Origin of the sequence: Corynebacterium tardum, from assembly GCF_046717785.1 — a bacterium.
Lineage (GTDB): Bacteria > Actinomycetota > Actinomycetes > Mycobacteriales > Mycobacteriaceae > Corynebacterium.
Map to the genome: position 1 here is coordinate 2,216,328 of NZ_CP177104.1, position 56,781 is coordinate 2,273,108.

The following is a 56,781-nucleotide window of genomic DNA, read 5'->3' on the forward strand; positions in this document are numbered from 1 at the left end:
GCACGCGCTTCGACATTTCCCGCACCGTTGCCCGCGAGGCCATGCGTGCGCTTGAACAGCTGGGCATGGTGGCGTCCTCGCGGCGGGTGGGCATTACGGTGCTGCCGCTGAGCGAGTGGGCCGTCTATGACTCCGCCATCATTAACTGGCGCTTGAGCTCGGAGAGGTCCCAGGAGGACCAGCGCGCCTCCCTCAACCAGCTGCGCTTGGCCATCGAACCCGTCGCCGCGGGACTGGCCGCCCAGCAGGCCTCCGCCGCGGAGAAGGCCGAAATCTTGGCGCTGGCGCAGCGCCTGCGCACGCTGGAGGTCACCCCCTCCCGCCGCGTGGGCGATGAACTCGCCACGGATCTGCGCTTTCACACGATGGTGCTGCACGCCTCCGGCAACGAGATGTTTGCGGCGCTCAGCCCGTTCTTGCTCTCCATGGTCCGCGGGCGCTCCGTCTTCGGCTCCGCCAAGCGCAACCCGACGTCGGGCACGGCCGACCTGCACCTCAACCTAGCGGACGCCATCAACGCGGGCGACGCCGCGGCGGCCGAGCAGATTTCCCGCACCATCTTAGGGCTGGCGCGCCACGACGCGCCGCAGTCCGACGAGCCTTAGAGCATGCAGGATACGCAGCCCTCAATCTCGGTGCCTTCCAGCGCCATCTGGCGCAAGCGGATGTAGTAGAGGGTCTTAATGCCCTTGCGCCACGCGTAAATCTGCGCGCGGTTGATATCGCGCGTGGTGGCGGTGTCCTTGAAGAAGAGCGTCAGCGACAGGCCCTGGTCCACGTACTTGGTGGCCGCGGCGTAGGTGTCGATGATCTTCTCGTAGCCGATCTCGTAGGAGTCCTTGAAGTACTCCAGGTTGTCATTGTCCATGTGCGGCGCCGGGTAGTAGACGCGGCCAATCTTGCCTTCCTTGCGGATCTCAATCTTGGAGGCGATCGGGTGGATGGAAGACGTGGAGTTGTTGATGTAGGAGATCGAACCCGTCGGCGGCACCGCCTGCAGGTTACGGTTGTACAGGCCGTGCTTGGCCACGTCGGCCTTGAGCGCTGCCCAGTCCTCCGCAGTCGGGGTGTGAATGGAGGACTCCGCGAAGAGCTCCTTGACCTTCTCTGTCTGCGGGGCGAACTCGGCCGGGTCGTAGCGGTCAAAGAACTCGCCGCTGGCATACTCGGACTCCGGGAACTCGGTGAAGTACTCCCCGCGCTCGCGGGCCAGCTTGTTGGAGGCGCGCAGGGCGGCGTACATGATGGCGGCGAAGTAGGCGTTGGTAAAGTCCAGGCCTTCCTCGGAGCCGTACTCGATGTGCTCGCGGCCCAGGTAGCCGTGGAGATTCATCTGGCCCAGGCCGATGGCGTGGGAATCATCGTTGCCCTTGCGCACGGACGGCACGGAGTTAATCGCGGTCTTGTCCGCCACGGCGGTCAGGCCGCGAATGGCGGTCTCCACGGTCAGCGCGAAGTCCGGGGAATCCATGGTGGCGGCAATGTTGAGGGAGCCCAGGTTGCAGGAGATGTCGCTGCCCAGGGTCTTGTAGGTCAAGTCGTCGTTCAGCTCGGAGGGAGCGTTGACCTGCAGGATCTCGGAGCACAGGTTGGACATGTTGATGCGGCCGGTCTTCACCGGGTTCGCGCGGTTCACGGTGTCCTCGAACATGATGTACGGGTAGCCGGACTCGAACTGCAGCTCCGCGATGGTCTGGAAGAACTGGCGCGCGTTGATCTTCTTCTTGCGGATGCGCGGCTCCTCCACCATCTCCTCGTAGTGCTCGGTCACGGAGATGTCGCCGAAGGCCTTGCCGTAGACGCGCTCGACATCGTACGGGCTGAACAGGTACATGTCGTCGTTGCGCTTGGCCAGCTCAAAGGTGATGTCCGGGATGACGATACCCAGGGACAGCGTCTTGATGCGGATCTTCTCGTCCGCGTTCTCGCGCTTGGTATCGAGGAAGCTCATGATGTCCGGGTGGTGCGCGTTGAGGTACACCGCGCCCGCGCCCTGACGAGCGCCCAGCTGGTTAGCGTAGGAGAAGGAATCCTCCAGCAGCTTCATCACGGGGATGACACCGGAGGACTGGTTCTCAATGTGCTTAATCGGCGCACCGGACTCGCGGATGTTGGACAGCAAAAGTGCCACGCCGCCGCCGCGCTTGGACAGCTGCAGGGCGGAGTTGATGGCGCGGCCGATGGACTCCATGTTGTCCTCGATGCGCAGCAGGAAGCAGGAGACCAGCTCGCCGCGCTGGGCCTTGCCGGCGTTGAGGAAGGTCGGGGTGGCCGGCTGGAAGCGGCCGGTCATGATCTCGTCCACGAGGTGCTCGGCCACGGCGGTATCGCCGTCCGCGAGGAAGAGCGCGGTCATGGCCACGCGGTCCTCGAAGCGCTCGAGGTAGCGGCGGCCGTCGAAAGTCTTCAGCGTGTAGGAGGTGTAGTACTTGTAGGCACCCAGGAAGGACTTGAAGCGGAACTTAAACGCGTAGGCGCGCTTGAACAGGGACTTGATGAAATCGAAGTCGTACTGCTGAACCAGCTCCGGCTCGTAGTACTTATTGTCCACCAGGTAGCGCATCTTTTCTTCCAGGTCGTGGAAGTAGACGGTGTTCTGGTTGACGTGCTGGAGGAAGAACTGGTTGGCGGCCTCGCGGTCCTTGTCGAACTGAATCTGACCATTCTCGTCATACAGATTGAGCAGCGCGTTAAGAGCGTGGTAATCCAACTGCTCGGCGGGCTTCACGGGTTCGGCGACAGTCTTACCCAGTTGCGTAGTCACGGCGTTCACGGGCCTTTCTTCTTGTACGGACGGTGCGGAGAGACGGGATATAAATAAGGAGAAGCGCTAGGCGCGGGGTTTTAAGCCGCGAGACCTAACGCGGCCGCGTTGGCGAGCAAGCCTTCGCGGCACATTGTGACATCTTCCTCGGTGCCGAGCAGCTCGAAGCGGTACACATAAGGCACCTTACACTTGGCGGCGATGACGTCGCCGGCCTTGCCAAAGTCGGTGCCGAAGTTGCTGTTTCCACCGGCCACAACCGCGCGGATAAAGCTGCGGTTGTGTTCGTTGTTGAGGAAGCGGATGACCTGCTTCGGTACAGGCCGAGTGTTTTGCTTGCTTATCGACGCCCCTCCCCCGTACGTCGGACACACCAACACGTAGGGTTCGTTGACCACGAGGGGTTCGTCCGTTAAGCGCAGCGGGATGCGCGCGCTGGGCAGGCCGAGCTTCTCGACGAAGCGGTGGGTATTTTCCGTGGCGGAAGAAAAATACACAACCAACATGGCGATAGTTAGGCGCTGGCCGCCAGGGAGGACAGGGCCTTGATGCGGTCCGGGCGGAAGCCGGACCAGTGCTCGCCGTTCGCCTCAACGACGGGAGCCTGGACGTAGCCCAGGGCCATGACGTAGTCACGCGCTTCGTCGTCCACGGTGACGTCGACGGTGGTGTAGTCGAGCCCAGCGCGGTCCAGGGCCTTCTTGGTGGCGTTGCACTGGACGCAAGCGGGCTTGGTGTACAGGGTGATGGTCATGTGGTGGCTTCCTTCTGCTCTACTGCACTGCTCGCAACGTCAGGTTACGAGATAACTGTCGGAATAACTGGCTGGTATCTGACGGTTTACTGGAGGTTTCTCAGTTCGGCGAGGCGGTTCCGGACCACCTCCCGAGCAACATCAACGACACTATACTTTGTGCCGAAACACCGCAAGCGGCACAATATGTAGTAGTTACATGGCTGATATTCCCAGGTTGTAAGCCGCCGCAACCCCACATGTTGACACCCCGCTCACGCACCCGTCCCCACCGCCGTAACTACACGGGTGGTATTTCCTGCGCGTTTACGAAACGTTCACCTACTTTGTGACAAAATCCACAAACGGGGCGCGGCCCGCTCAGGCCTCGCCCCGTCGCTCTCCGGGCTCGTGCAGTCTAGCCGCGCACCGGCTCGACGCAGGTGCTGGAATCAGCCTCCTGGCCGGCCTCACGCGTCAGGCCAAAGAGCACCTGGCTCATCACCATGGGATCCCGCGGCAGGTCCGGGTGCTGCGGCTGCGCCCCGCACAGCTCTCCCAGGTCGATGTTGACCACGTCCGCGCCGTCGACAGCCGCGAGCATGGAAGAGGAATTCGGGGTCACGGTGACGTCGGCAGGCGAGTAAATCGACGTATACAGCGGCCCCGGTGCCGTATCCGGCAGCGTGTTGAGGTGCTCAATGAACTCCGCGCCGACCACCTGCTGGATGCCTGCAGAGCTCGCCATGAAGCGGGCGAAGTTCGGCATGGCCGCAATCACCTTTGCCAGCACCGTACCCATCCCGTTGAGCGTGGTGCCGTGGAAATTACCGCCGATGGCCACCGCGTGGGCAACGTGCTCCGGCGAGCCATACATCTGCGTGTAGGTCTTAATATGCAGGCCACCCTGCGAGTGGCCCACCAAGTTCACCTTGTCACTGCCGGTCACCTCGCGCACGTAGTCGATCTGCTGCGCAATCTCGCGAGCCGAGTCATCGAGGTCCGCAATCGCTTTGGTGCGCGGGTTGGCGTTCTGCAGCGTGACGTCGTCCGCGCCGTAGTCAAAGGCCCACACGCACATGCCCTGCTCCTGCAGGACCGGGATGAGCTCGTCCCACGTCGACGCGTTGTCCGACGTGCCGTGCAGGAGCACCACCGGTTCGCGCACCTCGCCGCTCGGCGCACACGAGGGGTCGTTGATCCCCAGCGAAGGATCGGCCAAGCTTTCAAATTCCGCTTCCGCAGCCTGGGCCACCGGGACAGACAACCCCACTACCGCAGCACACGCCGCCGCCACGAGACGCTTGTTCATTATTCTTCTTTCTTTCAACCACCTGCCGGGCCCCTGCTGAAGCCCGCGCGATAATTATATTCATTAAACCGCATCTGTCCAGGCAAGTGGGCATAAAAAATCCGCCTCCCCCAACAATGTGGGGAAGGCGGAGACGAGGAAACTCGTTTCTTAGCCCTGGCGAGCCTTGAAGCGCGGATCCTTCTTGTTGATCACGAAGACCTTACCGTGGCGGCGAATAACCTGGGCGCCCGGCTTCTTCTTCAGCGACCGAAGCGACTTGCGAACCTTCATCGGGCGCTCCTTTCGTTATGCGCAAACTTCATGCGAATGGTTAGTTCAAAGCACAGCCGGGCAAACGCCCAGCAATGACACGAGGAAAAATGTTACCCCACGCGCGCGCCATAACCAAAACACTCACCGTTCGGAGTAGCGAGAGCGCAGCTGCTTGGCGACGTCCTCGAGGCTCTCCCCCGCTGTTTCCGGCACCAGCGCCCGCGTATATCCCACCGCGACGAGCCCCAACACCGCGAAGATTCCGAAGGCCAGAGAGCCTCCCAGCCACTCGACGACCGGCAGGAAGAACTGCGCGACCACCCAGTTGCTCACCCACAGCGCCAGCCCGGCAATGCCCATGCCCACGCCGCGGACCGCGGGCGGCACGATCTCCGACATCAGCAGCCACGTCGCCGGGGAGACCGCCGCCTGCTGGAAGGCGATGAACGCCGCCATGCAGGCCAGCGACACCAGGGCCATGGCCGTGGACGTGTGGGCGAAGTGATAGGCCACGGCCAGCACCACGAGCGAGACCACGTTGCCGCTCAAGCCCGCGAGGAGCAGCCGCCGGCGCCCCAGGCGGTCCACCACGCGCATGCCGACCACGCACGCGGCCACCGACACCGCGCCAATGACCATCGACGTGTACACCGAATTGGCGGTGGAGATGCCCACCTGGTTCATCATGGTGGGCGCGAAGTACACGATGGCGTTAACACCTGTAATCTGCTGGGTCAGCCCCATGAGCATGGCGAGCGCTATGGCCCAGCGCATCCAGCGGTGGCGTCGGAAAGCGCGCCATTCGCCCGTGCTCGGCCGCCCGTTGTGTTCCAGTTCGGCTCCCCGCGCACCGACCCGGGCGCTCACCGCGGCGGCGTCGTCCGCGCGGCCCTGAGCTATAAGCCAGGCCGGGGTGTCCGGGAGGAAGAACATGCCAAGCGCCAGCGCGGCGCCCGGAACCGCCGCCAGACCGAGCATCCAGTGCCAGCTCCCGCTGGCGGCCAGCAGCGAGTTCACCCCGTATGCCAGCAGCTGCCCGACGACGATCATGAGCGTATTGAGCGAGACCATCCGGCCCCGCACGGCCGCCGGAGTGATTTCGGAGATGTACATCGGGGAAACGATGGACACCGCGCCCACCGCCACGCCGAGGAACGTGCGGGCCGCGGCGAGCTCAGTAGCCGAGCTCGACAGCGCACACCACACGGACCCCGCCACGAAGATGAGTCCGCCGGCGATGAGCGTGCGGCGCCGCCCGATGCTGCCCGCCACACGCCCGGCCACGAGCGCGCCGACCGCCGCGCCGACCAGCAGCATCGAGGTCACCAGCCCCTCTTCGTGGGCGGACATGCCGAATTCCGGGCCGACGAAGAGGAGGGCGCCGGACATCACACCGGTGTCGTAGCCGAAGAGGAGGCCGCCTAGGGCGGCTACCCCGGCGACGAGCACGACATAAGTATCACTGTTCACGGGTTCCCATTCTCGCAGGCGGCTACCATGGGCGTCATGTCACACGAATCCGCAGAACTGCAGCACGACATCACAAAAGCCCTGGGTGTCAAGCCCTGTATCGATCCAGCAGAAGAGGTTGAGCGCCGCGTCACATTCTTGGTTGACTACCTGCGCACCACCGGCGCGAAGGGCTTTGTCCTGGGAATTTCTGGCGGCCAGGACTCCACCTTGGCCGGCCGTCTGGCGCAGCTGGCGGTCTCCCGCGTCGACGGCGCGCACTTCTGGGCCGTGCGGCTTCCCCACGGCGTGCAGGCCGACGAGGACGACGCGCAGATTGCCCTCGACTTCATCCAGCCCGACCACCGCCTCACCGTCAACATCGCGGAGGCCACCGCGGCTCTCGACGGCGCCGTGGCCAGCGCCCTGCAGCAGGACTCGCTGGGAGATTTCAACCGGGGCAACCTCAAGGCGCGCCTGCGCATGACCGCGCAGTATGCGCTGGCCGGCGAGGTCGGCGCGCTGGTCATCGGCACCGACCACGCCGCGGAAAACGTCACTGCCTTCTTCACCAAGTGGGGCGACGGCGCTGCCGACATCCTTCCCCTCGCCGGGCTCAACAAGCGCCAGGGCGCGCAGCTCCTGGAGCACCTCGGCGCGCCGGAGTCCACGTGGAAGAAGGTCCCCACCGCGGACTTGGAGGACGACCGCCCACTGCTTTCCGACGAAGAAGCCCTCGGCGTCACCTACACCCACATCGATGATTACCTCGAGGGCAAGGCCGTGCCTGCCGACGCCCAATCGCGCATCGAAACCCTTTGGCACCGCGGCGCCCACAAGCGCATCATGCCGCCCGGCCCGCAATAATCCGCCTCCGGTTGCAGGCTCCCCTAGGGTGCTTTAACCTCAGTGCCCATGGGGGTATTAGAAACCTACTTCCACTACCGCAACTCGGGGATCGCGCTAGTGGAACATGCATCCAGCTCACCCGACAAGCTCCGCGCGCTCGGCGCCGATACAGCCGACGCGGCCGAGCTCGCACGCCTGCACCGCATCTACTTCGGGCCCACCCGCTTCACCGGAAAACAACGCAAAGCCCGCACCGCGGCTATAGCCCAAAAGCACGGCCTAGCCACCCTTAACCTCATCGAGTCCTACGCCAACCGCGTCAAGAAAGAACTCGACGCCTGGAACCTCCGCGCACGCCTGGCCGCCACACCAGCCCACAAAATCCGCGAAGTCGCCGTAAAACGCCTCAAAGAACTTAAGGAGAAACGCGAACACAAACCCGGGGTACGGTTCACCTACCGCAAGCAGGGACCCAACTCCGTCACCATCACCGACACCCCAACAGTCATTGCTGATATCCGCGGCACCCTCGAATCAGTCAACCCCACCAACCTGCTCGACGCCGCCACAACCGTCATCCTGGGCGGTAACACCGGCACTAGGCCTGCCGTGCACGCTCAAGTCGTTGTCACCCTGGACGAATTCGACCGCATCATCAACGGCGACGGCGACGAGATTGAGTTGCAGCTCACCAATGGTGCCCGCATGACCGGGGCAGAGTTTCTTACCCACAAATTCGCCGAAATAGGCTACGCCACCATTACCCACCCAGTAGAAGGACCCATCAACTCCTACCGAGTTGAACGCCACGCAAACTGGAAACAACGCCTCACCCTGTGCGCCGAAACCCAAACCTGCTCACGCCCAGGGTGTAACAAGCCGGCCGACTACTGCCAGGTCCACCACATCATCCCCTGGCAAGCAGGCGGGCTAACCAACATCAAGAACCTGACCTTCCTGTGCGCCTATCACAACGGCATCAACGATGATGACCCGTCGAAACCCACAGGCCGCGGCTACGTCTTCAGAATGAAAGACGGAATCGGATACATCCCACCCTGGGACGTGCCAATCACCGCCACACCCGAATACCAACAAGCCCTCGCCAGACTCGCCGCCGAGAAACCACCAAGCTAGACAGCCTGCACCCACCACAAACACCGAAACCCGCCAACCACACCAGGTTGACGGGGAATTCGGTGATCGCGCTAACGCAAGGCGTCGAGAGTAGCCTCCGCCGCCCGTCCGAGAGGGCCGTAGTACGCAGGCCCATGCGTCATGGAGTGCACCGCCAGCGGATGCAGCTGATGCATGGGCACCCACTGCTCGTAGTCCTTGGGTGCGCCGTAGCCGCGGAGAATTTCCTCATAGAACGGCGTGCCGAACAGCTCCAGCATGGCCAGGTCGGTCCACGGGTGGCCGCCATGCGCGGCGGGATCGATCATCACCGCCGAAGACTCCGTAAACAGCACGTTGCCCGCCCACAAGTCGCCGTGAATGCGCGCGGGCTGCACGTCCCAGTCGGCCGCCTCGATGGCCTCGCACGCCTGCTGCACGACCTCCTGCAGCCCCCGCGGCAGCCCACCGATGAAGGGAAGCACGCGCTGCTCGGCGTAGAACTCGCCCCACTGCCCGCACGGTTCACAGGGTTGCTCCACGCGCCCGATGAAGTTCGCCCCGTCCCAGCCCTCCGGTGGCGCGCCGAAGGCGGGCGCACCCGCCTCATGGACCGCGCGCAACGCGGCACCGAAGGAGCGGGCCGCGGACGCACTCGGCCGAGCCTGTACCACCCGGCGCGTGCTGATGGAGGTGGAGGTGTAGCCAGTGACGTCCACGACGACGTCGCCACGCGCCTGCGCAAGCCACCGCAACCCGGCGGCCTCCGCACCGGCTTGGTCTGGGCGGGACACAGTCTTGGTGAAAACATCCATGTCCCCCAGCATAGAAAAAGGCCGCCTCCCTGCAAGGAGACGGCCGTACGTGGAGCTAACGGGATTCGAACCCGTGACCCCCACACTGCCAGTGTGGTGCGCTACCAGCTGCGCCATAGCCCCAAAGATATTGAATTTTTAAGTGGAGCTAACGGGATTCGAACCCGTGACCCCCACACTGCCAGTGTGGTGCGCTACCAGCTGCGCCATAGCCCCTCATACGAGGTGCAACCTTCGCGGTTGCAACTCGTAACAATATATCGCCTCAGTTTTCACTCACCAAATCGCGAGTTAAGGCGCGGTATTTTTACACGCGCCTACTTGGCGGCAACGAGGTCAACCCACTCCATGATGGAGGTCTTGTCGTCCTCCGGAATGTCCTTGCCATCCTTGATGACGCGCGGCGAGGACACGCTGCCGGTGTCGCCCTCGAGCTTCTCGTAGTTCGCGGTCACCAGGGCGTTGCCCTTGCCCACCGGTGCGTCCTTGATGGCGGAGACGGTCTCCTCATCCGCGCCCAGGGTCTTGGCGGCCTCGGCGAAGTCGTTCATCTCCCACTTGTTGTAGACCTTGGACTGCTCATCCATGAGGTACTTGCGCAGGTTCCAGTAGAGCTGCACGTCGCCCGACTTGGCCACCTGCTCCATCGCGGCTGCTGCCTTGGAGGAGTGCCCGTCGTTGGACTTGATGCTCTCGATGCCGTTCTGGCTGCCGTCGAGGAAGTTGAGGGTGCGCACCTTTACGATGAGCTTGCCCTGCTCAATCTTTTCCTTCATCTGACCATCGGTCTCCTTGGCCAGATCGGAGCAGTGCGGGCAGGAGTAGTCCTCGTACAGCTCAACCTCGGGCGCATCCTTGGCGTCGGCGGCCTTGAGGGTGACGGCGTTATCACCAAAGGACATCTCCATGTTGACGTTCTCCTTGGCAAACCCCTCCAAGCCCTGCATGTTGGCGCCACGGTTTTGGTAGAAGATGAAGCCGAGCACGACGGCGATAATTACCAAGAGAACACCGATGCCCCACAGGAATCCGCTATTGCCCTTGGCGGTGGGGTCTTTAACTGTACTCATTGAACAACCTTGCCTTGTATGACGTTTATGGAACGAACGGAAATCCTACACACCCTACCTAGGGGTGCAGTGCGAACTTGGTGAATGGACGCTTGATGGTCCACACCATGAGGACAGAGTAGAAGATGTCGCGCAGCAGGGTCATCATGTAGTTCATCACCTGTGCGTCCTCGTCGGGGTTGGCGGAGAAGCAACCGCAGTCGATTCCCAGCCCGCGCAGCCACGCTTGGGCGATACCAATCATGAACAGGATCAGCACCACCTGGCCTACCCACGCCGACTGGCGCAGGAACAGGCCCAACAACAGCAGCAGGCCGCCGCAGACTTCCAGCGGCCCGATCAGGTAGGACAGGTAGCCCGACCATTCCGGCGTGAAAATCTCGTAGGCCTTGATGTTCTGGGTTACGGCGAGCTGGTCCGAGAATTTGGACACGCCCGCTTTAATCCAGATGTATGCCATGTAAAACCGCGCGAAGGCACTGATAACGTCCAGTACCACGCTCATCTTCTTGTGTGCCACGCGGCTCACTCTAACAAACCCGGCCCGCGACTATTCACGCGCCGGATTTTATTCAGCCTAGATGTAGCACAAATCTCTCCCGCTCACGGATTATGCAGTGCTTGACGACGCCTACCCCAGCACCTCCGCCACCAAAGCCTGCGCCTCCTGCTGGACCTGCGCGAGGTGCTCTTCACCGAGGAAGCTCTCGGCGTAGATCTTGTACTTGTCCTCGGTGCCGGAGGGCCGGGCGGCGAACCAGGCGTTCTCCGTGGTCACCTTCAGCCCGCCGATGGCCGCGCCGTTGCCGGGTGCCTCGGTGAGCTTGGACACGATCTCCTCGCCCGCCAGCTCGGTCGCGGTGACCTGCTCGGGGGAGAGCTTCTTGAGCACGGCCTTTTGCTCGCGGGTCGCCGGTGCGTCGGTGCGCGCATAGGCCGGCGCGCCGTATACTTCCGCTAGCTCGGCGTAGCGCTGGGAGGGGGTCTTGCCGGTCACCGCGAGGATTTCCGCGGCCAAGAGGTCCAGGATGATGCCGTCCTTGTCCGTGGACCAGACGGTGCCGTCGAAGCGCAGGAAGGACGCGCCGGCGGATTCTTCGCCGCCGAAGCCCAAGGAGCCGTCGACAAGCCCCGGCACAAACCACTTAAAGCCCACCGGCACTTCGACGAGCTCGCGGCCGAGGCTTTCCACCACGCGGTCAATCATGGAGGAGGACACCAGCGTCTTGCCCACTCCGGCCTCACCCCACTGCGGGCGGTGGCTAAACAGGTACTCGATGGCCACGGCCAGGTAGTGGTTGGGGTTCATCAGGCCGGCGTCCGGGGTGACGATTCCGTGGCGGTCGGAGTCCGCGTCGTTGCCCGTGGCCAAGTCGTACTTATCGCGGTTGGCCACCAGGGAGGCCATCGCGTCCGGCGAGGAGCAGTCCATGCGGATCTTGCCGTCGGTGTCCAGGGTCATGAAGCGGAAGGCGCCGTCGACCTCCGGGTTCACCACAGTCATGGCGAGTCCGTAGTGCTCCGCAATCGCCGCCCAGTAGTCCACGGAGGCGCCACCCATCGGGTCCGCGCCGATGCGCACGCCGGCGTCCTTGATGGCCTGCATATCCACCACGTTCGCCAGGTCTGCCACGTAGTTATCCAGGTAGTTGTGCTTCACGCAGCGCTCATCGAGCACTCCACTAACCGGTACGCGCTTGACTCCCTCGAGCCCGGCGCGCAGATAGTCGTTGGCCCGAGCGGCAATCCAGTCGGTGGCGTCCGTATCCGCCGGGCCGCCGGTGGGCGGGTTGTACTTGAAGCCGCCGTCGCGCGGCGGGTTGTGGGAAGGCGTGATGACGATGCCGTCGGTGCCTGGGTTCGTCAGGATGGCGTGGGAGACGGCCGGCGTTGGGGTGTAGCGGCCGCGGTCGTCGACGCGGACCTCCAGCTCGTTGGCCAGGAGCACCTCGAGGGCGGAGACCATGGCGGGCTCGGACAGCGCGTGGGTATCGCGGCCGATGAAGATGGCGCCGGTCGTGCCCTGCTCGGTGCGGTAGTCCACGATGGCCTGGGTAATGGCCAGGATGTGGGCCTCGTTGAAGGCGGTGTCCAGGGCGGAGCCGCGGTGTCCGGAGGTACCGAAGGCGACCTGCTGGTCGGGGTTATCGGCGTCGGGGGTGCGGGTGTAGTAGGCGGTGACCAGCTCCGCGATGTCGATGAGGTCGGAAGGCTGGGCAAGTTGGCCGGCGCGCTCGTGTGCCATGGTGGGTCCTCCTAAAAGACGTGGATGTACCTTTAGCTTGCCTGCTTCGCGGAGGTTTCGCATCCCAATTAGGATGGTGGCCATGCCACAGACCATTCTCGTCGGCTGCGGGGCGGCGCTGGGTGCGCTGGCGCGGTTCGGCCTTTCTGCTCTCCTCGGCGGCGGTGCGCTGCCGCTGCTGCTGATCAACATTGTGGGCAGCGCGATCATGGGCTATGCCAAGCCGCCGGCCTTCTGGGGTACGGGCTTCTTGGGCGGGTTTACCAGCTTCGCCTCGTTTGCCTTCCTCACCTCCGGGTTCGACCCGGCACAGGCGGGCGCGTACGTGCTGGCCACCGTGGTGGGTTGTACGGGGGCCTACCTGCTTGGCGACGTCTCCCGGAGGCCCGCATGATCCTCTTCTCCGCCCTCTCGGTACTTATTGGGGGCTTCGTGGGCGGCTGCGCACGATTCGCGCTGACCCGCATTCTGCCCTCCCCCGCCTGTACCTTTGCCGCCAACCTGGTGGGCGCGGCGCTGGCCGGTGTGGCCTATGGATACGCCGCGCACACTACCGCCCCCGAATTCTTTGTCCCGCTGTTGGCAGTCGGCCTGGCCGGCGGGCTGTCCACGTGGTCCACGCTGGCCAAGGAACTCGGGGAAATGATAAAGGCCAAGCGCTGGTGGCGCTTGGCGCGTTATCTGTTGTGGACCGTGGGCCTGGGCATCGTGGTGGCCTGGCGAGGAGCCTGGGTAGGCTCCCTGTTGGCCTAGTCCGCGATGGCGTCGAGCGGCGGGGTCTTCGCCGCGCGCTGGGCGGGCCAGATGGCGGCGAGCACGCCGACAATCGCGGAGCCGACGAGCATGATGATGAGCATCGGCCACGGCACGGTGGCGGTGTCCAGGCCGTCGTCGGCAAGCACGGCGATGAACGCCCAGCCCAAGCCTAGGCCCATGAGGATGCCGATGATGGCGCCGAAGAGCGCAATCTGCACCGACTCCACGGTGATCATCGTGCGGATCTGGCCGCGCTGCGTGCCCACCGCGCGCAGCATGCCGATCTCCTGGCGGCGCTCGATAACGCCGAGGGTGAGGGTGTTGATAATACCCAGCACGGCGATGATGACCGCCAGGGCCAGCAGCGCGTAGAGGATGGTGAGCATCTGGTCGATCATGCCCGCGGCCTCACCCGCGTACTCCTCGCCGGTGCGCACCTGCACCACCACGAGGTCCTTGACGGCCTCCTCCAGGTTGGAGCGCAGCTGCTCGGAGTCGAAGCCCTCGCTCGCGTTAACGCCCACCATGGTGATGTCCAGCGACGCGGGGTCGAGGACCTCCGCGGCCGCCGACTGGGACACGGCCAGCCCCGGCAGCATCTGGAAGGGCTCGTAGGTGCCGAGCAGCTTCACCTGGGCGGTGCGGGACGGATCGGGGCCGGTGAGCTCGTAGCTGTCGCCGACCTTCCAGCCATTCTCCGCGGCCAGGTCCTTATCGGCGATGAAGCCTGGTTCATCGCCCGTCGCCAGGGAGCCGTCCGCGGCGGTCAGGTTAAAGACGTCATCGGCGTTGCCGTCGAGGACCTGGCTCATGGTCATCTCGGGCCCATAGTTCATGGACGCCTGGCCGTCGACCGCCAGCGGGCCGGCGCTCAGAGCCACAACCTGGCCCGCGCCCTCGGTATCGCGGGCGCGCTGGGCCGTTTCGTTCGGCGTGGGGAAGCTGCCAGACGACGGCCCGGAGAGCAGGTAGTCAGCGCGAATGTTCTCATCCACGGCGTCGGAGACCGAGGCCTTCATGGTCGCGCCCAGCATGCCAATCGCCGTCACCAGGGCCACGCCCAGCATGAGGGCGAAGGCGGTGGCCGCGGTGCGGCGCGGGTTGCGCGCGGAGTTCGTGGCGGCGAGCTTGCCCACCGCGCCGAACGGCGCGCCCACGACGCGCCCGATGCCCGGCACAATCAGCAGCGAGATGGCCGGGCCGGCGAGGAAGAAGCCGACGATAAGGTCGAGCGCGCCCAGGCCGACGAGTGATGCGCGCAGGCCCGTGCCGCCGCCCAGGAACACGCCCAGGAGGGTAAACACGACACCGGCCGCGAGCAGCAGGCCGCCCAGGATGGTGCGGACCATCAGCGAGGAGCCCGCCGCGGACTCCGTGGTGCGCATGGCCTCCACTGGCTTGACCGCACCCGCGCGGCGCGCCGGCGCCCACGCAGAAACCACGGTGACCACCGCGCCGAGGATCAGCGGCACCACCACGGCGCTGACGCTCAGGCCCAGGCCGCCGTCCATGGGCATGCCCTGCGCCTTAAAGACCGCCTTGATGGCCGCCACCAGACCGATGCCGGCCACCACGCCGACCGCGGAGCCGACTAGGCCGACGAGCAGGGCCTCCGTCACCACGGAGCGCGTGATCTGCCCGCGGGACGCACCGAGGGCGCGCAGCAGCGCGAACTCCTTGGTGCGCTGGGCGACGATCATGGAGAACGTATTCGCGATGATAAACGTGCCCACGAGCAGTGCGATGAGGCCGAAGGCGATGAGGAAGTAGTTGACAAACTTCAGCGCCGAGGAGATCTGATCCGATATCTCGTCCGCGAGCTTCTGTCCGGACTCCGCGTCCACCTCGAAGGTCTGGTTGAGGTGATCCACCAGCTCGTCCGCGCTCACGCCCTCGGCCGCGGCGACCTTGAGCTGGGAGGAGTTGCCGTAGCGCTCACTAAACGCGTCGTTGGCCATCTGCAGGCTCAGGCTGGAGCCCTGCTCCACGGTGGGCTTGAACACGCCCACGACCTTGACCTCGTCGCGCTGATCCGGGTGGACCACGGTCAGCGTATCGCCCAGCTGGATACCGAACTTCTCCGCGGCCGAGTCGTTGATGAGGACTTCTCCGGTGCCGTTCGGCTCGGAGCCGTCGACAAGCTCGGCGGCCTCCCCCACCACCTGGTCGGCCGGGTAGTACGGCTCAACGCTCGCGGTGCCACCGCCGGTCTGGAAGGCCTCCGCATTCGCATCGGCCACCACGACGGTCTGGCTGCTCTGCATGTTGACCGCCCGCACGTCCGGATCGGCGGCGATGTCATCGCGCATCTTCTGATCCAGCAGCGGGCCGCCCTCCTTCTGGCTGACTGCGGCGTCCACGCCGGTAAAGGCGGTGGACACGGCGGAGTCGAAGGTGTTCGACAGCGAGTTGGTGAACATGAAGGAGCCGGAAATGAACGCGGTGCCGAGCACCACGGCCAGCAGCGTCAGGGCGAGGCGCAGCTTGTGCGCCAGGATGTTGCGCACGGACACCGTGCGCATCGTCGTCTTCGTGGCCATGCTCTAGCCCTCGATTTCTGCCATCACTGCGTGGATGGACTCCATGGTCGGGTTGTGCAGCTCGTTGACCAGGTGGCCATCCGCCAGGAAGACAACGCGGTCGGCGTAGGAGGCAGCCTTGGCGTCGTGGGTAACGATCACCACGGTCTGGCCGTCCTGGTCCACGGCGGTACGCAGAATGTCGAGGACCTCGGCCGAAGAATTCGAGTCGAGGTTACCGGTGGGCTCATCGCCAAAAATGATCTCCGGACGCGAGACCAGGGCGCGGGCACAGGCCACGCGCTGCTGCTGTCCGCCGGACAGCTCCGCCGGGCGGTGCGACAGGCGCTGCGCCAGGCCCAGGCGCTGAGTTACCTCGTCGAACCACGCCTGATCCACCTTCTTGCCCGCGATATCGGTGGGCAGGGTGATGTTCTCCGCCGCGGTCAGAGTCGGGACCAGGTTGAAGGACTGGAAGATAAAGCCCAGGCGGTCGCGGCGCAGGGTGGTGATGTCCTTGTCGCGCAGCTGCGACATGTCCGTGTCACCGATGAACGCCGAGCCAGAGGTCGCAGAATCCAGGCCTGCCATGGTGTGCATCAGCGTGGACTTGCCGGAGCCGGACGGGCCCATGATGGCGGTGAAGGTATTGCGCGCAAACTCGACGTTGACGTGGTCCAACGCGGTGACTGCGGTATCTCCTTGGCCGTACTGCTTAAACAAGTCGACAGCGCGGGCCGCGGCAGTCATGGTTGGGGTGGTCATGGACGTATTCTCCTTATAGATGGGGAAAGTAACGTCACCACCCTATCGTGCCCAGGGTGAGTTGTGTGACGCATGTGGTCTAAAATATGAACCATGCGCGCTTCTTTGTCCGCTCTGGAACGCTACGATCGCAGCGCCGAGGCCGCCGCGGCGCAGGTGATGCGTCACTACTCCACCAGCTTTTCCCTGGCCACCCGCCTGCTGCAGCCACAGGTCAGGACGGACATCCGCAACCTCTACGCCATGGTGCGCACGGCCGACGAGATCGTCGACGCTGGCCTGCCTCCCCACGATGCAGCCGCGCTCTTGGACGCTTATGAGTCCACCGTGCGCGCCGCCCCCGCTCAGCGCTTCCACGCCGACCCTATCGTGCACGCTTATGCGCTCTCAGCCCGCCGCTGTGGCTTTGAGGATGCGCACGTGGCGCAGTTCTTCGCCTCCATGCGCTGCGATCTCACGCGCACCGCCCACACCCAGACCAGCTTCGACGAGTACGTGTGCGGCTCCGCAGAGGTCATCGGTCTGCTGTGCCTCTCCGCGTTCTATTCGGGCCGGCCTTATCCGCCGGAGCTTGACGACGGCGCACGGCGACTCGGCGCAGCCTTCCAAAAAATCAACTTCCTGCGCGACCTCCACGAGGACACCACCGAGCTGGGCCGCGCCTACTTCCCCACCGTGCCAGACCCGGCCCACCTGACTGAGCCGCAGAAGCAGGAGCTCATCGCGGACATCCGCGCGGACCTTAAGGTGGCGCGGGCCGCCACGGCGCGGCTACCCCGCGGCTCCCGCGCCGGCGTCGCGGCAGCTACGGCACTGTTTTCCGAGCTCACGGACCGCCTCGCCACCACCCCGGCCGCCGATATCACCCACACACGCGTGTCCGTGCCCCCTGGCCGGAAGGCCTTCCTGGTCAGCCGCGCGGCGGTGGAGGCGCTATGAGCCAGCACGTCGTTGTCATTGGCGCGGGCATCGCGGGACTCGCCACCGCCGCCCTCCTCCTGCGCGAAGGCTATGAAGTCACCGTGGTGGAGCAACGCCGCGATGTCGGCGGACGCGCCGGCCGCCTGGACATCGACGGTTTCCGCTTCGACACCGGCCCCTCCTGGTATCTCATGCCCGAGGCCTTCGACGAGTTCTTCCGCGCCTGCGGCACCTCGACCGCGCGCGAGCTTAACTTGGTGGACCTCTCCCCCGCCTACCGCATCTACAACGAGGACGGCGCCTATCTCGACGTCGAGACTGGCGTCGACCGCGTGGCGCAGCTCTTCGAGTCCCTCGAGCCCGGCGCCGGTGCCCGGGTCCGCGACTACCTCGCACAAGCTACCGAGGTGTACGGCGTGGCGCTGCGGAACTTCTTGTACACCACGTTTGCGCGGCCTTACGAGTTGGTTCGGGGGGACGTCGCCAAGCGCCTCGGCACCCTGGCGCTGCTGCTGGCGCGCTCGCTGAACCGACACGTGGCGGCGCGGTTTACGGACTATCGCCTGCGGCAGGTGCTGACCTATCCGGCGGTGTTCCTGTCCACGGAACCGACCGCCGCGCCGGCGCTGTATTCGCTGATGAGCCACACGGACCTGGTGGAGGGCGTGCGCTACCCGCAGGGCGGTTTCGCGGCGGTGGTGGAGGGCATCGCCCGCCAGGCTGCCGGCGCGGACTTCTTCCTGGGGAGTGCCGTCACCGCCATCGAGTGCGCGGAAGGAAGGGCGACGGGCGTCCTGCTGGATGGAGGTACCCGGCTGACCGCCGACGCCATCGTCTCCGCCGCCGACCTCCACCACACCGAAACCGCCCTCCTACCCGCGTGGGCCCGCACCTACCCGGAGCGCTACTTTGCGCGGCGCGACCCGGGCATTGGCACCGTTCTGGTCTTCCTCGGCGTGCGTGGTGCCCTACCCGAACTCCAGCACCACACGTTGCTGTTCAGCAAGGACTGGACCCCGGACTTCCGGGCGGTCTTTCACGGCCCGGAGCCCGCGCGGCCGCTGGGGGCGTCCGAATCGATCTACGTATCGAAGACGTCAACCACTGACCCCACCGTGGCGCCCGAGGGCTGCGAGAACCTCTTTGTCCTCGTGCCGGTACCGGCAGAAGAACGCTTCGGGCACGGAGACGCTTACGGGGCGGTGGCCTCCCCGCGTGTGTCCGAAATTGCCGCGGCCGCCGTGGCGCAGCTGGCCGACTGGGCCGGGATTACGGACTTGCAGGACAGAATCATAGTGCAGCGCACGCTCGGTCCCTCCGACTTTGCCGAGCAGTACAATTCCTGGTCCGGCGGCGCGGTGGGACCGGCACATACGCTGCGGCAATCGGCGTTCTTCCGCGGGCGCAACGTCTCCCGGAAGCTCAGCAACCTCTATTACGCCGGCGGCACCACGGTGCCCGGGGTGGGCGTGCCCATGTGCCTCATCTCGGCGCAGAACGTCATCACTCGGATGCGGGAGCAGCGCTAGGCGTCGAGCTCCACCGAGGCCGGGGTTCCGTTGCGCTTGACCATGACAGTGACGGGGTGGCCGCCGAAGAGGTAGCCGTCATCGAACTCGACGGCCACGTGGCCGCGCTGGGGGACCTCGATGCCGGCTGGGCTGAGCGCGGCGTAGACATCCTCCGCCGTGAGCTCGGCGACGGGGCCAGGCCTGCTTTCCGACGCCGCCACGTCCTCCCGCCAGCGGTTAGCCGCGGCCAGAACCTTATCGGCCGCAAACCGTTTCGCCTTGTCGAGGGTGGACGTGGTGGCAACCTTGCCCAGCACCTTGAGTGGCGACTTGAACTTCCGGGAAAGGTTCTTGTGTTCTGCGAGGAGCAGATCCTCACCCTCGTACCAGATACTGATGTCGACGCTGAGTTCCTCCGCCCGCCCGTCGAACGTGTTCGTCGAGCGGTCGAGAACCAGCGGCCCCCACTCTGAGTCCAAAGACACCGGCGCAGCAATGCGCGCGGTAAGTGCTTCCATCTCCGGATCTTCGCCGGCAGGGAGTAGCTCCCAGATGTCCACGTAGTGCTCTTGGCGCCTATCGTTAAAGTGATATGCGCCCCGCGCGCGGTAGACGGTGAATGGTGAGAGTTCTGCGATCTCGCGCGGATCCCGCACGGTGTGGCCGCCTTTGGTCTCGAAGAGCTGTGGGTAGCGCACGTCCACCGAACCCGTATAAAGCTCTCCGCCCGGCAGTACCCGCAGGGCCATACCGGGCATGCTCAAGAGCTGGATGTGCGTCCTGTCCTCCGAGTAGGGCGATTCGCTCTCCGAGCGCTCCGGCACCTGGGAGACGATAAACAAAAACTCTGCTTCCGGGAAGCCCAGGACGGTGGCGATGATGTCGTTGTCGGGGAAGTCGCGATAGAGGGAAAGCATGAATCCAATATTATCCCACATGAGACTCCCCTAGGCTCCTGCCCCACACTGAATGCCATGGGCTGCACAACCCTTGGGTGTTGTATTTGTGCAGACGTGGAAGGCGATCCATGCTGGTCGGGTTTTTGGCCTGGTGTTGGGGTGTGGTGTGTCACTTGGGTGTCTGGGTTTTCACCAAGGGACAAGTGTGCCCCGGGCTTTGGCCGGTCGTCGTTTTAAACGACGGGCAACCGGGTTGGTGTCGTCGTTTTAAACGACGGGGGTGGGTGCGCAGGTGTAAAACGTGAAAAAAGGGGACCGTTGAAGTGGTGGTGCTTCAACGGTCCCCTTTTTCGGTGTTGTATTGAGTTATTGTTTGTTGTTTGGTGTCGGCGGTTTCTTACTCTCCCACAACCTCCCAGTTGCAGTACCATCAGCGCGGGCAGGCTTAGCTTCCGGGTTCGGAATGGGTCCGGGCGTTTCCCTGCTGCTATTGGCCACCGACGAACTTCCAGGGCATTTTTCTGGCCGTGGGTGTTGTGTCAGATACTGTGTAGTGGACGCGAGCGACAGTGTGAATTCACAATCGTGTGTTTGTGTTGTTAACACTTCCCTCTTGGGGTTAAGTGTGTGTTTGTTTTGGTCTATTAGTACCAGTCGCCTAAACACCTTGCGGTGCGTACAGTTCTGGCCTATCAACCCCATCGTCTTTGGGGGACCTTGAATGAAACCTCATCTTAAAACAGGCTTCCCGCTTAGATGCTTTCAGCGGTTATCCCTTCCGTACGTAGCCAACCAGCGATGCCCCTGGCGGAACAACTGGCACACTAGAGGTACGTCCGTCCCGGTCCTCTCGTACTAGGGACAGCCTTCTTCAAGTTTCAACGCGCGCGGCGGATAGAGACCGAACTGTCTCACGACGTTCTGAACCCAGCTCGCGTGCCGCTTTAATGGGCGAACAGCCCAACCCTTGGGACCTACTCCAGCCCCAGGATGCGACGAGCCGACATCGAGGTGCCAAACCATCCCGTCGATATGGACTCTTGGGGAAGATCAGCCTGTTATCCCCGGGGTACCTTTTATCCGTTGAGCGACACCACATCCACAAGTAGGTGCCGGATCACTAGTCCCGACTTTCGTCCCTGTTCGACATGTCTGTCTCACAGTCAAGCTCCCTTGTGCACTTACACTCGCCACCTGATTGCCAACCAGGCTGAGGGAACCTTTGGGCGCCTCCGTTACATTTTGGGAGGCAACCGCCCCAGTTAAACTACCCACCAGGCACTGTCCCCAACCCAGATCATGGGCCAAGGTTAGATGCTCAATCCGATCAGAGTGGTATTTCAACAACGACTCCACACGTGCTGGCGCACGCACTTCAAAGTCTCCCACCTATCCTACACAAACCGAACCAAACACCAATACCAAGCTATAGTGAAGGTCCCGGGGTCTTTTCGTCCTGCCGCGCGTAACGAGCATCTTTACTCGTAGTGCAATTTCACCGGGCCTGTGGTTGAGACAGCAGGGAAGTCGTTACGCCATTCGTGCAGGTCGGAACTTACCCGACAAGGAATTTCGCTACCTTAGGATGGTTATAGTTACCACCGCCGTTTACTGGGGCTTAAATTCTCAGCTTCGCCAACAAACATTGACTAACCGGTCCTCTTAACCTTCCAGCACCGGGCAGGCGTCAGTCCATATACATCAACTTAACGTCTTCGCATGGACCTGTGTTTTTGATAAACAGTCGCTTCCCTCTATTCTCTGCGACCCCACAACCCCACACACCTGTAAAAGATGCAGAAGTCGTGTGGTCCCCCTTCTTCCGAAGTTACGGGGGCATTTTGCCGAGTTCCTTAACCACAGTTCACCCGAACGCCTTAGTATTTTCAACCTGACTACCTGTGTCGGTTTCGGGTACGGGCCATACATCCACATCGCTAGAGGCTTTTCTCGACAGTACTAGATCACCAACTTCACCCCAATCGGGCTACGCATCACGCCTCAGGCAAAAAGTGTGCGGATTTACCTACACACCACCTCACACGCTTACACCAACAATCCACTAAGCGGCATGGCTACTACACTGTGTCACCCCATCACTTGAACCACACATCAGGCCCCACGACATCAACAACCACCATGCTCAAAGAACACGACGATCGAATCCGCGGTGGTTAGTATCAGTGCTTTATCATGGGCGCGGATATACGGGTACCAGAATATCAACTGGTTATCCATCGACTACGCCTGTCGGCCTCGCCTTAGGTCCCGACTCACCCTGGGAAGACGAACTTGACCCAGGAACCCTTAGTCATCCGGCGGGAAGGATTCTCACCTTCCAATTCGTTACTCATGCCTGCATTCTCACTCGCACACACTCCACGCCTCCTTACGGTAACGCTTCAACACATGCACGACGCTCCCCTACCCAATAACAAGTTATTGCCGCGGCTTCGGCGGTGTGCTTGAGCCCCACTACATTGTCGGCGCAGGACCACTCGACCAGTGAGCTATTACGCACTCTTTCAAGGATGGCTGCTTCTAAGCCAACCTCCTGGCTGTCTTCGCGATCCCACATCCTTTTCCACTTAGCACACCCTTAGGGGCCTTAACCGGCGATCTGGGCTGTTTCCCTCTCGACTATGAAGCTTATCCCCCACAGTCTCACTGCCGCACAACACAATTGATGGCATTCGGAGTTTGGCTGACATTGCTAAGATTGTAGTCCCGCTCAACCAACCAGTAGCTCTACCTCCACCAAGCTAATGCGACGCTGCACCTAAATGCATTTCGGGGAGAACCAGCTATCACGGAGTTTGATTGGCCTTTCACCCCTACCCACAGCTCATCCCCGCAGTTTTCAACCTACGTGGGTTCGCGCCTCCACAACCTCTTACAGCTGCTTCACACTGGCCATGGGTAGATCACCCCGCTTCGGGTCCAGGACATGCCACTAAAAACACCCCATTAGGATTCGGTTTCCCTACGGCTACCCCACACGGGTTAACCTCGCGACATGCCGCTGACTCGCAGGCTCATTCTTCAAAAGGCACGCCATCACACACAAGAAGGTGCTCTGACGGATTGTAAGCACACGGTTTCAGGAACTATTTCACTCCCCTCCCGGGGTACTTTTCACCATTCCCTCACGGTACTAATACACTATCGGTCACACTGAGTATTTAGGCTTACCGGGTGGTCCCGGCAGATTCACAGCAGATTCCACGAGCCCGCTGCTACTCGGGCAACCCAACAACTTAAATGCTGAAGTCTTCAACTACGGGACTATCACCCTCTACGGCAGGCGTTTCCACACCACTTCACCTAACAACAACACACAAGCAAACCAGTGGTAGCTGATTCACATTGGGGCCCACAACACCGCACACACAACCCCTACCAAGTATCACATGCACACGGTTTAGCCTCATCCACGTTCGTTCGCCACTACTAGCAGAATCATAAATTTATTTTCTCTTCCTACGGGTACTGAGATGTTTCACTTCCCCGCGTAAACCCCCACAACAGCTATGAATTCACTGAAGGGTAACACCCCATAACAGGCGCCAGGTTTCCCCATTCGGACATCCTCGGATCAACGCTTAATTGACAACTCCCCGAGGCTTAACGCAGCCTTTCACGTCCTTCATCGGCTCAGCATGCCAAGGCATCCACCATGCGCCCTCAATAACGAACACACAACCAACACAAACAACAACCACCACAAAAGCAGTGACATCATCATCCATGCCGGCGTGAACTACACAAAACACAAAAGAACAGAAATCACACAAACCACACACCAACAACCACCTCACAAAGGCGGCAGCATAACAGCGTGCGGTTTAATGCTCGCGTCCACTATACAGTTCTCACACAACACCCCACACAGACCAACAACCACGAAACATTAACCATGACTGCTGAATCACGTGCGGGTTACAACCAGGGGATAATGCCCCAGACACCCAACAATGCACCAAGTACTTCAAACAAACGTGTCAGCTGGCAAACAATTGATTGCTTCTGGTTAAGGCGTATCTCCACCCGATTAAACAAAAAGTGGCAGTAGAACAATCGCCTACTCAACCACCACACAACCACCACAACAACAAACAAGAGTTGATGATGATTGCTTCAAGCACCAACTGGTGCACAAAAATAATGCTCCTTAGAAAGGAGGTGATCCACCCGCACCTTCCGGTACGGGTACCTTGTTACGACTTCGTCCCAATCGCCGATCCCACCTTAGACAGCTCCCTAAACGAGTTTGAGCCACTGGCTTCGGGTGTTACCAACTTTCATGACGTGACGGGCGGTGTGTACAAGGCCCGGGAACGTATTCACCGCAGCATTGCTGATCTGCGATTACTAGCGACTCCGACTTCATGGGGTCGAGTTGCAGACCCCAATCCGAACTAAGGCCGGCTTTCAGCGATTCGCTCCACCTCACAGTGTCGCTGCGCGTTGTACCGACCATTGTAGCATGTGTGAAGCCCTGGACATAAGGGGCATGATGATTTGACGTCATCCCCACCTTCCTCCGAGTTAACCCCGGCAGTCTCTCATGAGTCCCCAACTAAAATGCTGGCAACATAAGACAAGGGTTGCGCTCGTTGCGGGACTTAACCCAACATCTCACGACACGAGCTGACGACAACCATGCACCACCTGTACACCAACCACAAGGGAAACTACATCTCTGCAGCGATCTGGTGTATGTCAAACCCAGGTAAGGTTCTTCGCGTTGCATCGAATTAATCCACATGCTCCGCCGCTTGTGCGGGCCCCCGTCAATTCCTTTGAGTTTTAGCCTTGCGGCCGTACTCCCCAGGCGGGGCGCTTAATGCGTTAGCTACGGCACAGAAGACGTGGAAGCCCCCTACACCTAGCGCCCACCGTTTACGGCATGGACTACCAGGGTATCTAATCCTGTTCGCTACCCATGCTTTCGCTCCTCAGCGTCAGTTACTGCCCAGAGACCTGCCTTCGCCATCGGTGTTCCTCCTGATATCTGCGCATTTCACCGCTACACCAGGAATTCCAGTCTCCCCTACAGCACTCAAGTTATGCCCGTATCGCCTGCACGCCCGGAGTTAAGCCCCGGAATTTCACAGACGACGCGACAAACCACCTACGAGCTCTTTACGCCCAGTAATTCCGGACAACGCTCGCACCCTACGTATTACCGCGGCTGCTGGCACGTAGTTAGCCGGTGCTTCTTATACAGGTACCGTCACAAAAAGCTTCGTCCCTGCCGAAAGGAGTTTACAACCCGAAGGCCGTCATCCCCCACGCGGCGTCGCTGCATCAGGCTTCCGCCCATTGTGCAATATTCCCCACTGCTGCCTCCCGTAGGAGTCTGGGCCGTATCTCAGTCCCAATGTGGCCGTACACCCTCTCAGGCCGGCTACCCGTCGACGCCTTGGTAGGCCATTACCCCACCAACAAGCTGATAGGCCGCGAGCTCATCTTGCACCGAAAAAACTTTCCAACCACCACACTAAAGGCGGCTACTATCCGGTATTAGACCCAGTTTCCCAAGCTTATCCCAGAGTACAAGGCAGATCACCCACGTGTTACTCACCCGTTCGCCACTCGAGTACCCCTGCAAGCAGGAGCCTTTCCGTTCGACTTGCATGTGTTAAGCACGCCGCCAGCGTTCGTCCTGAGCCAGGATCAAACTCTCCACAAAAAAGGCCGTGAAAAGCCCAAACCTAACAAAAAAGAACAAACCAAACCGTGCACAGCACGGACTGGCAAATCCAAAAATTACATAAAGAAAAAATCCAACCAACCCCCAACCCGACGGGGCACAAACAGGGATTGGCCCAGTTAGAAGATTTTCAATCTACGCCCAAACAACTTATGTTATTTACAATGACGCCGCTTGAAAAAAGCGCCATCCGGCATACACCAACCACAACACGCATACAACGCGTCACAGCCAGAACAATCAAAAACCAACCAACACAAAAAGTACATTGGCACACTATTGAGTTCTCACACATCATCCGCACACCACAATCAGTTAACCATCCGTTAACCTCTTGTTGGCGGCCCGAACTAACTTACACAACCAACCCAACGAAGTCAAACTCTCAAAGAAATCCGAACCTCATCGGTGCTGAACAAGTCGTTCAACGTCACTGCTTATTAACCTCTCGGCTACCTCGCGGCGACTCGAATTAATATACGCACACCCCCAACAAACAACAAATCGCCAGGCAAACCCACATTTCTTGGCGGGCTCACATGGCGACGTCGTCAAGCAGTGCGCCCTAGTAAAGCTCTTCCTCTTGGGTGCGCTCGATGGTGGCGCCCAGCGCTTGGAGGTTCTCCACAAAGTTCGGGTAACCGCGGTCGATGTGGAAGACATCGTGCACGGTGGTCTTCTCATCCGCGCACAGGGCGGACAACACCAGGCCGGCACCAGCACGGATATCGGAGCTCCACACGTGCGTGGAAGACAACTTCTCCTGACCACGGATGACTACGTGGTGACCATCCACCTGGGCATCGGCGCCGAGGCGCAGCATCTCATCAACAAAGCGGAAGCGGGACTCGAAGACGTTTTCCGTGATGATGGTGGTTCCCTCGGCCACGGCGGACAGCCCGATGGCAATCGGCTGCAGGTCCGTGGGGAAGCCGGGGTACGGGAGAGTCTGGTAATCCACTGCGCTCGGGCGGCGATTCATGCGCACTCGGAAGCCGTTGACGTAGGCCTCAATCTCGGCGCCGGCGGACTTCAGTTTCTCCAGCGGCAGGTGCAAGTGCTTCGGCGCGATGCCACCAACGGTGATATCACCCTGCGTCATCACCGCCGCATAAGCCCAGGTACCGGCCACGATACGGTCACCGATGACCTCGTGCTCAGTGGGGTGGAGCTTGTCCACTCCCCTGATGGTGATGGTGGACGTGCCTTCGCCTTCAATGTCGGCGCCCATCTCCTTGAGCATCAGGCACAGATCCACAATTTCCGGCTCGCGCGCTGCATTGTGCAGCTGTGTTTCGCCGTCCGCCAGAACAGCGGCAGTCAGGATGTTTTCCGTGGCACCCACGGACGGGAAGTCGAGCTTGATGCTGGCGCCGCGCAGGTTTTCCGCCTCAGCAACGACGGCACCGTGCTCAATGCGGGTCTGCGCGCCAAGCTTTTCTAGTCCGGACTGGTGCATATCCAGCGGGCGGGAGCCGATCGCATCGCCGCCCGGGAGGGCCACCTTGGCGTGACCGCAGCGAGAAGTCAGCGGGCCCAGCACACAGACCGAGGCGCGGAACTGGCGAACAGCGTCGAAGTCCGCATTCGAGTGCAGCTGGGCGGGGGTTGTAATACGCACCGTTGCACCCTCTAGATCAACGGTGCACCCGAGCCCCTCGAGAACCTTCTTCATCAAGGGGACATCGAGAATTTCGGGGCAGTTGGTCAGCGTGGTGGTGCCTTCCGCCAAAAGTGCGGCGGCCATCAGCTTCAGCACACTGTTCTTAGCACCATCCACCTTGACGGTGCCCTGCAGGCGCGCTCCTCCGGAGACAATAAATTGGTCCTTCACGCCCACCTAACTTACCTATGATCAGGGCAGCGCGCCGATACGACGGGCCGCGTTGACCGCCTCGTACCGGGTGTGGGCACCCAGTTTGCGCATGACAGAGCGCAAATAGGACTTCACGGTTTCGGCGCCGATTCCCATTTCCTCGGCAGCCTCGACGTTGGTGTGGCCGAGGGCCACGCACGACAAAACATCGAGCTCACGCGCGGAGAGCTTGGTGGACTGCTTGACGCGCACCGGGGAGACCATCTGATCACACAGTGCCTCGAGCTCCTTGCGCATGTCATCGTCGGAGACTCGGTTGGCCAGCATGCGCAGCTTGGAATGTGTAGAGCGCACCTGCTCCCACTCGGCGCCGTTCATCACGTGGCCGCGGGCAGCACTGCCCTTGCCACCGTCGGCGCGGCGCAGCGCGGAGTTGACCGCGAGGTCCTGCTCCAGGCAGCGGGCGGTCATCGTGACCTCCTCAATCACCTTGTCCCCCAAGCGCACCGGCGAGTGCACACCGACGTAGAGGACGCCGCGAATCTCGCGCTGCACCGTCACCGGGACGGCAACGATGGAGTGCAGGCCTTCGTCCTGAATATGACGATCGTTCTCATGGCTAATGGTGGTGGCGCGAGTGTAGTCAGAAACACCGACCGCGCGGCGGGTGCTGACGACGCGCCCGCCGACGCCCACGTTGGCGTCAATCACCAGGTTCTGCAGCGCCGGGGTGCGCAGTCCCACCCACTGGGTGATCTGCACGCGATTGTCCGGCAGCAAGGTTCCATACATCGTGACGGGGATGCCCGTGGCAGTCTTCAGCGAAGACAGCGCTGCGCGCACGGCCTCGTCGTCATCCTTGAGTCGATGCGGCTCCATGAGACTCTCTCTTACTCGGGGGTAACCATCAGGTGCACCCATACCCTCCATTTCGAACGGGGGTAGGCGAACACTGTTTGTGAAGTATAACCGGCCGACGGGGGTAATTCTAAATCGCGCCGCGCGCCCTGCGGCTGCAAAATCCCACACCCCATGCCCGAATGATCTGTTCAGAATTTATATACCACTTAGTCTACTAGCCGGGTGTAGAGTATGGGGCGTATTGCAGTATTAACTATCTAGAGGAGCACCCATCGTGGCTGTATATAACAACATTCTCGAGACCATCGGCGGAACCCCGCTTGTCCGCCTTAACCGCCTTACCGAGGGCCTCGGCGCCGAGGTGCTGGTCAAGGTGGAGTCCTTCAACCCGGCAAACTCGGTGAAGGACCGTATTGCTAAGGCTATTGTCGACGCCGCAGTGGAGTCCGGTGACCTCAAGCCGGGCGGCACCATCGTGGAGGCCACCTCCGGCAACACCGGCATCGGCCTGGCACTCGTCGGCGCCGCTCAGGGCTACAAGGTCATCCTGACCATGCCGGAGACCATGTCGAACGAGCGCAAGGTCCTCCTGCGCGCCTACGGTGCAGAGATTGTCCTCACCCCGGGCGCTGCCGGCATGAAGGGTGCGGTCGAGAAGGCCAACGAGATCATCGCCGAGACCCCGAACGCCATCCTGGCCTCCCAGTTCGAGAACGCTGCCAACCCGAAGATCCACGAGGAGACCACCGGCCCGGAGATCTGGAAGGATGCCGAGGGCAAGGTTGACGCCTTCGTGGCCGGAGTCGGCACCGGCGGCACCGTCACCGGCGTCGGCCGCTACCTGCGCTCCCAGAACCCGGACACCTACCTTGTCGCCGTTGAGCCTTCCGATTCCCCGGTTCTGTCCGAGGGCCACGCCGGCCCGCACAAGATCCAGGGCATCGGCGCCAACTTCGTCCCGGAGGTGCTGGACCGTGAGATCCTCAACGAGGTCCTCACCGCCACCACCGAGGAGTCCGTCTCCACCGCGCGCAAGCTGGCTACCGACGAAGGCCTGCTGGTCGGTATTTCCTCTGGCGCCAATGTTTCCGCCGCCCTGAAGCTGGCTGCCCGCGACGAATTCAAGGGCAAGACCATCGTGGCTGTTGCTCCGGACTTTGGCGAGCGCTACGTCTCCACCATCCTCTTCGAGGACATTCGCGAGGCCTAAGCTCTAGCTTCTATCTCTCTGTAATCTCTCCAACTTAATTTCAGTGGCGTCACCCGCCAGGGCGGCGCTACCAAGCGCCCGTTCTCCCCCGGGCGCTTTTTCTTTATAGATAGGATGGTGTGTATGCACATCTTGAGGACGATCCGCGAAGATCTCGCCAATGCCCGCGATCATGACCCAGCCGCGCGCGGCGACGTGGAAAATGCTGTGGTGTACTCCGGCCTACACGCCATTTGGGCACACCGCATCGCACACCTGATGTGGCAGCGCGGCTGGCGCGGTCCTGCGCGCATTCTGGCTCAAGTCAACCGGTTCTTCACCGGCATTGAGATCCACCCCGGAGCGACCATTGGGCGGCGCTTCTTCATTGACCACGGGATGGGGATTGTTATCGGTGAGACCGCCGAGATTGGGGACGGCGTGATGCTGTATCACGGCGTTACCCTAGGCGGACAGGTGCTCACGCAAACCAAGCGCCACCCCACTATTGAGGACAACGTGACGATCGGCGCCGGCGCCAAGGTCCTCGGCCCCATCACCATCGGCCACGGCTCCGCTGTGGGTGCCAACGCAGTGGTGACCAAGGATGTGCCCCCGGAGCACATCGCCGTCGGCATCCCGGCCACCAACCGCCCTCGCAAGAAGAGCGAGTGCATCAAGCTGGTGGACCCGGACTACTACATCTAGAGGTTGCCTTCGCGCGTGGTCAGCGGCTGAAATTCGGGGTTCTTCTCAATGAAGCCGGCGACCGCGCTGCAGGTCGGGATGACCTGGCGGGAGGCCGTAGAGTCATCCTCCAGCGCGGTCTGAATAAGCGGCTTGGACAGGCCCTGACCGCGGAACTTCTCATCGATGACGGTGTGGAAGAACTCGCGGGTGGCCTCGGTATCGCGGTACTCCGCAAAGCCCGCCTCTTCCCCATCGACGGTGATGACGAAGCGGGACTGATCGGTCTGGTGTGCAACTGAAGTAGACATACCACCATTAAACCAAAAGAACCCCCTCGCAAGGAGGGGGTTTTCTTGTGGCCAGAGCCAGGATCGAACTGGCGACCCCACACTTTTCAGGCGTGTGCTCTACCGACTGAGCTATCTGGCCAGAAGCCACACGTGACTTCGGCGACCCTGACGGGACTTGAACCCGCGACCTCCGCCGTGACAGGGCGGCGCGCTAACCAACTGCGCCACAGGGCCATTTTTAATTATCTCTTGTGCGCTGGGCACGAATAAGTACTTTACACAACGCCTAGAATACACACCAAATCAGCACGTCATCGGGTCTTCTCACCAAGTTGGGAGACACCCCTTCGTCCCACCGTTTTCCAGCACCCACTGCCCTGCTATACCTAAAGCTGAAGGCGTCCCCGCGCCAGCCTCCAGAGTCCACCCCAGGAGCAGCCGCCACAGCGCACGACAAAGGCCCCGGAGAACCATCTCTCTGATGGCGCTCCGGGGCCTTAACTTTGGCGACCCTGACGGGACTTGAACCCGCGACCTCCGCCGTGACAGGGCGGCGCGCTAACCAACTGCGCCACAGGGCCAAAGATATTAAATTCGCACCAACACGTAATTGTGTTGGTACCCCCAACGGGATTCGAACCCGTGCCGCCGCCGTGAAAGGGCGGTGTCCTAGGCCGCTAGACGATGGGGGCCCGTTGCCGTGGAGGCAACGTTGTAAAAATATACTGGAGATATCCTGAATTGACCAAATCGCCCCGTCAGAAAGGCGGTACACCATGGCTGACCAGCACGATACCTGCGCCTGTCACGAACCAGGCGTGCACGGCTACAACGCCGATAGCGAGCAGAAGGCGAAGTATCTGGCACGGCTCAAGCGCATTGAGGGCCAAACTCGCGGCATCCACCGCATGATTGATGAGGACCAGTACTGCATCGACATCATCACGCAGATTTCTGCGGTCACCTCCGCCCTCGAGAACGTGTCTCTCGCGCTCCTGGAGGACCATATCGAGCATTGTGTCGCGGGGGCAGCAGCAGAGGACGAGAAGGCCGCTGCAGAGAAGCTAGAGGAGGCTATGCGCGCCATTCGTAAGTTGGTCAAGAGCTAACCCGCCCACAAAACCACGTGCAGCCGCCCGAAGGCGGCTGCACGATGGGTGGGCCCTGCGGGGATCGAACCCGCGACCTGCGGATTAAAAGTCCGTAGCTCTACCAGCTGAGCTAAAGGCCCAATGCTCACTCATCCTAGTAGGTGGCAAGCAGGAAAGGAAAATGACCCTCACCCCTTAAGAAGACTTCCCGGGCGAGGGTCAGTGTCCAGCGGAGTTAGCCGCGCATGTCACCCTTCTCCATGAAGTTCACCTGGAAGTCGAAAGCCGTCTTCAGATCGTGCGGGGTGTGCTGGAACTTGTTCTCCTTGGCGCGGGTGAAGTACTCCTCCAGCAGCGGGCGGTAATCCGGGTGTGCCACGGAGATGACCTTCTCCACGCGCTCGGTCGGCGCCAGGCCGCGCAGGTCGGCAACGCCATATTCGGTAATGATGACCATGGTGTCGTGCTCGGTGTGGTCGGTGTGCGACACGAACGGAACCAGCGCGGAGATGGCACCGTCCTTGGCCACCGACGGGGAGACGAAGGTGGAGATGTAAGCGTTGCGGGTGAAGTCGCCCGAGCCGCCGGTGCCGTTCATGATGCGGGAGCCGGAGACGTTGGTGGAGTTGATGTTGCCGTAGATATCGGCCTCAATCATGCCGTTGGAGGAAATCAGGCCCACGCGGCGGATGACCTCCGGGTGGTTGGACACCTGCTGCGGGCGCAGGATGATGTGCTTGGCGTAGCGCTCAGCCTCTGCATTCATCTTCTCTGCGTACTCCGGGGACAGCGCGAAGGAGGTGGCGGAGGCGACGGTCATCTTGCCAGCGTCGATAAGATCGAGCATGCCGTCCTGGATGACCTCGGTGTAGGCCTGGATGTTCTCGAACTTGGAGTCCAGCAGGCCCGCCATCACGGCGTTGGGAACGTTGCCCACACCGGACTGCATGATGAACTTGTCGTACTCGAGGCGGCCGGCGGCCACCTCACCCTCGAGGAACTCGATGAAGTTGGCGGCAATCTTCTCCGATACCTCATCCGGCGCCTTAAACGGGGCGTTGCGGTCCGGGGCGTTGGTCTTGACTACTGCGACAACCTTCTCCTCCGGGATCTCGATGTACGTGGTGCCAATGCGGTCGCCCGGGGAGGTAATCGGGATGGGCTGGCGGTTCGGCAGCTTCTCAATGCGGTAGATATCGTGCATGCCCTCGAGGTTCTCGGACTGCCACTCATTGATCTCGATGATGATCTTGTCCGCCGCCTCGATGTACTCCAGGTTGTTGCCCACGGCCGAGGAAGGGACGATGTTGCCCTTCTCATCAATGCGCACGGCCTCAATGATGGCCACCTGGAAGTCGCCGTAGAAGCCCTCTTCTACCTGCTGGCCCGAGTGGGACAGGTGCATGTCCTGATACAGGGCGGAGCCGTCGTTAAAGCGGCCGCGCAGAGTCGGATCGGAGTTGTACGGGGAGCGGAAGCGAATGGCGTTCGCCTCCGCCAGCACGCCGTCGCAGTCCGGAGCGGTGGAGGCGCCGGAGAAGACGTCGATCTTGAACTCCTCGCCCGCCTCGTGCGCAGCCTTAGCCTTCTCCGCAATGGCCGTCGGCAGCGCCTTGGGGTAACCCGCGCCGGTAAAGCCGGAGATGCCTACGCGGTCGCCGTGATTGACAAACTTTGCAGCGTCCTCGGCATTCATTACGAGCTTTGCAAACGGTGCGTACGCGATTCTCTCAGACATGTAATCCTCCTTTATGCACGGAAAGGACCTATATTACGGTCCTTCCCTGTTAGTTACATGCACCACAGTAGCGAATGTGCGGAGAATTTACCGCAATCTTCGCAATAGTGTGCACCCCCTCTCTATCCCCATTCCCCACACTTCCCGCGCGGCACGATATGCGCGTCACGCTCGCCGGCACCCCAATTTGCCACCCCACCCACTTACCGCGCACAATTGGCGGCGTGACTCTTGCAATCGGAAATATTCAGCTCAACTCGCCCGTTGTCCTCGCCCCCATGGCCGGCGTGACCAACGTGGCGTTCCGTGTGCTGTGCCGCGAGCAAGAGATTGAGAAGACCGGAACCGTTTCCGGCCTTTATGTGTGCGAAATGGTCACCGCGCGCGCCCTAGTAGAGCGCAACCCCAAGACCATGCACATGACCACCTTTGATCCGCAGGAGAGCCCACGCTCGCTGCAGCTATACACCGTCGATCCGGAGTACACGTACAAAGCCGCGAAGATGATCGTGGATGAGAACCTGGCGGACCACATCGACATGAACTTTGGTTGCCCGGTGCCGAAGGTGACGCGCCGTGGCGGCGGCTCCGCGCTGCCCTACAAGCGCCGTCTCTTCGGCAACATCGTGGCCGCGGCTGTTAAGGCCACGGAGGGCACCGACATTCCCGTCACCGTGAAGATGCGCGTGGGCATCGATGACGAGCACCACACGCACCTCGACGCCGGACGCATTGCGGTGCAAGAGGGGGCGTCGGCAGTCGCGCTCCACGGCCGCACCGCGGCACAACGCTATTCCGGTCACGCGGACTGGAACGAGATTGCCCGACTCAAGGAGCACCTGGCTGATACCGGCATCCCGGTGTTGGGCAATGGCGATATCTTTAAGGCCACCGATGCCCACGCCATGATGGAGCAGACCGGCTGCGATGGTGTCGTCGTCGGCCGCGGCTGCTTGGGCCGCCCGTGGCTCTTTGCGGAGCTCTCGGCGCACCTGCGCGGCGAGCCCGTCCCGGCCGAGCCCACCCTGGGCGAAGTCACGCGCATCATGATCCGTCACGCGGAACTGCTGGCGGAGCACGACGGCGAAGACCAGGCCAGCCGCGACATCCGCAAGCACATCGGCTGGTACCTGCGCGGCTTCCCCGTCGGTGGCCAGGTGCGCGCGGGACTGTCCCGCGTGAACTCCCTCGCCGATCTCCGAGAGCTGCTCGCTCCATGGGCGGATTCGCCGGCGCTTGCCGACGACGCCGATGGCGCCCGTGGCCGCCAAGGCTCCCCCGCCAAGGTGGTCCTGCCCGACGGCTGGCTGGACGATCCGGAGGATGCCACCGTACCGGAGGGCGCCGAGATTATGCACTCTGGCGGTTAAGAATTACCTCGACGCGCGCTAGACCAAAAAATGCGCTATCCTAACGGCCATGCGAGCCGCTTACCGCGAACAAATGGATAATTTCTCTCATGACCTCATCATCATGAGCGATAACGTTCACTCCCTGATGACCCTGGCATCCCAGGCCCTGGTGGAGTCTGCCTTGCAGCCTGCCGAGGAGGCGCTCTCCATGCGTGATGAGCTGGATGAGCTGCGCGCTCGCTGTGAGGACCGCGCCGTCTCCCTCTTGGCACTGGAGAACCCGATGGCCAAGGACTTGCGCCAGGTCATCTCCTCTATCTACATCGTGGAGGACTACTATCGCATGGGCCGCCTCGCGCAGCACATTGCCGAAAGCGCCCGGCGCCGCCACCCCGAGCCCGTGGTGCCGAATGAGATCCTGGGCTACTTCGAGGAGTATGTGCGCCTGGTTCTGGAGATGTCCACCACCTTGCGGGAGCTCCTCGTCACCAGCGACCCGGAGCTGGCGCTGCGCCTGACTACCGACGACGACGCGGTGGACGATATCAACCACCACCTCCTGCGCCTGCTCACGCAGCGCGAGTGGGATGCCTCAGTGCGCGAAGCCGTGGAAACCTCCCAGCTGTCACGCTACTACGAGCGCTTCGCAGACCACTGCGTGTCCGCCGCCAAGCGCATCATCTACCTGGCCACCGGCTTGGCCCCCGAAGAGTACATTGCCAAGCGCGACGAAGAGCAGCGCGACGCCGAGTTCGAGTCCCGCATGGCGGAACTCGAGCGCCAGTTCCGCCACTAGGCACGAGCACTCCCCCTCGCCTTCTACGGCGTAAAAAGAGCCAGCCCCTCCTAGACCATTTACGGTCCGGAGGGGCTGGCTTTTTACGTATCCGCGCCGCGCCTGTCGGGCTTAGCCGAAGCGGCCGGAGATGTAATCCTCGGTGTCCTTCTTGGACGGGTTCTCGAAGATCTTGGTGGTGTCATCGAACTCCACGAGGTGGCCCGGCTTGCCGGTGGCCTCCAGGGAGAAGAAGCCGGTCTTATCGGACACACGGGCTGCCTGCTGCATGTTGTGGGTCACGATAACGATGGTGAAGTTCTCCTTCAGCTCGTGGATGAGGTCCTCCACGGCCAGGGTGGAAATCGGGTCCAGCGCGGAGCAGGGCTCGTCCATGAGGAGGACTTCCGGCTCCACGGCAATCGCGCGGGCGATGCACAGACGCTGCTGCTGACCACCGGAGAGGCCGCCGCCCGGCTTATCCAGGCGGTCCTTGACCTCGTCCCAGAGGTTAGCGCCGCGCAGGGACTTCTCGGCAACTTCCTTGAGCTTCTTCTTGTTCTTCTCGCCGGACAGCTTCAGGCCGGCAACGACGTTGTCCTCGATGGACATGGTCGGGAACGGGTTAGCCTTCTGGAAGACCATGCCGATGGTGTTGCGAACAGACACCGGGTCCACCTTGGGACCGTAGATATCCTGGCCGTCCAGGAGGATCTGCCCCTTCACGTAGGCACCCGGAATGACCTCGTGCATGCGGTTGAGGGTGCGCAGCACGGTGGACTTACCGCAGCCGGACGGGCCAATGAACGCGGTGACGGCCTTCGCTGGGATCTGCATGTTGACGTTCTGTACGGCGTGGAAGTCACCGTAGTAGATGTTCACGTCATTGAGCTCAAGCTTGGACATGAGTAATGCTCCTAGTGTGTAAGTAGAGAGTGGTTACGGTTACTTCTTGACCGAGAACTTCGCCGAAACGATGCGCGCGGCAATGTTGAGGACGGCGATGAGGATAACCAGCGTCAGCGCGGCACCCCACAGCTTGTCCAGCACGGCAGGCTGTGCACCAGACTTGTACATGTCCAGCATCATCAGCGGCAGGGAGGACTGTGCGCCCTTGAACGGGTCCCAGTGGATGGAAGACGTGGAACCGACCAACACCAGGACCGGTGCGGACTCACCCATGATGCGGGCCACGGCCAGCATGATGCCGGTGACGATGCCGGACAGGGCGGTCGGCAGAACGATGCGGGCGATGGTCTTCCACTTGGGAACGCCCAGCGCGTAGGACGCCTCGCGCAGGTCCATCGGGACCACGCGGAGCATCTCCTCGGTGTTGCGGACAACAATCGGGATCATGAGCAGCACCAGCGACAGGGCCACGGCCATGCCGGAGCGCTTGAAGCCAAAGATGGTAATCCACATGGCGAAGATGAACAGCGCCGCAACGATGGACGGGACACCGGAGAGGATGTCCACCATGAAGGTGGTCAGACGGCTCAGGAGGCCGCCCTTGGAGTACTCCACCAGGTAGATGGCGGTGAAAATACCGATCGGCACCGAGATGATGGTGGCGATGATGGTCTGCACGAAGGTACCGATGATGGCGTGGGCGGCACCGCCGCCAGCCTCGGTATCGAGAATGCCGCGCTGGGAGCTGGTCCACCACTCCGGCGAGATGACTGCACCGGCGCCGCGGGCGATGAGCTCATAGAGAACCCACAGCAGCGGGATCATGGCGATGATCATGGTCACCCACACCAGCACCGTGGCGACGTTGTTGGTGGCCTTGCGGCCGGCGGAGATATCCAGGAAGGTCGGGCCGGAGGAGGCCGGGACGGAATTGGTAGTCGTAGTCGTAGTCATTCTTCGTCCCTCCTTACTTGCTCTTCACGATGGAGCGGGCAATGGCGTTGACCAGGAAGGTCAGCAGGAACAGCATGAGGCCTGCGGCGATGTAGGCACCGGCGCGCATCTCATTACCAAACTCGGCGGCTGCCAGGGCGATGGCGGTAGCGAAGGTCGTACCACCGTCGAACAGGGAGAAGCGGAAGTCCACCAGCGGGGAGACGACCATGTAGAGAGCCATGGTCTCACCCAGCGCACGGCCCAGACCCAGCATGGAGCCGGCGATGTAGCCGGACATACCGAACGGCAGGACAGTCATGCGGATAACTTCCCAGCGGGTAGCACCCAGCGCCAGCGCAGACTCGACCTGGCCGGGAGGGGTCTGCACGAAGACCTCGCGGGCAGTAGCGGCGATGATCGGGAGGATCATCACGGCCAGCACGATGCCACCGGTCAGGATGTTGCGGCCAGTCGCAAAGTTCGGGGAGTTGTCGTAAACCTTGAACAGGAAGAATCCACCAGCCCAGGAGTGGATCCAGGTGTACAGGCCGGACAGCGCTGGGCCGAGCACCTGCCAGCCCCAGAGGCCGTACACGATGGACGGCACAGCGGCGAGCATGTCCACTAGGAAGCCCAGCGGCTTGACCAGTTTGGCGGGGGCGTAGTTGGACAGGAAGATGGCGATGCCGAGTGCGACCGGCATCGCGATGATGAGCGCCACGACGGAGATGAGCACGGTGGAACCGAACATCGTCGGAATACCGAACTTCATCGCGTCAGTGTTGGTGGTCTCCCAGCGCTCGCCGTAGGTGAAGAAGCCCCACAGGCCGCCCTCGTTGACGGCGAGGGACGGCACTGCCTGCAGGATCAGGAAGGCTGCGATGGCAGCGATCATCACCGTAATCAGCGTCGCGGAAGCGGTGGACAGGAACTCGAATACGCGGTCGCCCGGGCGCTTAACGCCGGACTTCACTGCGGGTTCGGTTGCTACGTTGGCATCGTTCTTCGACATTGCCGGCTGGGACGTAGCGATAACGTCCTCCTCGGCTGACGACGCCGTAGTGAGATTGTTGTCTGCCATGAGACTACGAAATCCTTTTCAACGGAAGCAATAAAAATATGTGACATGCCAGCGCCCCCAAAGCGCTCGTAACGGGCGGATTGGGGGCGAAAGCGGTGCTAGGCAGTGCGCCCAGCGGTAGCTATCACGCGCTAAGCGCTCTTACTGGATAGCCTCAACAGCAGCCTTCAGGCGCTCCAGGTGGTCGCCGGAGACCGGGATGAAGCCGGCGTTCTCCAGGTCCTCGTTCTGGTTGTCCAGGACGGTGTTGAAGAAGGCCTTGACCAGAGCGGAGGTCTCCTCATCGTAGCCAGCGGAGCAGACGATGTTGTAGGTGGTCAGGATGAGCGGGTAAGAGCCCTCGTCGTCGGAAGCGAAGAGCTTCTCGGAATCAACGACCATGTTGTGCTCGGAGCCGGTCTCCTTGAAGGCCAGGTGGTCCAGGGCAACGCCGACGGACTCGGAGGAGAGCTCAACCGGGCCGCTACCGAAGTCGATCTTGGCGATCTTGACACCGTCGCCTTCCTTCTGCTTTGCGTAGCCAGACTCCACGTAAGTGATAGCACCGTCGATGGAAGCAACCTGGTCAGCAACACCGGAGGAGCCGTTAGCTCCCTCACCGACAGCGTCCGGGAACTGCTTGCCCTCGGAGTCCCAGTTGCCGGTAGCGGACTTCAGGAACTTCTGGAAGTTGTCGGAGGTACCGGACTCGTCGGAACGGAAGATGACGGTGATGTCCTTCTCCGGAAGGTCGGTGCCCTCGTTCTCAGCCTTGATGGCGTCGTCGTTCCACTTGGTGATCTCACCCTTGAAGATCTTGGCCAGGGTGTCGGTGGAGAGGTTTACCTCGGTGTCACCCAGGTTGTAAGCGATAGCGACCGGGCCGATGGTGGTCGGCAGGTGCCATGCATCGTTGCCGCCGCAACGCTCCTTGGCAGCCTCAACCTCGCCCTTGTCCTCCTTCAGAGCGGAGTCAGAGCCAGCGAAGTCCACGGTGCCACCGTTGAAGGCCTTGACGCCAGCGCCGGATCCGGAGGAGGTGTAGGAGAAGTTAGCGTCCGGGTAGGCCTCGAGGAAGGCCTTCTCGAAGACGGACATAGCGGACTTCTGAGAGGAAGCGCCCTCACCGGAGAGGTCACCGGCGACGTCCTGAGCGTCAGCGCCACCCTCGGAGGAGGAGCCAGAATCGTTGGACTCGGAGCAGGCGACGAGAGCGGTAGAGGTAGCGGCGACGATGCCGAAGATAGCGGCGGTGCGCTTGAAGTTGCGAATCACGGGAAACCTTTCCGGTGCGGATACAAGAGAATGATTGTCCGAGGAAATCGCCTCACAAGTCGAGCACGATTAACTCACGGGTAGTAAAGCTATCCACACCGGGTTAACCACACAGGGATCAAAAGATGAACACTCGGTAAACATGTACCAAAAGTGCGTGAGACTAATCACTCACAACGGTAGGGCGGGCCCACACGCAATGCTCTTCGGCCACTGTGAAGCCTAGGCGCTCGTAAGCCTTCACCGCCGGCTCGTTGTCCGCCTCCACGTAAAGAATGACCTGAGCTGCACCTTTGTCCTCCCCCTTGTCCACCATGCGCTGCAAACCTGCGGATAGCAGTGGCCCGCCCAGGCGGCGCCCGCGATAGTCCTGCGCCAGGCCCACGACGTACACCTCGCCGAAAGGCGGCTTGCCCTCGGTTTCGGTCTCGGTATGCCATTTCAGCCAGTGGAAGCCCGCCAGCACGGGATCGCCTCCCTGCGCGGTATCCCACAGCAAGAGTACGTCGGCGGGGTCAAACCACTCCGCCTCCATGCCGCGGTGCAGGCGCTCGAGGTCCCAGCCGCCCTGCTCCGGGTGCCAGGAAAAGGCCTCATTATTTACGCGTACCCACTCGGATTCGACGTGCTCGCGGCCCCAGGCGGTAACAGAATCGGAGTAGTTCTCAATCCGCAGCTCGCCGTCCAGCGCGCCCTGCCCGGCCGCATCACGAAGAGCCTCGCCCTCGATAGACATCACGAGCAGGCGGCGGACCACCTCCAGGCCGTTATGCTTCGCCAGCACTTGGCCGGCGGGAAGGTTGCCGTGCGCCCACAGTTGCGGGGGCGTGGGGAGGGTGTCCACTGCGACGTCGACAAGCGCCTGCCCCACTCCTTTCCGGCGGTGTCCCGGGTCTACGACCAGCTCGACCTGATCGCCATCCACGGCGGCAACGCCGTGCACCGCGCCGTCCTCCACGGCCAAGAAGTGGCGGTGGCCCAGGCGCTCATCGCGCAGACCCAGGAGGAACTGCTCCGAGAGCGGATCGATCCCATCCTGCCCCGCCGCTGCCCGGGCCAGGTCCTCCGCGCGCTGCGCCAGCGCGGGGTTCGACGGCAATGCGAGTGTCTCAATCTCAATATTCATGCTTCCCAGAGTACGTGCGGTAGAAATAGAGGGGTGACCGTCATCCATCTCAGCCGCAACGCCCTCCGCCTCGCCGCCGTCGCGGGCGTGCTTCTTACCGCATGGCTGGCGGATTCCGCGGTGGCGATGCATACCGAGCACAGCGTGGCGCAGGAGGCGAAGGAATCCTCCCGCCTGGAAACCACCCCGAACGTCTACGTCGGCGGCGTGCCGTTTACTGCCGCAGCGCTGCGCAAGGAGATCCCCTACCTCGAGGTGAACTCCTCCGACGTGGAGGTACCGCGGCTGGGCATGGTCAACGCCTCCACCACGCTGCGCGATATCACGATCGAGCCAGAGCAGCTCTTTAGCGGCGACCTCGAAGGCGCCCCAGTCTCGACGTATACGCGCAGCATCAGCCTCGATGGCGTGGCGCTGGGGCGCCTGTTGGGCATTACGGACCTGTCCATTGCCAACCCCGATGACATGTCTCCTGCCGGCGGTCCCTCCGCGGAGGCAGAACTGACCGGCACGCTGCCGGGAGACACCCACAAGTCTACCGCGACGGTGACGCTCCGCCTAGTGGGCCCAGAGTTCCGGATGAGCGTCTACGGCACCGATGACGAGCGCCTCAAGAAAGCCTTCGGACTCGTGCTAGACACCCGCTCGCTGCCGCTGCCCTCCCAGGCCACCTCCGTGAAATTGCTCGGCGGCTCCATCTCCTTCGAGGTGCAGCGCCGCAACATCACTCTCAAGACCACCCAGCTCTCCCCGCTGGAAATCGACGGCTCGGAGGAACAGGCGGTCCTGGATGCCGAGCAAAAGGCGCAGGACACCGCCAACGAGGTCGGAAGCGCCCCCACCACGCCGCCGAGCTGGAAGCAGAACCGAGAGCAAAATTAGCCGCCGCGGCGCCTGCTCTGCCGCGTTAACTGGCGGCCCTACTTAATACGGACCAAGTCTCGCAGTACGGCGCGGAAGCTGCGCTCGGAGGCCGAGTGCGGATCAATGGGCGCGAAGACCTCCAGGGCCTGCGGGACGGACTCCAAGTGGATGTCCGTGAACTTTCCCTCCGATTCTCCATCCGCCTGGAAGCGGTGCGGCTTGGGGCAGGTCAGGTCCACTTCCGCGGCATCCTCAAAGTGCAAGGTCCGCGCGTCCGCCACCTTGTTGAGCCAGTGGCGATGATCCACGCCAAACAGGTGCAGAACCCCCACGAGGCCGTCGAGACCAGTGAGGTCCGAAACGCCGAAGAGGCCTAAGCCTTGCTCGAAGGAATTGCGCGGATTGGTCACCACCGGAAGTGGGCCCAGGAAGGTCCACGGGTTGGTGTTGGAGGTGAACATGACCGGCACGTCCTCCGCCTCGAAGGTCTCCCCGGAGCGCGACACCGCACGCACGGAGATCCGCGGCGGGTGGACGCGGGCGCGCTGGAGGGCCTGGAAAGCCACGGCTAGGTAGCGCAACGGCGTGGCCGAAAAGCCCTTTTCGCGGGCGCGGTCGACGCGAGCCAGCACGTCGGCGTCCAGCCCGAACCCCGCGTTGACGGCGAACCAACGGTCGTTCCACGTTCCCAGGAATACCTCGCGGCGAATATCGCGCTCCAGCATGCGGGCCAGCACGTGGGCGGCCTCCACCGGAGTATTGGGGAAGCCCAGCGCGCGTACGAAGACGTTTGCGGAACCAGTCGGGATGACTGCCAACGCCGGGATGTCCTGCGGCGCGGGGCGCGACTCAGCGTTGGCCGGGCCAAGTAGGCCGTTGACAACTTCATTGACGGTGCCGTCACCGCCGAATACCAGGATGACGTCGAAGTCCTCACGGGTCATGCCACGGACCATATCCTCGGCGTGGCCGGGGTAGTGCGTGAACTGAGTCAGAAGGCGGAGCCCCTCCACGTCGCGGATAACGGGCAGCACCTGACGAAACAGGGCCGCGTTTTGGCTCGTGGAGTTCGGGTTAGAAACAAGCAGGACTCGCATAGGCGCCCAGAATACTGGAACCGAGGTGGTTTCTGTGTCCTCTCCCCGACTACGCTGGGACAGCATGAGCGAACAGACTGCTAATGGAAATCACCCAGAAAACACCAAGATCGACGGCAACGAGGCCGTCAACCAGGCCGCCGAGGCGTGGAAGGACGCTGCTTCCCGCAATATCCCCACCGTGGAGGTAGCGGAGAATCCCCTCCCGGATGAGACGGCCAACCTGCGCCAGGGCCCGTCGCTGCATGACGGCCTTTTGGGGCTCCTCCCCCTCGTGGGCGTCTGGCAGGGCGAGGGCCAGGCTCACAGCACCGACGGCGAGCAGTACTCCTTTGGCCAGCAGCTCATCATCGCCCACGATGGCGAGAACTACCTCACCTACTCTTCCCGTACGTGGAGGATCGACTCCGAGGGCAACCCGGCCGGCCCGGACGTGCGGGAGAATGGCTTCTGGCGCATCTCGCCCAAGGACGAGATTGAGATGACCTACACCTCCTCCAACGGCATCAACGAGATCTTCTACGGCTCCCTCTTTAACGAGCGTGCGTGGCAGCTGGAATCCGCCTCCACCATGGTCACCGAGACCGGCCCCGCCAACCTGGGCCCGGGCAAGCGCATGTACGGTCTGATGCCGAACAACAACCTGGGCTGGGTGGACGAGCGGCTGGTCGACGGCGAAATGCGCCCCTACATGTCCGCCGAGCTCTCCCGCGTCGCGGGCTAGCCCACTTCTTCGGAAGGGGTATTTAGCGGGCCAGTGCGGCGTCGATCAGCGCGCGAATCTCCTCGGCGTTGCCCGGCGCCTTCAGTTTCACGCCGTCTAGGCGGGTAACGCGCACCGCCGTGCGCACGGAGGAGACCAACCACACGGAGTCCGCGCCCTGCAGGTACTCCACGGTCAGCTCCTTGGCCTTACAACGAAAGCCCTGCTCCGCGGCGTATTCAAAGAGCGCCGCCTGCGTGGTGCCGGGCAGGATTCCCTTGCCTGCCGGGGTCCGCAGCTTCGAGCCTTTGACCGCCACCACCGTGGAAGTGGCCCCTTCCAGCACCTGGCCGGTCTTCGGGTCAGTAAAGATGACGTCCTCAAAACCGCGCTCGCGGGCCAGGCGCAGCGTGGCCATCGTCGCCGCGTAGTTGAGGGTCTTTGCCGGCAGTTCTTCCGCCACCTGCCACAGACGCGGCGTGCTCATGACCTTAACGCCGGATTCTCGCTGCGCCACGACGTCTGCGGGTATCTCCTGCACCGCAACCCAGGCGGTCGGCACGCCGGTGGCCGCGCGACCACGGGTGTACGTCCATGTACATTTGGCCTCCGCCTGCGCGTCTCTATCTGCCGCCGAGCCGGCGAAGAAGTCCGCGATGGCCAGCTCGGTCGCCTCCCGCCACTTGTGCAGCGGCGGCTCTGGCAGCTCAAGTGCGCGGGCGGACTGCGCGAAGCGCTCAGCGTGGCGCTCCAGGTTGGCGGCCTTGCCGTTGCGCACCAGCAGGGATTCAAAGATGCCATCTCCGCGTGTTACGGCGGCGTCGTCCCAGTAGACCAGCGGCAGGTTCGGCATATGCCTGCGCACCGATCCCCCAAAGGGCTCTACCACGTAGATGACCGGCTCTTTCTTGCGCTGAAAGCTCATGTACCCGATTATGCCTTACCATCGGTAGCCGTGAGTTATTCTTCGCCGCTACTTTCCCGCCCCGGCGCCGCTGAGTTTCAGGGCGCCACGCTTGTCGACGTCTCATCGGTCCCCTGGCACTACGGAAACCCTTTGGTGGAACAGCGCGCCGTGGAGTCCTCCTCCGCCATCGTGGACCGCTCCCATCGCCGCGTCATTGCGGTCTCCGGGTCGGACGCTGCAGGCTTCCTCAACAACCTGCTCAGCCAGAAGCTGGACGACGTCCCCGCGGGGTTGAGCGCCGGCGCCCTTGACTTGGACGTGCAGGGCCGCGTGCTGCATCAGATGGACCTCACCTTCACGGGAGACACCTTCTACCTCGACGTTCCCGAAGCGCAGTTCGAGTCACTCCTGACGTTCCTTACCCGGATGATCTTCTGGTCCCAGGTGACGGTGGAGGAAGCCGATATTGCCATCGTCACCGTGCTGGGCGCGCCGTTGCAGGCACCCGCTGGGGCCGTTTTCCAGCGCACCGTCGAATGGCCGGGCTGCCCGCGCCAGGACTTCGGCGTGCGGCGTGCGGAGCTCGAGGCGGCCGTGGACGAACTCGAAGCCCAGGGCGGCACCCTGGCGGGGCTCATGGCCTACACCGCCGAGCGCGTCAAGGCCCGCGAGCCGGAGCTGGGCGCAGACCTGGATGAAAAGACCATCGCGCACGAGGTACCGCACTGGATTCGGCGCAGCGCTGAGCATCCGGCCTTCGTCCACCTAGACAAGGGCTGCTACCGCGGCCAGGAAACCGTGGCCCGCGTGGAAAACCTGGGGCGCTCGCCACGGCTTCTAGTGCTGCTTTACCTGGACGGCTCGGCCCCTGAGGCCCCGGAGTCTGGCGCCGACATCACCCTGGGCGGGCGGCGCGTAGGCCGCCTGGGCACGGTCGTGGAAGACTGCGACTTCGGTCCCATAGCACTTGGTCTGGTCAAGCGCAGTGCGCTAGGACAGGGAGATCTGAGCATTGGTCCGGTGGCGGCGTCGGTGGAGCCGGAATCGATTCCGGTCGATGAAGGCCCGAAGGCCGGGCGCGCCGCTCAAGACCGCCTGCGCGGCCGGTAGTGGTAAATCGCACATGCCCCCATCGCCGCGGGGTATAGCACTATTTGCTCCCATTGCAGGGGGTAGTTCGGAATTTTTTCGTCACACAGGCTATTGTGTCTTACAGGAACATACACATATCTGATTAAGACGATGGGGCGGCCAAGAATCCCTGGTCCGCCCTACACACCTCAAGGGGGTCATGCACATGGGACGCGGACGCGCGAAGGCAAAGCAGACCAAAGTTGCACGCCAGCTGAAGTACAACTCGCCCGAGATGGATCTGGATTCCCTCCAGCGTGAGCTGGCCTCGCAGAATTCCCGGGGCGCGAATCGCTCCCACGATGAGGACGAAGACCCGTATTCGGAGTACGCAGACTACGCCGATACGTGGGATTCGGACGAGTGGGATAAGGACGACGAGCGCTAGGCCCTCACGGCTTATTGCGCTCCGGGCGTTCATCACACAGGCCGGCAGCCTTCCTCCCTTGTCAGGGAGTGGCTGCCGGCCTGTGGCGTAGTGTCAGCGTTTAGAAGCCGGGGTGCTCACCGGTCATGAGAACGCGGGACTCGCCCTCGGCGGACTCGCGGATCGTGCCCAGCTCCCAGGCCTCGACGTGGCGGGCGGCCATCATGGCCAGCGCGCGCTCGCGGTCCTCCGGAGCCACCACGGCGATCATGCCCACACCCATGTTGAAGGTCTTCTCCATCTCCTCCAGCGCCACCTTGCCCACGGAGGAAATGGTCTTGAAGATCTGGCCCGGCGTCCACGTGGAGCGGTTCACCTCTGCGGTCAGCCCCTCCGGGATGACGCGCTCCAGGTTTCCGGCCAAGCCGCCGCCAGTGACGTGGCAGAAGGTCGACACCGCACACTCAGAGGTCAGTGCCAGGCAGTCCTTAGCGTAGATGCGCGTCGGCTCCAGCAGCTCCTCTCCCAGCGTGCGGCCGAGGTCCTCCATGTAGCCATCGAGCGGCAGCCCTGCCTGCTCCAGCAGCACGTAGCGCGCCAGGGAGTAGCCATTGGAGTGCAGGCCCGAGGACTGCATGGCAATGAGGACGTCACCCTCGCTCACCTTGTCCGGCCCCAGCAGCTCGTCGGCCTCGACAACGCCCACCGCGGTCGCGGACACGTCGTACTCGTCCTTACCCATCACACCGGGGTGCTCGGCGGTCTCGCCGCCCAGCAGGGCCGCTCCGGCCTGGACGCAGCCCTCCGCGATGCCCTTGACAATGTCCGCGACCTTCTCCGGCACGACCTCGCCCACGGCGATGTAGTCCTGCAGGAAGAGCGGCTCCGCGCCGCACACCACGAGGTCGTCGACGCACATGGCAACGAGGTCGATGCCAATCGTGTCGTGCTTGTCCATCGCCTGGGCCACGGCCAGCTTGGTACCCACACCGTCAGAACCGGCGGCCAGCACCGGCTCCTTGTACTCCCCCAGCTTGAACAGGCCGGCGAATCCGCCGAGGCCGCCCATGACCTCCGGGCGGGAGGCACGCTTGGCGTGCGGGGTAATTAGCTCTACGGCGCGGTCGCCTTCTTCGATGTTGACGCCTGCTGCTGCGTAGGTGTTTTCGCTCATGTGTGACACGGTCCTTCTGGTGATGAAATCCGGGTGGGAACTAGTGGGTGGTGGAGCCCTGCAGGGTGCGCACGGCCTCCGCGTTGGGGTTGCCGGCGGGCAGGCCGAGCGGGTACTTGCCGTCGAAGCAGGCGCAGCACAGCTCGGCGCGCGGCTGCTCGGTGGCGGCCACCATCTCGTCGATGGACACAAACCCCAGGGAGTCCGCGCCGATGGCGGTGCAGATGGTCTGCGCCACCTCCTCCGGGTCGTCCGAGGGGTTGGCGTTGGCGATGAGCTCGCCCGGGGAGGCAAAGTCGATGCCGTAGAAGCACGGCCACTTCACCGGCGGCGAGGCGATGCGCACGTGCACCTCGGCAGCACCAGCTTCGCGCAGCATGCGGATGAGCGCGCGCTGCGTGTTGCCGCGAACGATGGAATCATCCACCACCACGATGGACTTTCCGTCGATGACCTCGCGCAACGGGTTGAGCTTGAGGCGGATGCCCATCTGGCGCTGGGATTGGGTGGGCTGGATGAAGGTGCGGCCCACGTAGGCGTTCTTCACCAGGCCATGCGCGAAGGTCAGGCCGGACTCGCGGGCGTAGCCCACGGCGGCGGGGTTACCGGACTCCGGGACGGGGATCACCATGTCCGCGTCGGGTGCCGGGTACTGCCGCGCTAGACGACGCCCAATCTCCACTCGCGTCGCATTGACCGACCGGCCCTTGATGTCCGTATCCGGGCGGGCCAGGTACACGTACTCGAAGACGCAGCCGTGGCGGGTCGGTTCCGCGAAGCGCTCGGAGCGAATACCGGTCTCATCGATGGCGACGAGCTCGCCGGGTTCGATTTCGCGGATGAATTGCGCGCCCACGATGTCGAGCGCGCAAGTCTCGCTGGCCACGACCCAGCCGGTGCTCAGGCGGCCCAGCGACAGCGGCCGCACGCCGTGCGGGTCGCGCGCGGCGTACAGGGTGTGCCCGTCCGTAAAGGTCAGGCAGAACGCCCCTTTGACGTCGGGAAGCAACTGCAGGGCCGAGTCGAAGACGGTGGTGTCCTCCGAGACGCCGTCGGCCAGCAGCATGGACAGGCACATCGAGTCCGACACGGACTCCTCGTGCGGTTGGATGAGCCCGCGCTCCACGGCCTCCGCACGCAGCTCCAGGTAGTTCACCAGGTTGCCGTTGTGCCCCAGGGCAATGTCGACGCCGCTGGGGGACGTGCCGAACATCGGCTGCACGTTGGACCATTCCTTGCCGCCCGCGGTGGAATAGCGGGTGTGGCCCACCGCCACGTTTCCGTGGAGCGAGCTCAGAATGGACTCGTCGAAGACATTGGAGACCAGCCCCATGTCCTTAAAAACGACGATGCGGTCCTCATCGCCCACCGCAATACCCGCGGCCTCCTGACCACGGTGCTGCAGGGCGAACAGTCCGAAGTACGTCAGCTTGGACACTTCCTCCCCCGGGGCCCAGACTCCGAAAACGCCACACTCTTCGCGGGGCTCCGGATCCTGGGTGGGATCCGTGGACAGGGGTGTGCTCTTGTTGGGGTCGTGTTCAGCTACCACGGCGCTTATCCTAGCGGTTCCGGTCTGCGAAAACTAACGGAATGATGGGCAACCACCCGGCGATCTCCTGGGAACGGGAGCCGGAGACCTCCACGCCCGGACGCGCCAGCGCGTCTTCCCAGCCCAGTACCCCCGTGGCCAGCTGGAGCCACGTCAGGGGGTCCATTTCCACCACATTTGGTGGGGTACCTCGGGTATGGCGCGGCCCCTCGATGCACTGTACTGCCACAAATGGGGGGACCCGCAGCTCCACCGAGTGGCCCGGCGCGTCCGCCTCCAGGGTGCGGGCGGTGCTGCGCGTGGCAAGGGCGAGGGCGGCGCGACCTGGTTTTTCTGTATCTTCGGGGCGCTGAATCCACTCCGCAATCGCCTCGACGGCGGCGCGGGTGGTGGCGGCGTCTACAGCCTTCTTCATAGTTAGACCACTCCCCCTGCTAGTTTGTTATCCATGTCACCAAGCCTTTCGGAAGAAAAGAATACTGTCCCTACCGGGAAGTCCCCGGCCATCACTCTGCGCTTTATGGCCGCCCCCACCGACCTCACCATCGCCGGCGCCCAAGGCATTGGCGGCGGGCGCGTCCTGGAGTGGATCGATAAGGCGGCGTATGCCTGCGCGGTGCAGTGGTCAGGGACCTACTGTGTGACAGCCTACGTGGGCCACATTCACTTCACGCGCCCGATCCCCTCCGGCCACCTGGTGGAGGTGCGCTCCCGCATCGCGATGACGGGGCGCTCCTCCATGCACATCGTCAATGAGGTGCTCTCCGCCGACCCGCGCGACGGCATCTTTACCCGCGCCTGCGACTGCCTGGTTATCTTCGTGGCCAAGGACACCGAAACGGGCAAGTCCGTGCCGGTGCCGGCCCTCACCCCGGAGTCCACGGAGTATCAGCGCGTGTGGGAAGCTGCGCAGTCCCGCATTGAGCTGCGCAAGGCCATCGAAGAAGAGATGGAAAAGCAGACTTATGACGGCCCCTCCGACGCCCCGCGCATGATCAACCGTTTCCTGGCCAAGCCCACCGACGTCAACTGGGGCGGCAACGTCCACGGCGGCACGGCCATGGAGTGGATCGATGAGGCGGCCTCTGCCTGCACGATGGAGTGGTCGGGCGAGCACACCGTGGCCGTGTACGCGGGTGGCATCCGCTTCTACCAGCCCATCCATATCGGTGACCTCATCGAGGTCGACGCCCGCATGATGCGCACCGACGCCCGCTCGATGCAGATGTCGGTGCACGTGCGCTCCGGCAACCCCCGCGGCGGCCGCGAACACCTCAAGACCGCCATCCACGCCACAGTCTCCTACATGGCTATGGACGCCGACTGGCAGCCGATGTCCGCCCGCCAGTTCATCCCCCGCACCGAGGAAGACAAGCGCCTGTGGGAGCATGCCGATATTCTTCGCGGGCTGCGCGGCAAGTACTCGCCGAAGCCCCTGGTGGTGGCGCCGAAGCACCAGCACCTGGACTAATGGGCTGCTAGGCCACAGGCTCCACGCGGGCAGCCACGTGCAGCGCGCTGGGGTCCTTGGCCTTCCGCAGCGTCATGTCCCGCGCCGCGGTGCCACTACCGTCGCGGCCTACCGGCGCCACGTACACGCCCGTGGTGGCGGGCAAGATGACGGGCTTGTAAAAGTCCGCGGTGATGCGGGTGGCGCCACGCGTGGCGCCCTCGAGCACGGACAGCATCCGCGCGTGGGTGTACATACCGTGCGCGATGGTGGCCGGGAAGCCGAAGAGCTTGGCTCCTACCTTCGAGACGTGAATGGGGTTCTTATCCCCGGAGGCCTCCGCGTAGACGCGCGTGCTCTCGGGGCTAAACCGCAGTGTCGCAGTCGGGGCTACCCCATCCTCCGGTTCCGCCGGGAAGTCGAGGAAGCGCTCCGCCTCCGGGCGGGTGGTGAGCTCCTGCGGGGTGTCCTTGGTGAACTTCGCGCCCTGGCCCAGAAAAGCAGAGGTCTGGCGCCAAATCTCTTCGCCGTCCACGCTGTAGGTGGTCACCATATCGATGACCAGGCCCTTGCGGTGCGGGCGGAGGTTTTCCGCGTGGACTGCGATGTCCAGTGCGTCATCGACGCGCAGCGGGCGCGTTTGCTCGATGCGGTTAGAAAGGTGCACAACCCCTAGCGCTGGGAACGGGAAGTCCTTCGCCGCCATGACCTTAATAGCCAACGGGAAGGCCAGGGCGTACGGGTAGGTCGCGGGCAGCTCGTTGCCCAGGCGCAGGCCGGTGGCCTGGCAGTAGCGCGCGAGGTGCTCTGCGTCCACGTGCACGCCGTCGACGCGGAAGGCGGTCTGCGGATCGGCGGTGGTGCGCTTCCCCGCACCCAGCCCCGGCACCGGGACCGCACCCACCATGAGCGTGCGGTAGAGGGCGGAGAGGTCAGGAATCTCGTTGAGGGTGGTGTAGTTCATTTAGGCTCCCATGAGGTTCTGGCCGCAGACGCGGACGGTGTTGCCGGTAACCGCGGCGGAGGCGGGGGCAGCGAAGAAAGCGACGGTCTCGGCCACGTCCACCGGCTGGCCGCCCTGCTGCAGGGAGTTGAGGCGGCGTCCGATCTCGCGCGGGCCGGTCGGCATCGCAGCGGTCATCGCGGTCTCGATGAAGCCCGGGGCCACGGCATTGACGGTGGATCCGTTGTCTGCCAGCTCGTCACGGAGGGCATCTACCAGGCCGATGATGCCCGCCTTGGTGGTGGCGTAGTTGGTCTGGCCGCGGTTGCCGGAAATACCGGCCATGGAGGACACGCCAATGACGGCCGCGCCCGGCGCAAGAGAACCGGATTCGAGGAGGTTCTCAGTGATGCGCACAGGGGCCAGCAAGTTGACGGCTAGGACGGCGTCCCACTGCCCCTCGTTCATGTTGGCCAGCAGCTTATCGCGGGTAATGCCGGCGTTGTGCACGATGACGTCGATAGCACGCCCGTGACGCTCCTGCGCATGCTGCGCAATCTTGTCGGCGGCCTGCGGGTCGGTGACGTCGAGCGGCAGCGCGGTGCCCTTGACCTGGTTGGCAGTCTTGGCCAGATGCTCGCTGGCCTGCGGGACGTCGATACAAATGACGTCAGCGCCGTCGCGGGAGAGCACCTCCGCAATGGTCGCGCCAATACCGCGGGCGGCGCCAGTGACGACGGCGAGGCGGCCGTCGAGCGGCTTCTCCCAGTTGGCAGCTTCAGGCGCCTGCGCGTGGGCGGCAACCCGGACCACCTGACCGTCGACGAACGCCGACTTGCCGGAGAGGAAGAAGCGCAGGGTGGATTCCACCTCCGCGGTGGCGGCTGGGTCCGCCCACACCAGGTTCACGGTGCCACCCTTGCGCATTTCCTTCGCCAGCGAGCGGGTGAAGCCTTCGAGGGCGCGGGCGGCAATGCGGGCGTCGATAGTCTCGGCGGCCTCGGGGGTGGTTCCCACCACGACGATGCGTGCGCACGGCAGGAGGCTGCGCAGCTGCGGGTGGAAGAAGTCATAGAGCTCGCGCAGCTGCTCCGGGGTCTCCAGGCCGGTGGCGTCGAAGACCAAGGCGGCGCGCTTGGCCTCCGCCGTGGTGTCGATGATCTGGTAGTCCACGGCCAGCTGGGAGCGCAGGTACTCGGCCACGCGGGCGGTGCCGACACCGCCGATGACGATGGGGCCGTCGAGCGCCGGTTCACCTGCCTGGTGACGGCGGAGGGGGTAGCCCTGCGGCACACCCGCCTTGGCGGCAAGCGGGGAGTTAATGAGCTTCTCAGCGAGGGTGACGTGCGGCATGTGTGGTCGCAATCCTTTCTTGAATCTTCACAACCTTGCGAGCTTTGTTGCCCTGGTTGCAAGGTTAGTTAATTGAGTGATAGAACTAACACTATCACTTTAGTTGTGATGCGAAACTCTCAGCGGGGTTCACTACCCCCCTCCCACCGAGACGATTCGCGCTGAACCACTTGCGAAGGAGCCTTAATGACCACCCCCCAGCACCGCGTAGCCATTCTGGGCGGCAACCGAATCCCGTTTGCCCGCTCCAACAAGCAGTACGCACACGCGTCCAACCAGGACATGCTCACCAGCGCGCTCGACGGCCTGGTCGCGCGCTACGGGTTGCACGACGAACGCCTCGGCCTCGTGGCGGCCGGCGCGGTGCTCAAGCACTCGCGCGACTTCAACCTCACCCGTGAGACCGTCCTCGGCTCCGCTCTGGACTCCCGCACCCCGGCGCTCGACGTCCAGCAGGCCTGCTGCACCTCGCTGGCCGCCGCTATCCACGTGGGTGATGCCATTGCACAGGGCCGCATCTCCGCCGGCATCGCCGGCGGCACGGACACCACGTCCGATGCTCCGCTAGCCGTCAACGACACCCTGCGCCGCACCCTGCTGGGCCTGACCCGCGCGAAGACCGCTGCGCAGCGCGCACAGCTCATCGGCTCCATCCGCCCCTCCCAGCTCGCTCCGGAACAGCCGCAGAACGGCGAGCCGCGCACCGGCCTGTCCATGGGTGAGCACGCCGCCATCACCGCGCGCGAGATGCACGTGTCGCGCGAGGCCCAGGACGAGCTCGCCTTGGCCTCCCACCAGAACCTCCACAAGGCCTGGGAGGAGGGCTTCTTCACCGACCTGACCACCGGCTTCCTCGGCGTCAACCGCGATACCAACCTGCGCCCGGACTCCTCCCTGGAGTCCCTGGCCAAGCTCAAGCCGGTCTTCGGCAAGCGCGACGCGGAGCAGCACGGCGCCCAGGCCACCATGACGGCAGGCAACTCCACGCCGCTGACCGACGGTGCTTCGGTCGCCCTCCTCGGCTCCGAGGAGTGGGCCGCCGAACACAACCTCGAGCCGCGTGCTTTCCTCGTGGACTCCGAGACCGCCGCTGTCGACTTCGTCCACGGCCCGGACGGCCTGCTCATGGCACCGACCTACGCCGTCCCGCGCCTGCTGGAGCGCAACCACCTCTCCCTGCAGGACTTCGACTTCTACGAGATTCACGAGGCTTTCGCCTCCCAGGTCGTGGCCACCCTGTCCGCCTGGGAGGACGAGACCTACTGCCGCGAGCGCCTGGGCCTGCCTGACGCGCTCGGTCCCATCGACCGCGCCAAGCTCAACGTCAAGGGCTCCTCCCTTGCCGCTGGACACCCGTTCGCCGCCACCGGCACGCGCATCCTGGCCACCGCCGCCAAGATCCTCGAAGAAAATGGCGGCGGCCGCGCCCTCATCTCCATCTGCGCCGCCGGCGGCCAGGGCGTCGCGGCCATCGTCGAGCGCTAAGCAAACCTCACTCCACAGAACTCCCCAGAACGCAACGAAAAAGGAACCCACCATGACACTCTCCAAGTCTTTCGACACCACCCGCGAGGCAGAGTCATCCAAGGCTCCCAAAGCTGAAGCCCGCAGCCCCCGCCGCCTGCCCACCACCGCGAAGCCCAGCGTGGCAACGGAGCTGGGCGCGCTTCTCGACGGCCCCAATGCCTCCTTCCGCGACGACCTGCGCTCCTTCCTCAACAACCCGGAGCTCTTCCCACACCCGGAGCTGTCCCTGGAGCAGCAGCGCGAGCACACCTTCAACAACCTGACCAAGGTCCGTGACTTCGGCGGTTTCACTTACGGCCTGCGCCGCGCCCACGGCGGCGAGGGAAAGCCGAACCTGGCCACCTTCACGCTCGAGGGACTGGCCTGGGTTGATGGCTCACTGGCCATCAAGTCCGGCGTGCAGTGGGGCCTGTGGGGTGGCGCCCTGGACCAGCTCGGCACCGAGCGCCACATCGAGTGGATCAAGAAGGCCGCAAACCTGGAGCTGCCCGGCTGCTTCGCCATGACCGAGCGCGGCCACGGCTCTGACGTGCAGTCCCTGGAGACCACGGCCACCTACGACCCGGAGACCGACGAGTTCGTCATTAACACCCCCTCCGATACCGCGGTGAAGAACTACATCGGCAACGCCGCCAAAGATGGCCGCGCCGCCGTCGTCTTCACCCAGCTGATCACCCCGGGCAACGAGGGCCGCTCTCACGGCGTTCACGCCATCATCGTGCCCATCCGCGATGAGAACGGCAACGAGCTACCGGGCGTTTCCTTGGGCGACCACGGCCACAAGGGCGGCCTCGTAGGCGTCGACAATGGCACCCTTCGCTTCGACCACGTCCGCGTCCCGCGTGAGAACCTGCTCAACCGCTTCGCAGACGTCGATGAGAACGGCAAGTACTCCTCCCCCATCGAGTCCAAGAACGCCCGCTTCTTCACCATGCTGGGCACCCTCATCCGCGGCCGCATCGGCGTCTCCGGCGCCGCCGGTGCTGCCACCGAGGCTTCCCTCGACATCGCCATCCGCTACGCCAACCGCCGCCGCCAGTTCGAGGGCGCAACCGGCGCGGAGAAGCGTCTCATCGAGCACCGCCAGCACCGCCGCCGCCTTCTCATCCCGCTGGCCCGCACCTACGCACTGCACCTGCTGTACAACCAAATTCTGGAGCGCTACCAGGAGCAGAACGACCAGCACGAGGCCGGCACGTGGTCCGTCACGGAACCGACCGAGGAGCAGAAGTTCGCCGCCCGCGAGATGGAATCGCTGGCTGCCGCCATCAAGTCCGCCCAGACACAGCACGCCAACCGCACCATCCAGGAGTGCCGCGAGGCCTGCGGCGGCGCCGGCTACATGTCCGAGAACCGCCTGACCACCTACCGTGCGGACGCCGACGTGTTCGCTACCTTTGAGGGCGACAACACCGTCCTCATCCAGATGGTGGGCAAGAACCTGCTCACCGCCTATGGCCGTGAGATGAATGACATGAGCCCATGGGACACCGTAAAGTACGCGGCGACGACCGCCACCGACGTGGTCAACCGCCGTTACGGTTTCACCACCCGCCTGCAGGGCCTGGTGGACCGCGTGAACCCGTCGGAAGCATCGCTGTTCGATGCCACGTACCAGGCCAAGCTTATCGACGACCGCGCCCAGTCCGTCCTCCTCTCCCTCGTGCGCCGCATCCAGCCGGCCCGCAAGGCGGATAAGGTGCAGGCCGCCGCCATTGTGGACCAGTGCCAGGACCACCTCATCGCCGCCGGTTGGGCTCGCGTGGACACCTTGCTCGTGCAGGCCATGATTGAGGCGGAGGAGCGCCTTGAGGAGGGTTCGATGGCTCGCCAGGTCTTCGAGCAGCTGCGCCACCTCTTCGTCTTCGACACCATCGTGCAGCATGCCGGCTGGTACCAGGAGCACAACCTCATCCCGGCTGGCCGCATCAAGGCCGCCCGCGCCGCCATCAACGACCTCGTTGATTCGCTAGCTCCGTGGTCCGTCGTGCTCGTGGATGCCTTCGGCGTCCCGTCCGAGGTTCACAACATTCCGATGCTGAACGAGGCCGGTGTGGATCCGCTCCACACGTAAGCAACGTTCCCACCGTTCAGAACGCACCCCGCTCGCGGGGTGCGTTCCCTGGTTTTTACCTATCCTGGCCTGACTTCGAGTCCCCTGGGCTAGGCCCTCGCCCCTTCCGCATAGTCCACGAGAAAACGCAGGAACTGCTGGGCGGGATCGGAAAGTCGGTTCTGTGAGCTCCACACGACGCGTAGCGGCCGGTCAAAACTAACACCGGCCACCGGTATTTCTGCATACTCACCTGTCTCCAGCTGAGACACCACCGCCCGTCGTGCAATTACCCCGGGAGCTCCCAAAGCTCCTATCGCGGTACGCTGTGCGCCCAACGATCCAAACTCCCCCGCGGGCGGGGCAAGCGTCCCCAGAACATCCGCTACAACTTCACGCGTACCACTTCCCTGCTCACGCAATACCAGAGGTGTGGATTGCAACTCCTCTTTAGTCACCGCCGCTACCTCAGGAACTGTTGGGGAAACTGCAGTACCGCCTGGTTGTCGCGGACTATTCGTTTCAGCCCAACGGTGCGCTGCAGGGACAACCACGACCAACTCATCATGCCCGACCACACGCTGATGCAGCTCGTGCGCTACCCAGTTGCCTTCAACAATGGCTAGTTCCGCATGTCCTTGAACAACATGATTCTGCGCCTCCCGGCTGTTGAGCTGACGCATGTGCAAATGGGTATGCGGGTAAGCACGCTGATAGGCCGCAGCCCAGCGAGGATAGTCCACTTCGGCGATCGTATGAGAAACAACCAATTTGACTTCCTCGGTGGGACTTCCTCCTACAGCAATTTCGAGACCCCTCGCGCATTCGTCTAGGGCACCGTGCAGACCTTCGAGCAC

The 56,781-nt window shown here is 63.1% G+C and carries 49 protein-coding genes, 7 tRNA genes, 3 rRNA genes and 1 pseudogene (2 of these 60 running past the window's edge); 20 read left to right on the forward strand and 40 right to left on the reverse strand.

Translation table 11 applies throughout. The annotated features are described in order from the left end of the window. Window positions 1–605, forward strand: partial view of a FadR/GntR family transcriptional regulator gene (locus tag ACLI1P_RS10720; protein WP_296134707.1) — the 3' portion only. It extends 118 nt beyond the left edge of the window; only the last 605 of its 723 coding nucleotides appear in the window; the start codon falls outside the window, past its left edge; the stop codon is at window positions 603–605. Here the strand turns inward: ACLI1P_RS10720 and nrdE are convergent. The 6 genes from nrdE to ACLI1P_RS10750 form a co-directional block, all read right to left on the reverse strand. Next, window positions 602–2,764 carry a class 1b ribonucleoside-diphosphate reductase subunit alpha gene (nrdE, locus tag ACLI1P_RS10725; RefSeq protein WP_411708834.1) on the reverse strand — a complete coding sequence of 721 codons (2,163 nt, stop codon included), beginning with the start codon at window positions 2,762–2,764 and terminating at the stop codon, window positions 602–604. The genes ACLI1P_RS10720 and nrdE overlap by 4 nt on opposite strands. An 80-nt stretch (window positions 2,765–2,844) precedes the next feature. Further along, window positions 2,845–3,270 (reverse strand): class Ib ribonucleoside-diphosphate reductase assembly flavoprotein NrdI, encoded by a 426-nt coding sequence (nrdI, locus tag ACLI1P_RS10730; protein WP_296134710.1) that lies wholly within the window; start codon window positions 3,268–3,270, stop codon window positions 2,845–2,847. An 8-nt stretch (window positions 3,271–3,278) separates the two neighbouring features. Continuing rightward, the gene (gene nrdH / locus ACLI1P_RS10735; RefSeq protein WP_296134711.1) at window positions 3,279–3,518 is read right to left on the reverse strand and encodes a glutaredoxin-like protein NrdH; all 240 of its coding nucleotides are present in this window, start codon (window positions 3,516–3,518) and stop codon (window positions 3,279–3,281) included. Between the two features lie 397 nt (window positions 3,519–3,915). Then, window positions 3,916–4,809 (reverse strand): esterase/lipase family protein, encoded by an 894-nt coding sequence (locus ACLI1P_RS10740; protein ID WP_411708835.1) that lies wholly within the window; start codon window positions 4,807–4,809, stop codon window positions 3,916–3,918. Between the two features lie 150 nt (window positions 4,810–4,959). After that, the gene (gene ykgO / locus ACLI1P_RS10745) at window positions 4,960–5,082 is read right to left on the reverse strand and encodes a type B 50S ribosomal protein L36 (protein WP_003847162.1); all 123 of its coding nucleotides are present in this window, start codon (window positions 5,080–5,082) and stop codon (window positions 4,960–4,962) included. A 123-nt stretch (window positions 5,083–5,205) separates the two neighbouring features. After that, window positions 5,206–6,534, reverse strand: coding sequence for a sugar porter family MFS transporter (locus ACLI1P_RS10750; protein WP_411708836.1), 1,329 nt, complete (start codon window positions 6,532–6,534; stop codon window positions 5,206–5,208). 27 nt (window positions 6,535–6,561) lie between these two features. On the opposite strand from ACLI1P_RS10750, the gene nadE reads away from it, so the two are divergent. Next, on the forward strand, window positions 6,562–7,380 hold the full coding sequence (gene nadE, locus ACLI1P_RS10755; RefSeq protein WP_411708837.1) for an ammonia-dependent NAD(+) synthetase: 819 nt from the start codon (window positions 6,562–6,564) through the stop codon (window positions 7,378–7,380). Between the two features lie 48 nt (window positions 7,381–7,428). Then, window positions 7,429–8,499: an HNH endonuclease signature motif containing protein gene (locus tag ACLI1P_RS10760; RefSeq protein ID WP_411708838.1), complete on the forward strand. Its 1,071-nt coding sequence runs from the start codon at window positions 7,429–7,431 to the stop codon at window positions 8,497–8,499. 71 nt (window positions 8,500–8,570) lie between these two features. Here the strand turns inward: ACLI1P_RS10760 and ACLI1P_RS10765 are convergent, their stop codons facing one another. The 6 genes from ACLI1P_RS10765 to pgm form a co-directional block, all read right to left on the reverse strand. After that, the gene (locus tag ACLI1P_RS10765; protein ID WP_306508073.1) at window positions 8,571–9,293 is read right to left on the reverse strand and encodes a fructosamine kinase family protein; all 723 of its coding nucleotides are present in this window, start codon (window positions 9,291–9,293) and stop codon (window positions 8,571–8,573) included. Window positions 9,294–9,343: 50 nt separating this feature from the next. Further along, window positions 9,344–9,416, reverse strand: a tRNA-Ala gene (locus ACLI1P_RS10770). A gap of 20 nt (window positions 9,417–9,436) precedes the next feature. Further along, window positions 9,437–9,509 (reverse strand) — tRNA-Ala (locus ACLI1P_RS10775). 101 nt (window positions 9,510–9,610) lie between these two features. After that, on the reverse strand, window positions 9,611–10,363 hold the full coding sequence (locus tag ACLI1P_RS10780; protein WP_296134535.1) for a DsbA family protein: 753 nt from the start codon (window positions 10,361–10,363) through the stop codon (window positions 9,611–9,613). Window positions 10,364–10,421: 58 nt separating this feature from the next. After that, window positions 10,422–10,868 carry a MauE/DoxX family redox-associated membrane protein gene (locus ACLI1P_RS10785; protein WP_373692300.1) on the reverse strand — a complete coding sequence of 149 codons (447 nt, stop codon included), beginning with the start codon at window positions 10,866–10,868 and terminating at the stop codon, window positions 10,422–10,424. Between the two features lie 126 nt (window positions 10,869–10,994). After that, on the reverse strand, window positions 10,995–12,608 hold the full coding sequence (pgm, locus tag ACLI1P_RS10790; RefSeq protein WP_411708839.1) for a phosphoglucomutase (alpha-D-glucose-1,6-bisphosphate-dependent): 1,614 nt from the start codon (window positions 12,606–12,608) through the stop codon (window positions 10,995–10,997). An 82-nt stretch (window positions 12,609–12,690) separates the two neighbouring features. On the opposite strand from pgm, the gene ACLI1P_RS10795 reads away from it, so the two are divergent. After that, on the forward strand, window positions 12,691–13,002 hold the full coding sequence (locus ACLI1P_RS10795) for a fluoride efflux transporter family protein (protein WP_411708840.1): 312 nt from the start codon (window positions 12,691–12,693) through the stop codon (window positions 13,000–13,002). After that, on the forward strand, window positions 12,999–13,361 hold the full coding sequence (locus ACLI1P_RS10800; RefSeq protein ID WP_411708841.1) for a FluC/FEX family fluoride channel: 363 nt from the start codon (window positions 12,999–13,001) through the stop codon (window positions 13,359–13,361). Before ACLI1P_RS10795 ends, ACLI1P_RS10800 begins: the two co-directional genes overlap by 4 nt. Here ACLI1P_RS10800 and ACLI1P_RS10805 read toward each other — a convergent pair. Then, the gene (locus ACLI1P_RS10805; RefSeq protein WP_411708842.1) at window positions 13,358–15,904 is read right to left on the reverse strand and encodes an ABC transporter permease; all 2,547 of its coding nucleotides are present in this window, start codon (window positions 15,902–15,904) and stop codon (window positions 13,358–13,360) included. The two genes, ACLI1P_RS10800 and ACLI1P_RS10805, sit on opposite strands and share 4 nt — an antisense overlap. A 3-nt stretch (window positions 15,905–15,907) precedes the next feature. Beyond that, complete coding sequence (locus ACLI1P_RS10810; RefSeq protein WP_296134525.1) at window positions 15,908–16,648, reverse strand: ABC transporter ATP-binding protein; 741 nt, start codon at window positions 16,646–16,648, stop codon at window positions 15,908–15,910. Between the two features lie 93 nt (window positions 16,649–16,741). Here ACLI1P_RS10810 and ACLI1P_RS10815 point away from each other — a divergent pair, with 93 nt between their 5' ends. Together ACLI1P_RS10815 and crtI are read left to right on the forward strand one after the other, a co-directional pair. Next, on the forward strand, window positions 16,742–17,587 hold the full coding sequence (locus tag ACLI1P_RS10815; RefSeq protein ID WP_411708843.1) for a phytoene/squalene synthase family protein: 846 nt from the start codon (window positions 16,742–16,744) through the stop codon (window positions 17,585–17,587). Continuing rightward, the gene (gene crtI / locus ACLI1P_RS10820) at window positions 17,584–19,098 is read left to right on the forward strand and encodes a phytoene desaturase family protein (RefSeq protein WP_411708844.1); all 1,515 of its coding nucleotides are present in this window, start codon (window positions 17,584–17,586) and stop codon (window positions 19,096–19,098) included. Before ACLI1P_RS10815 ends, crtI begins: the two co-directional genes overlap by 4 nt. Here the strand turns inward: crtI and ACLI1P_RS10825 are convergent. The 4 genes from ACLI1P_RS10825 to ACLI1P_RS10840 all read right to left on the reverse strand — a co-directional run bounded on the left by ACLI1P_RS10825 (window position 19,095) and on the right by ACLI1P_RS10840 (window position 25,674). After that, window positions 19,095–19,997, reverse strand: coding sequence for a DUF2262 domain-containing protein (locus tag ACLI1P_RS10825; protein ID WP_411708845.1), 903 nt, complete (start codon window positions 19,995–19,997; stop codon window positions 19,095–19,097). The two genes, crtI and ACLI1P_RS10825, sit on opposite strands and share 4 nt — an antisense overlap. 366 nt (window positions 19,998–20,363) lie before the next feature. Next, window positions 20,364–20,481 (reverse strand): 5S ribosomal RNA (rrf, locus tag ACLI1P_RS10830). A 123-nt stretch (window positions 20,482–20,604) separates the two neighbouring features. Continuing rightward, window positions 20,605–23,677: ribosomal RNA gene (locus ACLI1P_RS10835) — 23S ribosomal RNA — on the reverse strand. Window positions 23,678–24,154: 477 nt separating this feature from the next. After that, window positions 24,155–25,674: ribosomal RNA gene (locus tag ACLI1P_RS10840) — 16S ribosomal RNA — on the reverse strand. The 16S, 23S and 5S rRNA genes sit together here, the layout of an rRNA operon. A gap of 47 nt (window positions 25,675–25,721) precedes the next feature. Here ACLI1P_RS10840 and ACLI1P_RS10845 point away from each other — a divergent pair. Next, entirely contained in the window at window positions 25,722–26,171 is a 450-nt protein-coding gene (locus ACLI1P_RS10845) for a hypothetical protein (protein WP_411708846.1), read from the forward strand. An 89-nt stretch (window positions 26,172–26,260) separates the two neighbouring features. Here the strand turns inward: ACLI1P_RS10845 and murA are convergent, their stop codons facing one another. Both murA and ramA read right to left on the reverse strand, forming a co-directional pair. Beyond that, entirely contained in the window at window positions 26,261–27,529 is a 1,269-nt protein-coding gene (murA, locus tag ACLI1P_RS10850; RefSeq protein ID WP_411708847.1) for a UDP-N-acetylglucosamine 1-carboxyvinyltransferase, read from the reverse strand. 21 nt (window positions 27,530–27,550) lie between these two features. Next, window positions 27,551–28,390, reverse strand: a complete 840-nt coding sequence (gene ramA, locus ACLI1P_RS10855; RefSeq protein ID WP_306508379.1) for an acetate metabolism transcriptional regulator RamA — start codon at window positions 28,388–28,390, stop codon at window positions 27,551–27,553. Between the two features lie 253 nt (window positions 28,391–28,643). Between ramA and cysK the strand changes: the two genes are divergently transcribed. Next, the gene (gene cysK, locus ACLI1P_RS10860) at window positions 28,644–29,582 is read left to right on the forward strand and encodes a cysteine synthase A (RefSeq protein WP_411709720.1); all 939 of its coding nucleotides are present in this window, start codon (window positions 28,644–28,646) and stop codon (window positions 29,580–29,582) included. 123 nt (window positions 29,583–29,705) lie between these two features. Then, window positions 29,706–30,269 carry a serine O-acetyltransferase EpsC gene (gene epsC / locus ACLI1P_RS10865; protein ID WP_306508378.1) on the forward strand — a complete coding sequence of 188 codons (564 nt, stop codon included), beginning with the start codon at window positions 29,706–29,708 and terminating at the stop codon, window positions 30,267–30,269. Here epsC and ACLI1P_RS10870 read toward each other — a convergent pair. The 5 genes and pseudogenes from ACLI1P_RS10870 to ACLI1P_RS10890 all read right to left on the reverse strand — a co-directional run. Further along, window positions 30,266–30,568 (reverse strand): annotated as a pseudogene (locus ACLI1P_RS10870) (GNAT family N-acetyltransferase); the annotation flags it as partial. The gene epsC and the pseudogene ACLI1P_RS10870 sit on opposite strands and share 4 nt — an antisense overlap. 39 nt (window positions 30,569–30,607) lie before the next feature. Further along, window positions 30,608–30,680, reverse strand: a tRNA-Phe gene (locus tag ACLI1P_RS10875). A 21-nt stretch (window positions 30,681–30,701) separates the two neighbouring features. Beyond that, window positions 30,702–30,775: transfer RNA gene (locus ACLI1P_RS10880), tRNA-Asp, on the reverse strand. 270 nt (window positions 30,776–31,045) lie between these two features. Then, window positions 31,046–31,122: transfer RNA gene (locus tag ACLI1P_RS10885), tRNA-Asp, on the reverse strand. 35 nt (window positions 31,123–31,157) lie between these two features. After that, window positions 31,158–31,233, reverse strand: a tRNA-Glu gene (locus tag ACLI1P_RS10890). Between the two features lie 84 nt (window positions 31,234–31,317). On the opposite strand from ACLI1P_RS10890, the gene ACLI1P_RS10895 reads away from it, so the two are divergent. Next, a complete protein-coding gene (locus ACLI1P_RS10895; protein ID WP_411708848.1) occupies window positions 31,318–31,650 on the forward strand; it encodes a metal-sensitive transcriptional regulator in 333 nt (110 codons plus the stop codon). Window positions 31,651–31,699: 49 nt separating this feature from the next. Here the strand turns inward: ACLI1P_RS10895 and ACLI1P_RS10900 are convergent. After that, window positions 31,700–31,772 (reverse strand) — tRNA-Lys (locus ACLI1P_RS10900). A 95-nt stretch (window positions 31,773–31,867) separates the two neighbouring features. Further along, window positions 31,868–33,370, reverse strand: coding sequence for an acetyl-CoA hydrolase/transferase family protein (locus tag ACLI1P_RS10905; RefSeq protein ID WP_306507135.1), 1,503 nt, complete (start codon window positions 33,368–33,370; stop codon window positions 31,868–31,870). Between the two features lie 224 nt (window positions 33,371–33,594). Here ACLI1P_RS10905 and dusB point away from each other — a divergent pair, with 224 nt between their 5' ends. After that, window positions 33,595–34,740 (forward strand): tRNA dihydrouridine synthase DusB, encoded by a 1,146-nt coding sequence (gene dusB, locus ACLI1P_RS10910; protein ID WP_306507134.1) that lies wholly within the window; start codon window positions 33,595–33,597, stop codon window positions 34,738–34,740. A 49-nt stretch (window positions 34,741–34,789) separates the two neighbouring features. Further along, entirely contained in the window at window positions 34,790–35,518 is a 729-nt protein-coding gene (gene phoU, locus ACLI1P_RS10915) for a phosphate signaling complex protein PhoU (RefSeq protein WP_144792363.1), read from the forward strand. Between the two features lie 111 nt (window positions 35,519–35,629). Here phoU and pstB read toward each other — a convergent pair whose 3' ends face one another. From pstB to mshD, 5 genes are all read right to left on the reverse strand, one after another. Then, window positions 35,630–36,403 (reverse strand): phosphate ABC transporter ATP-binding protein PstB, encoded by a 774-nt coding sequence (pstB, locus tag ACLI1P_RS10920; protein WP_408929540.1) that lies wholly within the window; start codon window positions 36,401–36,403, stop codon window positions 35,630–35,632. Between the two features lie 39 nt (window positions 36,404–36,442). Further along, window positions 36,443–37,360 carry a phosphate ABC transporter permease PstA gene (gene pstA, locus ACLI1P_RS10925; protein WP_239181156.1) on the reverse strand — a complete coding sequence of 306 codons (918 nt, stop codon included), beginning with the start codon at window positions 37,358–37,360 and terminating at the stop codon, window positions 36,443–36,445. Window positions 37,361–37,373: 13 nt separating this feature from the next. Beyond that, entirely contained in the window at window positions 37,374–38,423 is a 1,050-nt protein-coding gene (gene pstC / locus ACLI1P_RS10930; protein WP_408929541.1) for a phosphate ABC transporter permease subunit PstC, read from the reverse strand. Between the two features lie 141 nt (window positions 38,424–38,564). Beyond that, the gene (gene pstS / locus ACLI1P_RS10935) at window positions 38,565–39,677 is read right to left on the reverse strand and encodes a phosphate ABC transporter substrate-binding protein PstS (protein ID WP_411708849.1); all 1,113 of its coding nucleotides are present in this window, start codon (window positions 39,675–39,677) and stop codon (window positions 38,565–38,567) included. Window positions 39,678–39,840: 163 nt separating this feature from the next. Then, a complete protein-coding gene (gene mshD / locus ACLI1P_RS10940; RefSeq protein ID WP_411709721.1) occupies window positions 39,841–40,797 on the reverse strand; it encodes a mycothiol synthase in 957 nt (318 codons plus the stop codon). Between the two features lie 39 nt (window positions 40,798–40,836). On the opposite strand from mshD, the gene ACLI1P_RS10945 reads away from it, so the two are divergent. Further along, window positions 40,837–41,685: a DUF2993 domain-containing protein gene (locus ACLI1P_RS10945; protein ID WP_306507131.1), complete on the forward strand. Its 849-nt coding sequence runs from the start codon at window positions 40,837–40,839 to the stop codon at window positions 41,683–41,685. 38 nt (window positions 41,686–41,723) lie between these two features. On the opposite strand, the gene ACLI1P_RS10950 is transcribed toward ACLI1P_RS10945, so the two are convergent. Beyond that, the gene (locus ACLI1P_RS10950; RefSeq protein WP_411708850.1) at window positions 41,724–42,764 is read right to left on the reverse strand and encodes a diacylglycerol/lipid kinase family protein; all 1,041 of its coding nucleotides are present in this window, start codon (window positions 42,762–42,764) and stop codon (window positions 41,724–41,726) included. A gap of 64 nt (window positions 42,765–42,828) precedes the next feature. Here ACLI1P_RS10950 and ACLI1P_RS10955 point away from each other — a divergent pair, with 64 nt between their 5' ends. Continuing rightward, a complete protein-coding gene (locus tag ACLI1P_RS10955) occupies window positions 42,829–43,488 on the forward strand; it encodes an FABP family protein (protein ID WP_411708851.1) in 660 nt (219 codons plus the stop codon). A 22-nt stretch (window positions 43,489–43,510) separates the two neighbouring features. On the opposite strand, the gene ACLI1P_RS10960 is transcribed toward ACLI1P_RS10955, so the two are convergent. Then, window positions 43,511–44,392, reverse strand: a complete 882-nt coding sequence (locus ACLI1P_RS10960; RefSeq protein ID WP_411708852.1) for an aminodeoxychorismate lyase — start codon at window positions 44,390–44,392, stop codon at window positions 43,511–43,513. Window positions 44,393–44,422: 30 nt separating this feature from the next. On the opposite strand from ACLI1P_RS10960, the gene ACLI1P_RS10965 reads away from it, so the two are divergent. Both ACLI1P_RS10965 and ACLI1P_RS10970 read left to right on the forward strand, forming a co-directional pair. Beyond that, entirely contained in the window at window positions 44,423–45,484 is a 1,062-nt protein-coding gene (locus ACLI1P_RS10965) for a YgfZ/GcvT domain-containing protein (protein ID WP_411708853.1), read from the forward strand. A 187-nt stretch (window positions 45,485–45,671) separates the two neighbouring features. Continuing rightward, entirely contained in the window at window positions 45,672–45,893 is a 222-nt protein-coding gene (locus ACLI1P_RS10970; RefSeq protein WP_411708854.1) for a DUF3073 domain-containing protein, read from the forward strand. Between the two features lie 100 nt (window positions 45,894–45,993). Here ACLI1P_RS10970 and purM read toward each other — a convergent pair whose 3' ends face one another. From purM to ACLI1P_RS10985, 3 genes are read right to left on the reverse strand one after another with little or no spacing between them, the layout of a single operon-like run. Then, window positions 45,994–47,046, reverse strand: coding sequence for a phosphoribosylformylglycinamidine cyclo-ligase (gene purM / locus ACLI1P_RS10975; RefSeq protein WP_411708855.1), 1,053 nt, complete (start codon window positions 47,044–47,046; stop codon window positions 45,994–45,996). 40 nt (window positions 47,047–47,086) lie between these two features. Continuing rightward, window positions 47,087–48,598 carry an amidophosphoribosyltransferase gene (purF, locus tag ACLI1P_RS10980; protein WP_408929549.1) on the reverse strand — a complete coding sequence of 504 codons (1,512 nt, stop codon included), beginning with the start codon at window positions 48,596–48,598 and terminating at the stop codon, window positions 47,087–47,089. Window positions 48,599–48,608: 10 nt separating this feature from the next. Further along, a complete protein-coding gene (locus ACLI1P_RS10985; RefSeq protein WP_408929550.1) occupies window positions 48,609–49,013 on the reverse strand; it encodes a sterol carrier family protein in 405 nt (134 codons plus the stop codon). Between the two features lie 33 nt (window positions 49,014–49,046). Here ACLI1P_RS10985 and ACLI1P_RS10990 point away from each other — a divergent pair, with 33 nt between their 5' ends. Further along, window positions 49,047–50,069 (forward strand): acyl-CoA thioesterase, encoded by a 1,023-nt coding sequence (locus ACLI1P_RS10990; protein ID WP_411708856.1) that lies wholly within the window; start codon window positions 49,047–49,049, stop codon window positions 50,067–50,069. Between the two features lie 7 nt (window positions 50,070–50,076). Here ACLI1P_RS10990 and ACLI1P_RS10995 read toward each other — a convergent pair whose 3' ends face one another. Both ACLI1P_RS10995 and ACLI1P_RS11000 read right to left on the reverse strand, forming a co-directional pair. Next, on the reverse strand, window positions 50,077–51,012 hold the full coding sequence (locus ACLI1P_RS10995; protein WP_411708857.1) for a MaoC/PaaZ C-terminal domain-containing protein: 936 nt from the start codon (window positions 51,010–51,012) through the stop codon (window positions 50,077–50,079). Then, complete coding sequence (locus tag ACLI1P_RS11000; protein ID WP_296132737.1) at window positions 51,013–52,344, reverse strand: 3-oxoacyl-ACP reductase; 1,332 nt, start codon at window positions 52,342–52,344, stop codon at window positions 51,013–51,015. Window positions 52,345–52,530: 186 nt separating this feature from the next. Between ACLI1P_RS11000 and ACLI1P_RS11005 the strand changes: the two genes are divergently transcribed. Then, a complete protein-coding gene (locus ACLI1P_RS11005) occupies window positions 52,531–53,829 on the forward strand; it encodes an acetyl-CoA C-acetyltransferase (protein WP_411708858.1) in 1,299 nt (432 codons plus the stop codon). A gap of 52 nt (window positions 53,830–53,881) precedes the next feature. Continuing rightward, window positions 53,882–55,945 carry an acyl-CoA dehydrogenase family protein gene (locus ACLI1P_RS11010; protein WP_411708859.1) on the forward strand — a complete coding sequence of 688 codons (2,064 nt, stop codon included), beginning with the start codon at window positions 53,882–53,884 and terminating at the stop codon, window positions 55,943–55,945. Window positions 55,946–56,034: 89 nt separating this feature from the next. Here the strand turns inward: ACLI1P_RS11010 and ACLI1P_RS11015 are convergent, their stop codons facing one another. Then, window positions 56,035–56,781: the 3' portion of a LysR family transcriptional regulator gene (locus ACLI1P_RS11015; protein ID WP_411708860.1), read on the reverse strand. 174 nt of this gene lie beyond the right edge of the window; 747 of the gene's 921 nt are visible here — the last part of the coding sequence; its start codon lies off the right edge, out of view — the gene reads right to left on this strand; its stop codon occupies window positions 56,035–56,037.

Coding starts and splice junctions, on each gene's coding strand:
- nrdI (WP_296134710.1), bottom strand. CDS start 3,270: ATGTTGGTTGTGTATTTTTCTTCCGCCACGGAAAATACCCACCGCTTC.
- nrdH (WP_296134711.1), bottom strand. CDS start 3,518: ATGACCATCACCCTGTACACCAAGCCCGCTTGCGTCCAGTGCAACGCC.
- ACLI1P_RS10740 (WP_411708835.1), bottom strand. CDS start 4,809: ATGAACAAGCGTCTCGTGGCGGCGGCGTGTGCTGCGGTAGTGGGGTTG.
- ykgO (WP_003847162.1), bottom strand. CDS start 5,082: ATGAAGGTTCGCAAGTCGCTTCGGTCGCTGAAGAAGAAGCCGGGCGCC.
- nadE (WP_411708837.1), top strand. CDS start 6,562: ATGGGCGTCATGTCACACGAATCCGCAGAACTGCAGCACGACATCACA.
- ACLI1P_RS10760 (WP_411708838.1), top strand. CDS start 7,429: ATGGGGGTATTAGAAACCTACTTCCACTACCGCAACTCGGGGATCGCG.
- ACLI1P_RS10765 (WP_306508073.1), bottom strand. CDS start 9,293: ATGGATGTTTTCACCAAGACTGTGTCCCGCCCAGACCAAGCCGGTGCG.
- ACLI1P_RS10780 (WP_296134535.1), bottom strand. CDS start 10,363: ATGAGTACAGTTAAAGACCCCACCGCCAAGGGCAATAGCGGATTCCTG.
- ACLI1P_RS10785 (WP_373692300.1), bottom strand. CDS start 10,868: ATGAGCGTGGTACTGGACGTTATCAGTGCCTTCGCGCGGTTTTACATG.
- pgm (WP_411708839.1), bottom strand. CDS start 12,608: ATGGCACACGAGCGCGCCGGCCAACTTGCCCAGCCTTCCGACCTCATC.
- ACLI1P_RS10795 (WP_411708840.1), top strand. CDS start 12,691: ATGCCACAGACCATTCTCGTCGGCTGCGGGGCGGCGCTGGGTGCGCTG.
- ACLI1P_RS10800 (WP_411708841.1), top strand. CDS start 12,999: ATGATCCTCTTCTCCGCCCTCTCGGTACTTATTGGGGGCTTCGTGGGC.
- ACLI1P_RS10805 (WP_411708842.1), bottom strand. CDS start 15,904: ATGGCCACGAAGACGACGATGCGCACGGTGTCCGTGCGCAACATCCTG.
- ACLI1P_RS10810 (WP_296134525.1), bottom strand. CDS start 16,648: ATGACCACCCCAACCATGACTGCCGCGGCCCGCGCTGTCGACTTGTTT.
- ACLI1P_RS10815 (WP_411708843.1), top strand. CDS start 16,742: ATGCGCGCTTCTTTGTCCGCTCTGGAACGCTACGATCGCAGCGCCGAG.
- crtI (WP_411708844.1), top strand. CDS start 17,584: ATGAGCCAGCACGTCGTTGTCATTGGCGCGGGCATCGCGGGACTCGCC.
- ACLI1P_RS10825 (WP_411708845.1), bottom strand. CDS start 19,997: ATGCTTTCCCTCTATCGCGACTTCCCCGACAACGACATCATCGCCACC.
- ramA (WP_306508379.1), bottom strand. CDS start 28,390: ATGGAGCCGCATCGACTCAAGGATGACGACGAGGCCGTGCGCGCAGCG.
- epsC (WP_306508378.1), top strand. CDS start 29,706: ATGCACATCTTGAGGACGATCCGCGAAGATCTCGCCAATGCCCGCGAT.
- ACLI1P_RS10895 (WP_411708848.1), top strand. CDS start 31,318: ATGGCTGACCAGCACGATACCTGCGCCTGTCACGAACCAGGCGTGCAC.
- ACLI1P_RS10905 (WP_306507135.1), bottom strand. CDS start 33,370: ATGTCTGAGAGAATCGCGTACGCACCGTTTGCAAAGCTCGTAATGAAT.
- phoU (WP_144792363.1), top strand. CDS start 34,790: ATGCGAGCCGCTTACCGCGAACAAATGGATAATTTCTCTCATGACCTC.
- pstB (WP_408929540.1), bottom strand. CDS start 36,403: ATGTCCAAGCTTGAGCTCAATGACGTGAACATCTACTACGGTGACTTC.
- pstA (WP_239181156.1), bottom strand. CDS start 37,360: ATGACTACGACTACGACTACCAATTCCGTCCCGGCCTCCTCCGGCCCG.
- pstC (WP_408929541.1), bottom strand. CDS start 38,423: ATGGCAGACAACAATCTCACTACGGCGTCGTCAGCCGAGGAGGACGTT.
- ACLI1P_RS10950 (WP_411708850.1), bottom strand. CDS start 42,764: ATGCGAGTCCTGCTTGTTTCTAACCCGAACTCCACGAGCCAAAACGCG.
- ACLI1P_RS10955 (WP_411708851.1), top strand. CDS start 42,829: ATGAGCGAACAGACTGCTAATGGAAATCACCCAGAAAACACCAAGATC.
- ACLI1P_RS10960 (WP_411708852.1), bottom strand. CDS start 44,392: ATGAGCTTTCAGCGCAAGAAAGAGCCGGTCATCTACGTGGTAGAGCCC.
- ACLI1P_RS10970 (WP_411708854.1), top strand. CDS start 45,672: ATGGGACGCGGACGCGCGAAGGCAAAGCAGACCAAAGTTGCACGCCAG.
- purM (WP_411708855.1), bottom strand. CDS start 47,046: ATGAGCGAAAACACCTACGCAGCAGCAGGCGTCAACATCGAAGAAGGC.
- ACLI1P_RS10985 (WP_408929550.1), bottom strand. CDS start 49,013: ATGAAGAAGGCTGTAGACGCCGCCACCACCCGCGCCGCCGTCGAGGCG.
- ACLI1P_RS10990 (WP_411708856.1), top strand. CDS start 49,047: ATGTCACCAAGCCTTTCGGAAGAAAAGAATACTGTCCCTACCGGGAAG.
- ACLI1P_RS10995 (WP_411708857.1), bottom strand. CDS start 51,012: ATGAACTACACCACCCTCAACGAGATTCCTGACCTCTCCGCCCTCTAC.
- ACLI1P_RS11000 (WP_296132737.1), bottom strand. CDS start 52,344: ATGCCGCACGTCACCCTCGCTGAGAAGCTCATTAACTCCCCGCTTGCC.
- ACLI1P_RS11005 (WP_411708858.1), top strand. CDS start 52,531: ATGACCACCCCCCAGCACCGCGTAGCCATTCTGGGCGGCAACCGAATC.
- ACLI1P_RS11010 (WP_411708859.1), top strand. CDS start 53,882: ATGACACTCTCCAAGTCTTTCGACACCACCCGCGAGGCAGAGTCATCC.